Annotated in this window: 55 protein-coding genes and 1 riboswitch (2 of these 56 only partly in view); of the genes, 27 read left to right on the top strand and 28 right to left on the bottom strand. The window is 40.3% G+C overall.

Annotation, left to right across the window (positions count from 1 at the left end; translation table 11 throughout):
* Positions 1 to 86, bottom strand: partial view of an efflux RND transporter permease subunit gene (locus AC27JP_RS05075; RefSeq protein WP_487112667.1) — the start only. It extends 2,578 nt beyond the left edge of the window; 86 of the gene's 2,664 nt are visible here — the first part of the coding sequence; the start codon lies at positions 84 to 86; its stop codon lies beyond the left edge, outside the window.
* Positions 87 to 217: 131 nt separating this feature from the next.
* Here AC27JP_RS05075 and AC27JP_RS05070 point away from each other — a divergent pair, with 131 nt between their 5' ends.
* Positions 218 to 529 (top strand): ArsR/SmtB family transcription factor, encoded by a 312-nt coding sequence (locus AC27JP_RS05070; RefSeq protein ID WP_487112665.1) that lies wholly within the window; start codon positions 218 to 220, stop codon positions 527 to 529.
* Between the two features lie 19 nt (positions 530 to 548).
* Here AC27JP_RS05070 and AC27JP_RS05065 read toward each other — a convergent pair whose 3' ends face one another.
* A complete protein-coding gene (locus AC27JP_RS05065) occupies positions 549 to 1,568 on the bottom strand; it encodes a GlxA family transcriptional regulator (protein ID WP_487112664.1) in 1,020 nt (339 codons plus the stop codon).
* 142 nt (positions 1,569 to 1,710) lie between these two features.
* Here AC27JP_RS05065 and AC27JP_RS05060 point away from each other — a divergent pair, with 142 nt between their 5' ends.
* Both AC27JP_RS05060 and AC27JP_RS05055 read left to right on the top strand, forming a co-directional pair.
* The gene (locus tag AC27JP_RS05060; protein ID WP_487112662.1) at positions 1,711 to 3,606 is read left to right on the top strand and encodes a beta-ketoacyl synthase; all 1,896 of its coding nucleotides are present in this window, start codon (positions 1,711 to 1,713) and stop codon (positions 3,604 to 3,606) included.
* A gap of 305 nt (positions 3,607 to 3,911) precedes the next feature.
* Positions 3,912 to 6,101 (top strand): sensor domain-containing diguanylate cyclase, encoded by a 2,190-nt coding sequence (locus tag AC27JP_RS05055; RefSeq protein ID WP_487112660.1) that lies wholly within the window; start codon positions 3,912 to 3,914, stop codon positions 6,099 to 6,101.
* 118 nt (positions 6,102 to 6,219) lie between these two features.
* On the opposite strand, the gene AC27JP_RS05050 is transcribed toward AC27JP_RS05055, so the two are convergent.
* From AC27JP_RS05050 to folE2, 3 genes are all read right to left on the bottom strand, one after another.
* Positions 6,220 to 7,668: an FAD-dependent oxidoreductase gene (locus tag AC27JP_RS05050; protein WP_487112658.1), complete on the bottom strand. Its 1,449-nt coding sequence runs from the start codon at positions 7,666 to 7,668 to the stop codon at positions 6,220 to 6,222.
* Between the two features lie 28 nt (positions 7,669 to 7,696).
* Complete coding sequence (gene gltB, locus AC27JP_RS05045) at positions 7,697 to 12,157, bottom strand: glutamate synthase large subunit (protein WP_487112656.1); 4,461 nt, start codon at positions 12,155 to 12,157, stop codon at positions 7,697 to 7,699.
* Between the two features lie 722 nt (positions 12,158 to 12,879).
* Positions 12,880 to 13,806: a GTP cyclohydrolase FolE2 gene (gene folE2, locus AC27JP_RS05040; protein ID WP_487112654.1), complete on the bottom strand. Its 927-nt coding sequence runs from the start codon at positions 13,804 to 13,806 to the stop codon at positions 12,880 to 12,882.
* Positions 13,807 to 14,160: 354 nt separating this feature from the next.
* Between folE2 and AC27JP_RS05035 the strand changes: the two genes are divergently transcribed.
* Positions 14,161 to 14,508, top strand: coding sequence for an Hpt domain-containing protein (locus tag AC27JP_RS05035; RefSeq protein WP_487112652.1), 348 nt, complete (start codon positions 14,161 to 14,163; stop codon positions 14,506 to 14,508).
* A gap of 138 nt (positions 14,509 to 14,646) precedes the next feature.
* Here AC27JP_RS05035 and arcA read toward each other — a convergent pair whose 3' ends face one another.
* The 3 genes from arcA to AC27JP_RS05020 all read right to left on the bottom strand — a co-directional run bounded on the left by arcA (position 14,647) and on the right by AC27JP_RS05020 (position 18,298).
* Positions 14,647 to 15,348, bottom strand: a complete 702-nt coding sequence (gene arcA / locus AC27JP_RS05030) for a two-component system response regulator ArcA (RefSeq protein ID WP_487112650.1) — start codon at positions 15,346 to 15,348, stop codon at positions 14,647 to 14,649.
* A 203-nt stretch (positions 15,349 to 15,551) separates the two neighbouring features.
* On the bottom strand, positions 15,552 to 17,165 hold the full coding sequence (locus AC27JP_RS05025; protein ID WP_487112648.1) for a sensor histidine kinase: 1,614 nt from the start codon (positions 17,163 to 17,165) through the stop codon (positions 15,552 to 15,554).
* 83 nt (positions 17,166 to 17,248) lie between these two features.
* Positions 17,249 to 18,298 carry a methyltransferase gene (locus tag AC27JP_RS05020; RefSeq protein WP_487112646.1) on the bottom strand — a complete coding sequence of 350 codons (1,050 nt, stop codon included), beginning with the start codon at positions 18,296 to 18,298 and terminating at the stop codon, positions 17,249 to 17,251.
* Positions 18,299 to 18,526: 228 nt separating this feature from the next.
* Between AC27JP_RS05020 and AC27JP_RS05015 the strand changes: the two genes are divergently transcribed.
* From AC27JP_RS05015 to AC27JP_RS04995, 5 genes are all read left to right on the top strand, one after another.
* On the top strand, positions 18,527 to 19,702 hold the full coding sequence (locus AC27JP_RS05015; RefSeq protein WP_487112644.1) for a DsbA family protein: 1,176 nt from the start codon (positions 18,527 to 18,529) through the stop codon (positions 19,700 to 19,702).
* A gap of 117 nt (positions 19,703 to 19,819) precedes the next feature.
* Positions 19,820 to 20,018, top strand: a riboswitch (Lysine riboswitch).
* 80 nt (positions 20,019 to 20,098) lie between these two features.
* Positions 20,099 to 21,115: a 4-hydroxy-tetrahydrodipicolinate synthase gene (dapA, locus tag AC27JP_RS05010; protein ID WP_487112642.1), complete on the top strand. Its 1,017-nt coding sequence runs from the start codon at positions 20,099 to 20,101 to the stop codon at positions 21,113 to 21,115.
* Positions 21,112 to 21,861, top strand: a complete 750-nt coding sequence (locus tag AC27JP_RS05005; protein WP_487112640.1) for a 2,3,4,5-tetrahydropyridine-2,6-dicarboxylate N-succinyltransferase — start codon at positions 21,112 to 21,114, stop codon at positions 21,859 to 21,861. Before dapA ends, AC27JP_RS05005 begins: the two co-directional genes overlap by 4 nt.
* An 18-nt stretch (positions 21,862 to 21,879) precedes the next feature.
* Positions 21,880 to 23,142, top strand: a complete 1,263-nt coding sequence (locus AC27JP_RS05000) for a PLP-dependent decarboxylase (protein ID WP_487113469.1) — start codon at positions 21,880 to 21,882, stop codon at positions 23,140 to 23,142.
* A gap of 31 nt (positions 23,143 to 23,173) precedes the next feature.
* Positions 23,174 to 24,319 carry a succinylglutamate desuccinylase/aspartoacylase family protein gene (locus AC27JP_RS04995; RefSeq protein WP_487112638.1) on the top strand — a complete coding sequence of 382 codons (1,146 nt, stop codon included), beginning with the start codon at positions 23,174 to 23,176 and terminating at the stop codon, positions 24,317 to 24,319.
* An 81-nt stretch (positions 24,320 to 24,400) separates the two neighbouring features.
* On the opposite strand, the gene yjgA is transcribed toward AC27JP_RS04995, so the two are convergent.
* Positions 24,401 to 24,919 carry a ribosome biogenesis factor YjgA gene (gene yjgA, locus AC27JP_RS04990; RefSeq protein ID WP_487112636.1) on the bottom strand — a complete coding sequence of 173 codons (519 nt, stop codon included), beginning with the start codon at positions 24,917 to 24,919 and terminating at the stop codon, positions 24,401 to 24,403.
* Positions 24,920 to 25,036: 117 nt separating this feature from the next.
* Between yjgA and pmbA the strand changes: the two genes are divergently transcribed.
* Entirely contained in the window at positions 25,037 to 26,392 is a 1,356-nt protein-coding gene (gene pmbA / locus AC27JP_RS04985; RefSeq protein WP_487112634.1) for a metalloprotease PmbA, read from the top strand.
* 326 nt (positions 26,393 to 26,718) lie between these two features.
* Here the strand turns inward: pmbA and mgtE are convergent, their stop codons facing one another.
* The 12 genes from mgtE to AC27JP_RS04925 form a co-directional block, all read right to left on the bottom strand.
* Complete coding sequence (gene mgtE / locus AC27JP_RS04980) at positions 26,719 to 28,080, bottom strand: magnesium transporter (RefSeq protein ID WP_487112632.1); 1,362 nt, start codon at positions 28,078 to 28,080, stop codon at positions 26,719 to 26,721.
* Positions 28,081 to 28,259: 179 nt separating this feature from the next.
* Entirely contained in the window at positions 28,260 to 28,532 is a 273-nt protein-coding gene (locus tag AC27JP_RS04975) for an HPr family phosphocarrier protein (protein WP_487112630.1), read from the bottom strand.
* Positions 28,533 to 28,549: 17 nt separating this feature from the next.
* Positions 28,550 to 29,404 (bottom strand): RNase adapter RapZ, encoded by an 855-nt coding sequence (gene rapZ / locus AC27JP_RS04970; RefSeq protein WP_487112628.1) that lies wholly within the window; start codon positions 29,402 to 29,404, stop codon positions 28,550 to 28,552.
* Positions 29,405 to 29,410: 6 nt separating this feature from the next.
* The gene (ptsN, locus tag AC27JP_RS04965) at positions 29,411 to 29,863 is read right to left on the bottom strand and encodes a PTS IIA-like nitrogen regulatory protein PtsN (protein ID WP_487112626.1); all 453 of its coding nucleotides are present in this window, start codon (positions 29,861 to 29,863) and stop codon (positions 29,411 to 29,413) included.
* 31 nt (positions 29,864 to 29,894) lie between these two features.
* The gene (gene hpf / locus AC27JP_RS04960; RefSeq protein ID WP_487112625.1) at positions 29,895 to 30,182 is read right to left on the bottom strand and encodes a ribosome hibernation promoting factor; all 288 of its coding nucleotides are present in this window, start codon (positions 30,180 to 30,182) and stop codon (positions 29,895 to 29,897) included.
* Positions 30,183 to 30,219: 37 nt separating this feature from the next.
* Positions 30,220 to 31,731, bottom strand: coding sequence for an RNA polymerase factor sigma-54 (locus AC27JP_RS04955; protein ID WP_487112623.1), 1,512 nt, complete (start codon positions 31,729 to 31,731; stop codon positions 30,220 to 30,222).
* 65 nt (positions 31,732 to 31,796) lie between these two features.
* Entirely contained in the window at positions 31,797 to 32,528 is a 732-nt protein-coding gene (gene lptB / locus AC27JP_RS04950) for an LPS export ABC transporter ATP-binding protein (RefSeq protein ID WP_487112621.1), read from the bottom strand.
* Entirely contained in the window at positions 32,529 to 33,074 is a 546-nt protein-coding gene (gene lptA, locus AC27JP_RS04945; RefSeq protein ID WP_487112619.1) for a lipopolysaccharide transport periplasmic protein LptA, read from the bottom strand.
* The gene (gene lptC, locus AC27JP_RS04940; RefSeq protein ID WP_487112617.1) at positions 33,040 to 33,606 is read right to left on the bottom strand and encodes an LPS export ABC transporter periplasmic protein LptC; all 567 of its coding nucleotides are present in this window, start codon (positions 33,604 to 33,606) and stop codon (positions 33,040 to 33,042) included. The genes lptA and lptC overlap by 35 nt, the downstream gene beginning before the upstream one ends.
* Complete coding sequence (gene kdsC, locus AC27JP_RS04935) at positions 33,603 to 34,154, bottom strand: 3-deoxy-manno-octulosonate-8-phosphatase KdsC (protein WP_487113467.1); 552 nt, start codon at positions 34,152 to 34,154, stop codon at positions 33,603 to 33,605. Before kdsC ends, lptC begins: the two co-directional genes overlap by 4 nt.
* Positions 34,151 to 35,122, bottom strand: a complete 972-nt coding sequence (locus AC27JP_RS04930; protein ID WP_487113465.1) for a KpsF/GutQ family sugar-phosphate isomerase — start codon at positions 35,120 to 35,122, stop codon at positions 34,151 to 34,153. Before AC27JP_RS04930 ends, kdsC begins: the two co-directional genes overlap by 4 nt.
* A gap of 10 nt (positions 35,123 to 35,132) precedes the next feature.
* Positions 35,133 to 36,113: a calcium/sodium antiporter gene (locus AC27JP_RS04925; RefSeq protein WP_487112615.1), complete on the bottom strand. Its 981-nt coding sequence runs from the start codon at positions 36,111 to 36,113 to the stop codon at positions 35,133 to 35,135.
* A gap of 370 nt (positions 36,114 to 36,483) precedes the next feature.
* Here AC27JP_RS04925 and mlaF point away from each other — a divergent pair, with 370 nt between their 5' ends.
* The 7 genes from mlaF (at position 36,484) to murA (ending at position 41,175) form a co-directional block, all read left to right on the top strand.
* Positions 36,484 to 37,290: a phospholipid ABC transporter ATP-binding protein MlaF gene (mlaF, locus tag AC27JP_RS04920; protein ID WP_487112613.1), complete on the top strand. Its 807-nt coding sequence runs from the start codon at positions 36,484 to 36,486 to the stop codon at positions 37,288 to 37,290.
* Positions 37,290 to 38,066 (top strand): lipid asymmetry maintenance ABC transporter permease subunit MlaE, encoded by a 777-nt coding sequence (gene mlaE / locus AC27JP_RS04915; RefSeq protein ID WP_487112611.1) that lies wholly within the window; start codon positions 37,290 to 37,292, stop codon positions 38,064 to 38,066. Before mlaF ends, mlaE begins: the two co-directional genes overlap by 1 nt.
* A 46-nt stretch (positions 38,067 to 38,112) precedes the next feature.
* Positions 38,113 to 38,583, top strand: coding sequence for an outer membrane lipid asymmetry maintenance protein MlaD (mlaD, locus tag AC27JP_RS04910; protein ID WP_487112609.1), 471 nt, complete (start codon positions 38,113 to 38,115; stop codon positions 38,581 to 38,583).
* A gap of 2 nt (positions 38,584 to 38,585) precedes the next feature.
* Positions 38,586 to 39,227, top strand: a complete 642-nt coding sequence (locus tag AC27JP_RS04905) for an MlaC/ttg2D family ABC transporter substrate-binding protein (RefSeq protein WP_487112607.1) — start codon at positions 38,586 to 38,588, stop codon at positions 39,225 to 39,227.
* A 67-nt stretch (positions 39,228 to 39,294) separates the two neighbouring features.
* The gene (locus AC27JP_RS04900; RefSeq protein WP_487112605.1) at positions 39,295 to 39,603 is read left to right on the top strand and encodes an STAS domain-containing protein; all 309 of its coding nucleotides are present in this window, start codon (positions 39,295 to 39,297) and stop codon (positions 39,601 to 39,603) included.
* A gap of 24 nt (positions 39,604 to 39,627) precedes the next feature.
* Positions 39,628 to 39,885 carry a BolA family protein gene (locus AC27JP_RS04895; protein ID WP_487112603.1) on the top strand — a complete coding sequence of 86 codons (258 nt, stop codon included), beginning with the start codon at positions 39,628 to 39,630 and terminating at the stop codon, positions 39,883 to 39,885.
* A 27-nt stretch (positions 39,886 to 39,912) separates the two neighbouring features.
* Entirely contained in the window at positions 39,913 to 41,175 is a 1,263-nt protein-coding gene (gene murA, locus AC27JP_RS04890; RefSeq protein ID WP_487112601.1) for a UDP-N-acetylglucosamine 1-carboxyvinyltransferase, read from the top strand.
* A 93-nt stretch (positions 41,176 to 41,268) separates the two neighbouring features.
* On the opposite strand, the gene AC27JP_RS04885 is transcribed toward murA, so the two are convergent.
* The 3 genes from AC27JP_RS04885 to AC27JP_RS04875 form a co-directional block, all read right to left on the bottom strand.
* Entirely contained in the window at positions 41,269 to 42,279 is a 1,011-nt protein-coding gene (locus tag AC27JP_RS04885; protein ID WP_487112599.1) for a trypsin-like peptidase domain-containing protein, read from the bottom strand.
* A 259-nt stretch (positions 42,280 to 42,538) separates the two neighbouring features.
* The gene (locus tag AC27JP_RS04880; RefSeq protein ID WP_487112597.1) at positions 42,539 to 43,894 is read right to left on the bottom strand and encodes a Do family serine endopeptidase; all 1,356 of its coding nucleotides are present in this window, start codon (positions 43,892 to 43,894) and stop codon (positions 42,539 to 42,541) included.
* A gap of 66 nt (positions 43,895 to 43,960) precedes the next feature.
* A complete protein-coding gene (locus AC27JP_RS04875; protein WP_487112595.1) occupies positions 43,961 to 44,425 on the bottom strand; it encodes a Z-ring associated ZapG family protein in 465 nt (154 codons plus the stop codon).
* Between the two features lie 175 nt (positions 44,426 to 44,600).
* Between AC27JP_RS04875 and zapE the strand changes: the two genes are divergently transcribed.
* The 9 genes from zapE to AC27JP_RS04830 all read left to right on the top strand — a co-directional run bounded on the left by zapE (position 44,601) and on the right by AC27JP_RS04830 (position 51,999).
* A complete protein-coding gene (gene zapE, locus AC27JP_RS04870) occupies positions 44,601 to 45,716 on the top strand; it encodes a cell division protein ZapE (protein ID WP_487112593.1) in 1,116 nt (371 codons plus the stop codon).
* A 44-nt stretch (positions 45,717 to 45,760) separates the two neighbouring features.
* The gene (locus AC27JP_RS04865) at positions 45,761 to 46,729 is read left to right on the top strand and encodes a hypothetical protein (RefSeq protein WP_487112591.1); all 969 of its coding nucleotides are present in this window, start codon (positions 45,761 to 45,763) and stop codon (positions 46,727 to 46,729) included.
* A gap of 233 nt (positions 46,730 to 46,962) precedes the next feature.
* A complete protein-coding gene (gene rplM, locus AC27JP_RS04860) occupies positions 46,963 to 47,391 on the top strand; it encodes a 50S ribosomal protein L13 (RefSeq protein ID WP_487112589.1) in 429 nt (142 codons plus the stop codon).
* A 3-nt stretch (positions 47,392 to 47,394) separates the two neighbouring features.
* Complete coding sequence (rpsI, locus tag AC27JP_RS04855) at positions 47,395 to 47,787, top strand: 30S ribosomal protein S9 (protein ID WP_487112587.1); 393 nt, start codon at positions 47,395 to 47,397, stop codon at positions 47,785 to 47,787.
* Between the two features lie 444 nt (positions 47,788 to 48,231).
* Positions 48,232 to 48,822, top strand: a complete 591-nt coding sequence (petA, locus tag AC27JP_RS04850) for a ubiquinol-cytochrome c reductase iron-sulfur subunit (RefSeq protein WP_487112585.1) — start codon at positions 48,232 to 48,234, stop codon at positions 48,820 to 48,822.
* Entirely contained in the window at positions 48,822 to 50,087 is a 1,266-nt protein-coding gene (locus AC27JP_RS04845; protein WP_487112583.1) for a cytochrome b, read from the top strand. The genes petA and AC27JP_RS04845 overlap by 1 nt, the downstream gene beginning before the upstream one ends.
* A complete protein-coding gene (locus AC27JP_RS04840; RefSeq protein ID WP_487112582.1) occupies positions 50,087 to 50,785 on the top strand; it encodes a cytochrome c1 in 699 nt (232 codons plus the stop codon). The genes AC27JP_RS04845 and AC27JP_RS04840 overlap by 1 nt, the downstream gene beginning before the upstream one ends.
* 96 nt (positions 50,786 to 50,881) lie before the next feature.
* Positions 50,882 to 51,523, top strand: a complete 642-nt coding sequence (gene sspA, locus AC27JP_RS04835) for a stringent starvation protein SspA (RefSeq protein ID WP_487112580.1) — start codon at positions 50,882 to 50,884, stop codon at positions 51,521 to 51,523.
* A gap of 11 nt (positions 51,524 to 51,534) precedes the next feature.
* Positions 51,535 to 51,999 carry a ClpXP protease specificity-enhancing factor gene (locus AC27JP_RS04830; protein WP_487112578.1) on the top strand — a complete coding sequence of 155 codons (465 nt, stop codon included), beginning with the start codon at positions 51,535 to 51,537 and terminating at the stop codon, positions 51,997 to 51,999.
* 187 nt (positions 52,000 to 52,186) lie between these two features.
* Here the strand turns inward: AC27JP_RS04830 and hemL are convergent, their stop codons facing one another.
* The gene (gene hemL, locus AC27JP_RS04825; protein WP_487113463.1) at positions 52,187 to 53,467 is read right to left on the bottom strand and encodes a glutamate-1-semialdehyde 2,1-aminomutase; all 1,281 of its coding nucleotides are present in this window, start codon (positions 53,465 to 53,467) and stop codon (positions 52,187 to 52,189) included.
* A gap of 52 nt (positions 53,468 to 53,519) precedes the next feature.
* On the bottom strand, positions 53,520 to 54,527 hold the full coding sequence (locus tag AC27JP_RS04820) for an aspartate carbamoyltransferase (RefSeq protein WP_487113461.1): 1,008 nt from the start codon (positions 54,525 to 54,527) through the stop codon (positions 53,520 to 53,522).
* A gap of 254 nt (positions 54,528 to 54,781) precedes the next feature.
* Here AC27JP_RS04820 and AC27JP_RS04815 point away from each other — a divergent pair, with 254 nt between their 5' ends.
* Positions 54,782 to 55,657, top strand: coding sequence for a hypothetical protein (locus AC27JP_RS04815; RefSeq protein WP_487112576.1), 876 nt, complete (start codon positions 54,782 to 54,784; stop codon positions 55,655 to 55,657).
* Between the two features lie 54 nt (positions 55,658 to 55,711).
* Here the strand turns inward: AC27JP_RS04815 and hemJ are convergent, their stop codons facing one another.
* Together hemJ and AC27JP_RS04805 are read right to left on the bottom strand one after the other, a co-directional pair.
* The gene (gene hemJ, locus AC27JP_RS04810) at positions 55,712 to 56,143 is read right to left on the bottom strand and encodes a protoporphyrinogen oxidase HemJ (protein WP_487112574.1); all 432 of its coding nucleotides are present in this window, start codon (positions 56,141 to 56,143) and stop codon (positions 55,712 to 55,714) included.
* Positions 56,143 to 57,671, bottom strand: the 3' portion of a protein-coding gene (locus tag AC27JP_RS04805) for a chloride channel protein (RefSeq protein ID WP_487112572.1). 160 nt of this gene lie beyond the right edge of the window; only the last 1,529 of its 1,689 coding nucleotides appear in the window; its start codon lies beyond the right edge, outside the window; its stop codon occupies positions 56,143 to 56,145. The genes hemJ and AC27JP_RS04805 overlap by 1 nt, the downstream gene beginning before the upstream one ends.

Below are 57,671 nucleotides of genomic sequence, written 5' to 3'. Positions count from 1 at the left end.
GGTTTTGCGATGGCAAAGTTCAAAATGCGTTGATAATTCAAAGTATTTCCTTGTCGAGTCAATAGCAAGCCAGAGCGTTCTGTCATAATATTGCTATATTAGAAAAATGTAATATACTTTTATATTAGCAGTATCTAATGTAATATCCAACAAGATTTAGTTTTTCACTGTATTTCAGATAGTGAGAACCATTTGATAAATGCTTCAGAGAGGATGAATGACAACATTAGCACCAAATGATATTAAAGAAATGCGTGGCAATGCTTCGCAAGCTGCTGAATTGTTAAAAGCAATGAGTAACGAAAATCGCTTATTGATTTTATGTCATCTGGGTGAGAAAGAAATGTCGGTGAATGAGCTGAATAACTTTATAGATTTAAGCCAATCAAGCTTATCTCAGCATTTAGCAAGATTGCGCCAAGACGGTTTAGTGAAAACCCGTCGTGAATCGCAAACCATTTTTTATACCATTGCCAACCCTTCGGTTGTTAAGCTGATCAGCTTTTTACATAGCGAGTTTTGTGCCTAGCTTGAAACATTCATTTCCCTTACTCGGTACTAAATAATTTCTTCCTGACCATAGCTCTATATGCCTTTGGCGTTAAATTTAGTATCTGCTTAAACAAGCGCGTGAAGTTTGCTTGGTCTTGATAACCCACTTGAAAAGCTATTTCTTGAATAGATAAATTGCTGGCTGACAGTAGCTCTTTCGCGGTTTCTATTTTTAACTTTTGCCAATACTGTGTTGCATTTGTGCCCGTTGCTAGTTTGAATCTTCGGGTAAAGGAGCGTTGGCTAATACCAAATTGTTGGGCAATTTCAGTTAAGGTCAGCGGTGAGTTTAAATTGGTTTGTAACCAAAATTGGATTTGACTGATCAACTCATCAGCATGTCGATCTCCCGCACCTTCTAAGTAGCGCTGCTCTTCATATGGCTTTCTAATTTCATGGGAAAAATTTCGCTCCACTTGTTGTGCGGCGTTCTGGCCATAAACTTGAAATATAATATGAACAACAATATCCGCCAAGGCGTTTAGGCTGGCGGCACAATAAGTACGTTCGGATTGGGTAATAAAAAAGTCTGGTTTTAAATCGACTTGTGGATAGTCACGTTTAAATTGCTCAACATAGTGCCAATGAGTTGTTGCCGGGTGATTATTCAAAATGCCGGCTTCAGCCATCAAACAAACTCCGGTACCGCCGCCAATTAGTGTTGAGCCTTGCTGCCAAATATCGCTTAACCAATTGAGCATTTTAGGTTGTTGAGCAATGGTTGGTCTTGGGTTACGCCACAAACTTGGAATAAAGGCAAAGTCAGGACGCTGCGCACTGTCAACATCAGTATCGGGTAACAGCCGTATTAAGGCACGAGTCGAGATAGGTTTTATCGACTCGGCAACCATTTGTATCGATAGCCTAGGGGCATTTCGGTTTTCTTGTAATGCCACAGCTTCACCCGCTCGCAACATTTCAACGGGCAAGCTGACGCTGGTTGCCAGCATGTGATCGTAAAGTAATAAGGCGATATTAATGCGGTTATTGTTACTACGCTTAAATCTAGCTTTCATGTGCGGACCTAGCCCATTTACTGAATAAAAGGTTATTTGGCTATTTTGACATATTTTATGGCCGATAATGATTATTATTTGTCAGCGCTAGCTTTTACACTTGTAGAATAAATATTAAGTTTGAATTTTAAAGAGATTTTTCATGACTGCATTACCGATTATCGTTGGCATGGGTGGCGTAAATGCTGCCGGTAGAACTTCCTTCCATCAAGGCTTTCGTCGTATTGTTATCGACAAGTTAAATGCAGAAGCTCGTCAGGAAACTTTTGTTGGTTTAGCGACATTAATGAATTTGCTGACCAGCCAAGATGGTAAGCTTGTTGATCAAAATGGCAATGTTGTTGATAAATCAGTGGTTGAGCAACGCTTCGGTGAAGAAATTCTCGCAGGTACCTTAATTCGCAAAATTGAAAACGAGCATTTTGACCCAGATGCCACGCCTTGGCAGCAAAAATTAACTATGGATGCTGGCGAACAGGGCATTAGCTTTGAAACTCGTGCTCGTGATTTACCGAATCCCTTACCACGTACTTGGCAAGTTACTGAGCTAGAAGACAAACGTGTTCGAGTTGAAATTGCTGGCGAAATTGAAGTGAAGCATGACTCTACTCGCGATAACCCAATTAAAGCGGCGGGGCAATTCCCTAGCGGTTTTAAACCAGCAAGCCTATATAACAGCCGTTATCAACCACGAGGCCTACAAGCAACAATATTTGGCGCAGCAGATGCCATTCATTCTACCGGCTATAGCTGGAATGAAATTGCTGATAAAGTCAGTCCAGATGAAATTGGTACCTATTCCGCTTCGGTTTTTGGCCAAACACAAGCAGAAGGTGTTGGCGGTATGATGCAAAACCGTCTTAAAGGTGAGCGAGTTTCGACTAAAAACTTAGCACTGGGCTTAAACACTATGCCGACAGATTTTGTTAATGCTTATGTTACCGGTAACGTTGGGACGACTTTCACCTCAACAGGTGCTTGTGCAACATTCCTATATAACTTAAAAGCGGCAGTACAAGACATTCAAGCAGGTCGAATTCGTTTAGCAATTGTCGGTAGTAACGATTGTGCGATCACACCAGAAGTTGTCGAAGGCTTTGGTAATATGAGCGCCTTGGCAAATGAGGAAGGCTTGAAAAAACTTGATGGTAACGGCATTGCCGACCATCGTAAAACTAGCCGTCCGTTTGGTGATAATTGTGGTTTCACTATTGGTGAAGCGGCGCAGTTTATTATTTTAGTGGACGATGCGTTAGCACTTGAGCTTGGTGCGAATGTTTTAGGCTCAGTTGCTGATGTTTATACCAATGCTGATGGTATTAAAAAATCAATTACGGCACCTGGCCCAGGTAATTATATTACTATGGCCAAGTCAGTGGCATTGGCCACAGCAATTGTCGGTGAAGAATCAGTCCAGCAACGTAGTTTTATTTTGGCGCATGGTTCAAGTACGCCGCAAAATCGGGTTACAGAATCATTAATTTATGATCGTGTCGCGAAAAGTTTTGATATTAATAATTGGCCAGTTGCCGCGCCGAAAGCTTTTGTTGGTCATACCATTGGCCCAGCAAGTGGTGATCAGGTGGCTATGGCATTAGGCGTATTTGCGCATAATATTATGCCGGGTATTACCACTATTGATAAAGTTGCCGATGATGTTTATAGCGAGCGCTTAAACATTGCGACTGAGCATTGGGATTGTCATAACATGGATGTGGCATTTATCAATTCAAAAGGTTTTGGTGGTAATAACGCGACAGCAACATTACTTTCTCCTGATGTGACCTTGGCTATGATGGAGAAACGTCACGGTAGTGATAATATGATGAGCTACCGAGATAAAACCGCAAAAGTTGAACAAGCAAGAGCGACATATCAAGAGCAAGCAAACAATGGTGAGTTTCAAATTATTTACCGTTTTGGTGACGGCACCTTAATGGATGATGATGTAACTTTATCGTCAGAAGACATTAGCGTTACTGGCTTTGCTAATAAAATATCATTACCTAAAAATAATCCATTTGCTGATATGAACTAGTTTATTTCAGTCGGATTACAAAAGCCCTGCAATTACATTGACAGGGCTTTTGTGTTTATTGCACTATAGATTTATTGCAACTAAGCTAGTCTGAATAACGTCATATCAAAATATCGTTTAATCGAAAGATAGTTTTATCGTGTTTTGAAATTGTGAGCTGTACAGCCGGTCATTTACATAAGGTGGTTAACATCTTATCTAAAGCGGTTGATAAAAGGATTTTATGTGGTGGGTATATAAATTTACCTAACACAATGTGGTTTAAATTTTAGCAATTTAATAACGATTAAAGTGGTGCATTCATAGTGTCTATCTCCCCAATAAAGATATCATTAAAACTCGAAGAACAACCCCTAGAAGATAAGACTATGCATAGTCGGCCATTCATTTTGGCGATAATACTGGGTATTTTTGGTGCAATGCTCAATAGTTTTCCTGTAGAACTTGCCTATAACATTTCCTTAGTGCTTGGCAATTTAGCTTTCATTATTGCTGCAGCTTACCTGCGTCCGGCGTTAACCTTATTTTGTGCTTTAATTTGTGTGGCACCATTATTAGTCATATGGGGCCACCCATTTGGCTTTATTACCTTTGGCTTAGAGGCTCTATTTGTTTCCGTTATGCGCGGGCGAGGATGGTACTTACCTACCGCTGATTTTCTCTATTGGCTGATTATTGGCATGCCGTTAACGGCGGCATTGATATGGCTTAATAATAGTGATGTTCAGGCTTACCTTCTATTTTCACTGTTTAAACAAAGCATTAATGCTGTTTTTTATACCGCATTGGCGGTGATAGCTATTTTTGTTTTTGGTGAAAAACTTATGCACTGGTTAGCCCCTCAACATCCGCCGTTAGTGAAAAACCTAAAACAGTATTTACATCATATACTTTGGGTGATGTCGGCTTTTTTCGTGGTTGGTATTTGTTTGTTTCTAAGTCGTAGTTTAAACGATATTCAACACCAGCAATTTGACGACAAATTAGATATTAGTAGTCAGTATCTCAGCCGTATTGTTGAAAATTATGTCGATGAACATATTAACGCCATCGCTCAAACGGCCGATAAATTATCGGCGATACCACTGGCTGATTATGCCGATGCCTTAGCAAAATCGCATCAGCTTTATTCCGGTTACTTGACCATGCTTATTGCTAACGACAAGGCTAATTTAATTGCCTCGTCACCGAGTTCTTTAATGGCAAATATTCCCGAGAGTGGCTTTAGCGTCGCTGATAGATCGTATTTTTCGCAAGCATTCTACAATGAGATACTCTATGTATCCCCGGTATTTCTAGGGCGAGGCTTTGGTGTTGATCCTATTGTCGCGATAAGTGCCCCTATTTATCAAAACAATAGTCGCAAGCCAACTGGCATTGTTGAAGGTTCTTTGAACCTAAATATGTTTGAACAAATAAAGCAAGTTGAAGAAAAAAGCGCCGATATCGCTATTGTTTTAACAGATGAGAATGATAATGTTATTTATGCCGACAATAAACTTGCACTCGCTACATTAGCAAAATTCAACTTTACCATTGAGCAGAAAGAATTAAAGCATAAGTTGCTGGTGATTGGCGAAAAAGGTGTAAATGAAAATAAATATTTATATCGACAAGTTGACTTAAAAAATGGTTGGAAAATATTTGTAATTGTTGAGCATGCACAATTACTGAACTTAATTGAGCAGCAATACTTAACTATTTTTATGTCGTTGTTTTTAATTTTCATTTTTGTCGTACTGTTATCACGTCAGTTTGCTCATACACTTAATCAACCACTCGAGTTTGCTCTACAAGAGCTTGCTCATGATGATAGAAATCATGATTACCAGCCGATCCCATTTGAAGCGCCCGTCGAGTTTTTGACCTTATATGAAAAACTACAACAAGCACAAAAGCGACTGATTAAGCATCAATATATTTTGGAAGAGAAGGTTGAACAAAGAACTCGTGACCTCAATCAGGCGAATAAAGCGCTGAAGGAGCTGGCAAATAAAGACAGCTTAACGGGCTTATACAATCGTCGCTTTCTGGAGAATAAATTTGGCGAGTTACAAGCCATTTTATCGCGTAATAACGCCGCTATGGTGGTTGCTATGTTAGATTTGGATCATTTTAAAAATTTAAATGATGAATATGGCCACCTGATTGGTGACAACTGTTTGGAATATGTTGGCCAATTAATGAAGAAAAAATTCGATAGGCGCAGTGATATCGTCGCTCGTTTTGGCGGTGAAGAATTTGTTATTGTTGCCCAGCATGATGAGAAATATGGGGCAATGCAAAAGCTTGAAGAATTACGCGAAGAAATAGCGCGACATTGTTTTCCATATGACGGCGAGCACTACCTTGGTATAACCATATCAATAGGTGTAGTGACAGCTAAGGCAAGTTATACCGACAAGATAGAGCAATGGCTCAGCCTTGCCGATCAACAGCTTTATTGGGTAAAAGAAAATGGTCGTAACCAAATGTCAGTCACGCACTTGGAGTAAAATGACTAGGTTAAAGATGCGCTTTAGTTAGAAAATAGCGTAAAAGTAAAAAAGCGGCTAATGCCGCTTTTTTCAATTTAACTTATCCGGAGTGCAGGTTAACTTAGTCAGTTATTTATTATGCTTGTTTTTGTTGCTCGGTGCTAACGAAGTCAAGTATGCCGATCGCTGCTTTTCGGCCTTGATCAATAGCGGTAACCACAAGATCTGAGCCAAGTACCATATCACCACCAGCAAAAATGTTAGCCTTACTGGTTTGCAAGGCAAAGTCGCTACTGTCGGAGGCGACCACTCGCCCACGGCTATCGACTTCAACACCGGCATCTTTCATCCATTGCGGTGGGCTAGGTAAAAAGCCAAAGGCAATAACCACGGCATCTGCTGGCATCATAAATTCAGAGCCTTCAATGGCTTCCGGACTTCTACGACCGTTAGCATCAGGGCGACCAAGTTGTGTTTTGACAAACTTAACGCCACAAGTATTGCCTTCATCATCAACAGCAATATCAAGAGGTTGAATATTAAACTGAAAATCAACACCTTCTTCTTTTGCATTTTGCACTTCGCGTGGTGAACCAGGCATGTTTGCTTGGTCACGACGATAAGCACAGGTAACTGAGGTTGCGCCTTGTCGAATCGAGCTTCTAACACAATCCATGGCAGTATCGCCACCACCTAAAACCACGACCTTTTTGCCGGAAAAATTAACATAAGGTTTGGCTTTTTCATTGCCGTCTTCTTGTGAAAGTTGCATTAATTTTTGAGTATTACCAATTAGAAAATCAAGTGCATTGTATACACCCGACGCTGATTCATGCTCAAAGCCGCCAGCCATATCGGTATAGGTACCAAGGGCTAAAAAGACCGCATCAAACTCGTTACTAATATCTTCAAAACTAATATCAACACCGACATTAGTATTTAAGCGGAATTCGATACCCATGCCTTCGAGTATTTCTCGACGAGTTTGAATAACGTCTTTTTCAAGTTTAAATGATGGAATACCAAAGGTTAACAGGCCGCCAATTTGCGCATGCTTATCAAATACTACGGTTTGAACACCATTACGAGTGAGCACATCGGCACAAGCTATGCCCGCAGGACCAGCACCTATGATTGCGACACGTTTACCGGTTGAAATTACGTCAGAAAGATCGGGTTTCCAGCCTTGAGAAATTGCCGTATCGGTAATGTATTTCTCAATATTACCTATGGTAACGGCACCAAAGTCATCATTAAGGGTACAGGCTGACTCACATAGTCTATCTTGTGGGCAAACGCGGCCACACATTTCAGGCAGGCTATTGGTTTCATGACAAAGATCAGCGGCTTCGAATATCTTACCTTCTGTCACTAGCTCTAACCATTGTGGAATGTAATTATGCACTGGGCATTTCCATTCACAATAGGGGTTGCCGCAATCTAAACATCGATCGGCTTGGCCAGCACTTTGTTCATTACTTAACGGTTGATAAATTTCGACAAAATTGATTTTTCGCTGTTCGATGGCCTTTTTCGGCGGATCAATGCGTTTTACATCGATAAATTGATAAATATTTTTACTCATGAATTAATTTCTCCAACTCGTGTTCTTATTACTGTGCTTGAACACGAAGTTCTGCAGACGAACGGCTGTGATGACCTAGCAAGGTTTTTACATCAGTTGCTTTTGGTTTCACTAACTTAAATAATGGTGCATAAGATGAGAAATTAGCTAAAATTTCTTGCGCTCTTAGGCTACTGGTTTCGTCAAAGTGTTGGCTAATAATGCCACGTAAATGCTCTTGATGAATGGTAAGTTCACCAATAGGTAACATTTCAATTGATTCATTATTTAAACGAATATCAAGATCATTATTTTCATCTAACACATAAGCAAAGCCACCGGTCATACCGGCACCAAAATTAACCCCAACTTGCCCTAAAATAGTGACAATACCACCGGTCATATATTCACAAGCATGATCACCAGTGCCTTCAATAACTGCATGGCAGCCTGAATTACGCACGGCAAAACGCTCGCCGGCTTTACCACAACCATAAAGTTTGCCGCCAGTAGCACCATACAAACAGGTGTTACCCATGATCATGGCTTCATGGCTTAAGTACTCGACGCCTTTTGGTGGCTTAATGGTTAATTTACCACCCGCCATACCTTTACCAACATAATCATTGGCGTCTCCGGTTAAGGTCATCTCTAAACCTCCGGCATTCCAAACCCCAAAACTTTGCCCAGCGGTACCACTAAAAGCAATTTTAATTGGATTTGCTGCCATACCTTGGTCGCCATGCTGGCGAGCTATCTCACCAGACAATGAGGCGCCGACAGAACGGTCGGTATTTTGTATCGTTAATCGATACTCGCCACCTTGGCTATGCGCAATAGCTTCTGCTGCGAGCGTTACTAATTTTTGGTTTAACTCGCCTTTATCAAAAGGTTGGTTTTCTTCTGTTTGATAAAGAGCGGTATCTTCTCCTGCCACAACTGGCGCGATAATAGGAGACAGATCCAGTTTTTGCTGTTTCGCACTAATACCTGATAAAGGCTGAAGTAAGTCGGTACGACCAATAATTGCTGTTAGGCTTTCAACGCCTAATTTCGCTAATATTTCACGGACATCTTGCGCAACGAACTTAAAGTAATTCATTACTTGATCAGGTAAGCCTTTAAAGAACTGCTCACGTAACACTTCGTCTTGTGTTGCCACACCTGTCGCGCAGTTATTTAGATGACATATGCGTAAAAATTTACAGCCTAGCGTTACCATAGGCGCGGTGCCAAAACCAAAGCTCTCGGCGCCTAAAATGGCTGCTTTAACAATATCAATACCAGTTTTTAAACCACCATCGACCTGTAAGCGCACCTTATGGCGTAAGCCGTTGGTGACTAATGATTGATGAGCCTCTGCTAAGCCAAGTTCCCAAGGGCAACCTGCATATTTAACTGAGGTTAGAGGACTTGCCCCTGTGCCGCCGTCGTAACCAGAAATGGTAATGAAATCGGCATAAGCTTTGGCAACACCTGAGGCGATAGTACCGACACCAGGACCAGAAACTAGTTTGACTGAGATAACGGCTTTTGGATTCACTTGTTTTAAATCGAAAATAAGCTGAGCTAAGTCTTCAATCGAGTAGATATCGTGATGTGGTGGTGGTGAAATTAACGTAACCCCAGGTACTGAAAAGCGTAGCTTCGCAATTAACGGTGTGACTTTATCACCCGGTAATTGCCCTCCTTCTCCAGGTTTAGCCCCTTGCGCCACTTTGATTTGTAATACATCAGCATTGACTAAATAGTGTGGTGTAACGCCAAAACGGCCAGAAGCAATTTGCTTAATACGAGAATTTTTTACGGTACCAAAGCGGCGTTCGTCTTCACCACCTTCACCAGAATTTGAAAAGCCACCTAAGCGGTTCATGGCGATGGCTAGTGCTTCATGGGCTTCTGGACTCAAAGCGCCAATCGACATCGCGGCGCTGTCAAAGCGTTTAAATAATTCGCTTTCCGGCTCTACATTAGCAATATCAATCGCTTGTTGGTCATCTTTTAAGGCTAACAAGTCCCGTAAAGCGGCAGCAGGACGATTGTTTACCTGCTCGGCAAATACGCTATAGTCCTTGTAGTCACCGCTGCGTACCGCTGTTTGTAAGGTACTAACCACATCAGGGTTATAAGCATGATATTCACCACCGTGGACATATTTTAATAAGCCGCCATGATTGATTTTTTGGTGAGGTAAAAAGGCTTTGCGGGCAAGGTTAATATTGTCTTGTTCAATATCAGCAAAATCAGCGCCTTGAATACGGCTTGGTAAATCAGGGAAGCAAAGCTGCATGATATTTTGGTTTAAGCCGATCACTTCAAACAGCCCAGCACAGCGATAACTGGCTATGGTGGAAATGCCCATTTTTGATAATATTTTTAGCAGCCCTTTATTAATACCTTCTCGGTAGTTCACTACCGCTTGACGAGCAGTTAAATCAATCTGTTTTTGTTCAACCAGTTGTTCAATGGTTTCGTAGGCTAAAAATGGGTAAATGGCCGTTGCGCCAAGTCCAAGCAATACGGCAAATTGATGAGAATCTCGAACCGATGCCGTTTCAACAATAATATTTGAATCACAACGTAACTGTTTGTCAACTAGGCGCTTTTGTACCGCACCAACCGCCATTGCCGCTGGAATAGGTAGCATGCCTTGATGTATTTGACGATCTGATAATACTAAGATAACGGTATTTTTTTCCCGTACCAATTCTTCCGCTTCATCACATAAGCGTAAAACTGCGGCTTCTAAACCTTCTTCTTGGTCGTAGTTAAGCGTTAAAGTATCAGAGCGATAATGTTCAGGGTCAAGTTCACGTAGTTGTTTTAAACCGGTATACATTAATACTGGCGTGGCAAATAAAATACGATCAGCATGGCCTGTTGTTTCATTGAATACGTTATGTTCACGGCCAATACAGGTGCCAAGAGACATTACATAGCGCTCACGCAATGGGTCAATTGGCGGGTTAGTCACTTGGGCAAATTGTTGTCTAAAATAGTCGAATAGAGAGCGCGGTTGGCTTGATAAAACCGCCATTGGCGTATCGTCACCCATAGACCCCGTTGCTTCTTGGCCATTTTCTGCCAATGTTTTTACTACTTGATGAATTTCTTCATAGCTGTAGTTGAACATTTTATGATACTGAGCAATTTCTTGGTCGTTAAATACGCGTTGGCCAATTAATTCACCATCGAGCTGGTCAAATGGTATTAAACGGCGAATATTATTATCTAGCCATTGGCGATAAGGGTGGCGAACTTTAAGTTCGTTATCTATGGCGTTAGAGTCAAATATTTTACCTGTGTATGTATCAATTGCGAACATTTCGCCCGGGCCTAAACGACCTTTTTCAACAACTTCGTCTTCGCCGTAGTCCCAAATACCAACTTCTGATGCCAAGGTAATAAAACCATCACGGGTTATAACATAACGAGCGGGGCGCAAACCGTTGCGGTCTAAATTGCAGGCAACATGGCGGCCGTTAGTTACAACAACACCGGCTGGGCCATCCCATGGTTCCATGTGCATAGAGTTGAATTCATAAAAGGCTTTTAGGTCATCATCCATTAGCGGGTTATTTTGCCAAGCAGGCGGCATCAATAAACGCATGCCACGGTATAAATCCATACCGCCAGCTAGAAATAACTCCAACATATTATCTAGTGAAGATGAGTCAGAGCCACTTTCGTTGACAAAAGGAGCTGCATCTTTTAAATCCGGTAACAATGGCGATTGAAAGCGATGGGTACGTGCCCGGCTCCATTGTCTATTGCCTTTTATGGTATTAATTTCACCATTATGGGCTAAGTAGCGAAAGGGCTGCGCTAAATGCCATTGTGGTGAGGTGTTCGTTGAAAAGCGTTGATGAAATAAGCAAATAGCGGTTTGCATGCGAATGTCGGCAAGGTCTAGATAAAAGTTTGGCAGATCTACCGGCATCATTAAGCCTTTGTAGATAGTTACTAAGCAAGACAAACTGGCCACATAAAAACGCTCATCGGTGATGCGCTTTTCGGCGCGCCGGCGTGCCATATATAAACGACGTTCTAAATCACGATTACGCCAACCTGGAGGGGCATCGACAAAAACTTGTTCAATACTCGGTAAGTTACTTTTGGCGATTTCACCTAGCGTTGATATATCTGTTGGAACTTCTCTCCAGCCCACTAACGTTAACGTTTCACGAGCAAGTTCTTCTTCAAGAATTTTTTTACTTAGATTTGCTTGAACGGGATCAGGGTTAAGAAAGATCATGCCAACGGCGTACTTTCTACCTAATTGCCAATTGTTTTCTTCGGCAATAGCCCGAAAGAAGCTGTCAGGCTTTTGCATCAGCAAGCCACAACCATCACCGGTTTTGCCATCGGCTGCAATGCCGCCACGGTGTTGCATTCTATCAAGGGCATGAATTGCAGTCTTTACCAGTTTATGGCTTCTTTCACCGTGTTGATGGGCTATTAAGCCAAAGCCACAATTGTCTTTTTGATAAGTATGATCGTAAAGCTGCATTCTCTTCTCCTAAATAATCGCTCCAACTCTTGTTTTTGAATTTAGTTAAAATGGATATAATTATGCTTATAATGCATAAATAGTCTAAATTATTTGTTGGATTAACGCTTACATTAAACATTTACAATTGAAACGTCAATGTAAATAGAGTATTTGCTCGTAACTTATTTACGAGAGTGTTGCGGTTTTATCGACAAAAATCGAATATTTAATGCTCTTTTACTCTATTTTAATGGCCTTAAGACGGTGTTTCGCAAAATAAATGTGCACTATATGCTTCTTTATGTAATTTTATTACATTTATTATTTGTGAATTTTTTAGGGATATAAAATTATTCATTAAATTTATATTCAATATTTATTCAAGGTTATAACCTTGTGTCTGAAAGGCTAACACAGGGTTCAATATTAGCATTGGTACTTGTTGATAGGTTAGACTGGATAGCGGCAAAGTGAAGCGCTGTGGATTGTTAGCAATAATTAGCTGGAAATGGTGATTTAGCGAAATATGCCATGATAATATGGTTAATTCGATGAAATATTTCAATAAAGCATAATGGTATGTCAGTGGTTTAGCAAACTACTTTGATCATCTTAGCGGTCAGTGGTTGTCTATAGATTGGCAATGAACGGGGTAATAAATTGGTTAGACTAAATGAACTAAGCCCAACAATGACAGATTGTTGGGCTTAGTTCAGCGTTATGATGACTTTAGGCGTTCGTTATGGTTGATAACCACCGCTGATGCCTTTAGTTGTGACACTAACAGCATCATGGGCGTGTAACGATTCTAAGTGGTTAATACGCAGCCAGAAATCGTCAAATTGCTCAGATATATTCATTGTATGCTGTAAACGACGTGCCGCATCTTCACAAAACATCAAATTTTGACCATTTAGTCGAGCAAATTCTTGCTCATCTTCACGTTTAACGGCAGCTTGTACCGGCGTTTTAAGTGAATTTTCAATTAAATCGACTAAGTCTGTGATGGGAAACTCGGTTGTGGTGTTGTTTAGTTTTACTTTCAATTCTGCAACTGAACGCTGACTATGAGGTGTTGCCACTACACCTTCTGTTGTGCCTAGCCACTCATGCACAGTTTCTAAATCAACACTGTTGTGGTCTGAGAACTTGTCTTTAAATGCTTTTTGGATCAGCTGACGAGCTAATGCTGCTGAGCATGGGCAAGTTGATGAGTAACGAACATCAACGCTAAGCTCTATATCCAGTTTACCTTTATTTAGACGGCCAGTAATAGTAACGGGGTAGGCTTTCCAGCCTTGCTTACCACTAATAAGTGATTTACGACGCAAATGGTAATCGAAGCTAAACTTCACTTTAGCGTTGTCACTTAGCTCTTGATGACTACTGATAAAGCCATCGAGTAGTGTGACTAAACTTTGATGATTGAGTACGTTTGAATTAGATAACTCATCAAGGAGTAAATACAAACGAGACATATGTATGCCTTTTGCTTTCGGCTCTTTAAGGTTTACAAACGCATCAACGTAAGCTGAAACCATTCGTTCTGATTGGCCTTTTGAGGCAACCATGATGGGCATTTCAATATTACTCATGCCGACCCAATCCAAAGTCCCCTCAGTTTGTGCTGTGGTATGATTTGCTATATCAGGCATTATTGTTGGCATTTTGACTCCGCTATTCGCTTGTGCATTATGTAAAGGGCTATCTATGGTAACTTCAGTACATAATAAAATTTATAATTGGCATTATTATCTAGCTATAAGATAAGGGCCTCTAGATTGCTCGTGAGGAAATATAATGCAGTGACCTTAAAAAGGGCGGCCATTTTGAACCATCCACCCACTAAAAGCAATGTTTGTGATTGTGATTGTGATATTGATCAAGAATATGTTATTTCCAAGCAGAAAGTATCTTAAGCGGTGAAAAATTGGAAAATAGTGCTATTGTATTCTGCACTCAATGCAGTAAAAATAGTAAACTGATAGAACGGAACAAATTGGTGTCACTAAGGAGATTACATGGGAACGATCCAACACTTAGATTTAACCTTAATTAATGGTTATTTAGAAGCTTTAGATATTGATGTGCTCAAACAGATGTTGGATTTATATGTGCAACAGTCGCAGGTTTATATCGCGGATATTGAAGGAGCAATAGCACAAGAAGATCAAACGAGTTGGCAGGAACAGTGTCACAAAATGAAAGGTTCGGCGGCTAGTGCTGGATTATCGCAAGTCCATGAAAAACTGATTGCAATTGAAAAGTCGACGCAAGAATGGCCGATTAAAGCCGCGCATTTGAAAACACTAACACTATTGAATCAACAAGCGATTGATGCTTTTAAACAGTGGCTTGCTAGTCACTAGTGTTATTGTCGTTTGCAAAAAAGCAAGTTAATGAGTTTAACTTGCTTTTATATTGCGGTATTTAAATTAGCTGGCGTCGATGTTTATATTCAGGGCTAAATATGTTTTGCTGCTTGTGCTAGGTAATGGCTAAGTGCCTTAATCAACACTGCCAACAAAGCGGTAACCTTCACCATGAATTGTATTGATTAGTTCGGGTGAACCTTCAACCGATTCAAAGTGTTTGCGTAAACGGCGAATGGTAACATCAACCGTTCGGTCATTAGAACGAAGATCTCGGCCGGTCATTTCTTTAATAAGTTGCTGACGAGTGACAATTTGCCCTGCATTGGCAATTAATAAGCGCAATGCGCGATATTCACCGCGTGGAATAGAAATTTCTTGATTATCTGGGCTGGTCATTTTTCTCGAATTACCATCAAGCGACCATTGATTAAATGTGATGATGGCATCACTTGATTCAGTTTTGCTGTTTGACATGCGATTTAAAATATTACGGGCACGTATGGTTAACTCACGAGGATTAAATGGCTTAGTGAGATAATCGTCTGCGCCAATCTCTAATCCTAAAATTTTATCAATATCACTGTCTCTACCGGTGAGGAAAATTAATGCCAAATCATTATTATTGGTTAATTCTCGTGCCAGTAGTAAGCCGTTTTTGCCCGGAAGATTAATATCCATGATAACTAAATTAATGGTGTTGCTTTTTAGTTCGCGATCCATGCTGTCACCATCTATTGCTTCTGATACTCGATAGCCTTCAGCTTCAAATAGATTTCGTAGATTAAAGCGTGTTACGTCTTCGTCTTCTACGATGAGTATATGTGGTTTTTGCATGTTAAATGTCCAATCTTTATATGGTTTATTGTTAATCAATAGTTAACAGCTATCGATTAGGCTCTTGTAATCATAGACGATATACAAGGTATATGAATATGGCTTAATGGTATAGAAGCTAAGGTTAAAACACAATCTTAGCTACACCATTTAGACTATTGTACCGTAATATGTTTAATAATTGCTCCGATCAGATCAAAGATTTAATTAATAGGGAAGTTAATCTCTACAGTCACCCCTTCGCCTGATTTACTGGTCAGTGTTATGTTGCCATCAAGGGCCTGAGTGACTAAATTGTAAACTAAATGTAGGCCTAGCCCGCTGCCACCTTCACCACGCTTTGTGGTAGTAAAGGGTTCAAATACCTTACTTTTAATCGTTTTATCGACGCCTATTCCATCGTCCTGAAAGAGAATATTAAGTTGGTTGCTAAGTGACATAACCGTAATGGAAATTTTGCCGCTATCTCGGCCTTCAAAACCATGAATAATTGAATTCATAATTAAATTGATTAATATTTGATTGATAGGTCCAGGTTTACTGGCAATAGTCAGTTCTTTCGGGCAATCAATATCAATAACATAAGGTAAATCATGTAGCTGGGGCCGTAAGGTTAGTAGTACTTCGCTGAATAGCTCTTTAACATTAAAACTGCGAATGTCTTCGCTAGACTGATCAACGGCGACTTTTTTAAAGCTAGATATTAAGTTTGCTGCTCGGTTTAAATTACGATAAATAATGGCAATATTTTCTCCACCATCATGCAAAAACTTTTTCAACTGACTAGATTTTAGTGATTTATTTTCAAAGGCGGTGGTAATTTCTTCAATGCGATCGGCTAATAATGTTGACGCTGTAACGCCAAGTCCTATCGGCGTGTTTACTTCGTGCGCTACACCAGCGACCATGTCGCCTAATGAAGCCATTTTTTCACTCTCAACCAGTTGGCCTTGGAATTGGTGTAATTTTTCCAAAGTCGAAAGCAATTCTTCATTTGACTCTTTTAATGCTGCGGTGCGTTTATTAATTTTATCTTCTAATTCATGTGAGTGTTCAATACTTTGCTGCTCTGCAGCATCTAATTGTGCAATGTGCTTTTCCATCCGAGAGAATAATATATTTATATTTCGAGCTAAAATATCGGCTTCTCGGTAGGGCATAGCTTGGCACTTTTGTTGAAAGTTTTTTTGTCGAGCTGCAGCTTGCACGGTATTCACTAGCGTGAAGTAGGGGGTAGTAATATATCGCTCTAGCTGTAGAACGATAAAAATTGCGATCAGTAAGACGATAAAAATAATTAGTACGCTGGTCGTAAGGAGTTTGTCGGTTATTACCGTAATGTGCTCTTTAGTACTTTGCATATAAACATAACCGATCACCTTGTCATTAAGGGTAATGGGGTGCATATATTCCAGATAATTTTCTCTAAACCTAGGCTCGCGGAGATTATTTATTTCATTAGATTTCTCTGAGATCGCCGAGCGTCGCTCACTGCGTTTGTAACTATAGAAGAGTTCGAACTTATTACTTTGACTATCTAATTGGTAGATATGTAAATAATTTAGGTTAGGAATTTGGTGAGAAATGATGAGATTATCTTTTAATGCTTGTCGGTCGGAATCAATAAGATAATGACTACTTTCATCTGCGAGTTCTTCGGCCCAGTATTTGATGTGATTTGCGGCTAAGTTATTGTAACTTGAACTGTATTGTTGTGAAATTATGGCCAAGTTAATAATACTAAAAGCAATAACAAAGCCAATGATAGAGACCAGAAATATTCGGCGAATTGACCAAATGCGTTTGGTTGTGGGCATAAAATACTAAGCTCAGTTAGATTAGATATATAATGATTGTAGAAAACCTTCTTGCTTTCAACAATGGCTTTATTTAAGTTGTGCTATTTTTTATTCTTGATAAGGCATTGATAAATCGCAAAACCTTTTTTTACAACGACTGTTTTGGTGCTACCAATGGCTTTTTCCATTATTGGCGGGTACTTTAAAAAACTATTAGCCACTATGGTGATACAGCCATGCATGGTCAAATGTTGTTTGATTTTTGTGAGAAATTGCTCCGTAGCAGCGTAGTGGGTTTTTATCCCTTGATGAAATGGCGGATTGGAAATAACAAAGTCATAGCTGCCTTGCACATGTGAAAGGCTGTTTGATGCCAGACATTCGCCGCTTAGGTGATTTAATGACAATGTCTTTTGTGCAGACTGCAGTGCTAACGCACTAACATCGACCAAGGTTAGCTTAGTGTCAGGAAATGCTGTGCCAATATAGCTGGCAATTACGCCAGCACCGCAACCAAAATCTAGCACTTTACCTTGGATATTATCAGGTAAATTTTCTAATAAAACTTCGGTACCTGTATCTAATCCATTTTGACTAAAAACACCGGGCAATGCCGCGATTTTTAGCTCTATGCCATCAACTGCTAATTGATAATATTTGTAAAATTCATCAATATTAAAGGCTGGCAACTCTGCTTGAAATTTTCCTATATACAATAAACAGTGGCGGGCTGCGTCGACTTTGTGGCAAAAGCTTAAATAGTCTTTGCCTAATTTATCTGCTGATTTTATACCGCTTTTGTTTTCACCGACGATAATAACCGTGGCGTCTTCGGTCATTGATTCGGCAAGCATAGCAAGAGTAAAACCAAACTCTGCCTTACTTTTAGGGAAGTTAATAATGACTAAATCATGCTTAACTTGTGCTTGATATTCAACACAGAAATGACTTGTTATTCGTTCACTTTTCACCGCTTGACTGAGTTTATAGTCAGCAAAATTCGTGTGATAACAAGTAAGGTTTGCGGTGGTATGTTGTGCCAAGTATTGAGCAATAAAACCATCATCAGCAATATTAACAAAAAGGGGCGTTGCTGCTGAAATATCGTTGATATTACGTATTAGTAGCTGATTAATATTGCTTATTGCCATGGAGTTACCTGTATTTACGCTAAATTTGTGATTACTGTGTCATAATGTTGGCTATTCTACGCGATTTTAAATATCTCGCCATCAATAGTCCCAAAGGAGCTGGCTATTTTTAACAAATCGATTTTTCGTCTTAAGATAAAATGGCTGCATAGCGGCATAAGACAAAAACTTTTAATTTTTCGTTATTTTTTACTAGGACGTTTTTTTGGAAAAAAAGCTCATGCTGAAGTGTATTTAGCGTTAAATGATCCACATAGTTTTATGCTAGTGCAGATGTTAGCCCGTTTACAGGCACGATATGAGCTGGAATTTAAGATTTTTTTCATCTGGGGAGCCTTGCCTGGCGTTACCATAGCGCCAAAGCTTCATCGACAATGGGCTATCAAAGACGCTAACTTAATTGCTGAGAAATATCAGTTAGTTAAAATAAACCATATCCCCTCGTTAATGCAATTATCAACCGGGCAGCAAGAATGGCAGCTGCATTCAAACAATATAAAAAATGCTGAGCAAGTTTTTTTGCAAACATGGCGGAACAGCTTTAGTGAACATTATATTGCATCGACTCCAACGATTACTCATCAAGTAAAAAATCAAGCTCGGCTTGAAGATAAAGGTCATTACTGTGCCGCAACAATTTATTTTTTAGGTGACTGGTTTGTCGGCGTTGATAGGTTGTTTCATTTTGAGAGTGCTCTATGTCAATTAGGCTTAGCCACATCGATTAGTGATGATTTCTCAGAAGATGCCATAGCCACTAAAGATCTTGCAATGACTGAAATGAGCCATATTAAAGCGGCCAGCACCTATAATTCGACGACACAGCAGCTAGAAGTGTTTTTATCTTTACGTAGTCCATATTCCTATTTAGGTTTTGTCCAAGCTATCGCCTTGGCTGAGCGCTATCAAATCGAATTAGTTATTAAACCGGTTTTACCGTTATTAATGCGCGGAGCGTCAATTCCTATTGTGAAACAAAAATATATCTACTTAGATGCATTAAGAGAAGCGAAAAAGCTTGGCATTGAATTTAACGGTTTTGTTGATCCACTGGGTGCTGGCGTTATTAATGTTTATCGCATGTTTGCTTACGCTCAACAGCAAGGTAAAGCAAACGAATATATGTTAGCGTGTTTTCGTGCGGTATATGTCGATGACGTTGATTTGGCTGATCCAGAAAATATCAAAAATATTGTCAATAACTTAGCTCTAGATTATCAAGATGCCAACACTTATCAAGCGGAGCATGACTGGCAAATATGGGCTGATAGCAATCAAAGAGAGTTGACGAAACTAGAGTTCTGGGGAGTGCCTTGCTTTAAATTGAATAATCGTAGTTTTTGGGGACAAGACCGAATCTCGTTTTTAGAGAAAGAAATAAAATCAAATTTATCAATTAATTAAGCTTTTAATTAGCATATACGTTTAGACGTCTATTGACGAAGCTTAGATTTAAATGTTTTAATAAATATGTCCCTTATTCCAATTAGGTTAGTTAGTAAAAAACTGATCTAATGATGAAGGGCCAGAAGAGGAGCGTTTACCAGGTAATTATTGTGAAGAGATCAAACTCTAGTGAACAATAATGAGGGGGGAAAACGCCGAGGTAATTGTATTTTTGATGATACAAATATCGGTTGTTGTCGCTAAATGTTTTTACGTTTAGCGCTAGGTTGAATCCTTGCAACTGTCACCTAATAGGTGGAGAGCTTCTGGCCTTTGTTAAGGCTAAAATTCATCTCTAGAATTTGGCTTTCGCAAGCGCCTAAAAGTTCTCCGAACGAAACGAGTTCGAGAGAAATGAATCAAATAACACACTCAAAAAAATGTCTAAAAGCCGAACAGCCCATTGTTTGGACGGCTTTGATCACGCCATTATTAAGTGATGGTGCCATTGACTATCACAGCTTACAACATGTTGCTTTGCAACAAAATGCGGCCAACAACGGTATTTTACTACTGGGTAGTACAGGTGAAGGACTGGCTTTAACGAGCGAAGAACAGCTTGCCATCGTTAAGTTTGTTGCGGCCTTATCACTAGATGTACCATTAATGGTTGCCGTTGGTGGTTTTAATCTTTCTGCGCAAATCGCTTGGATAGAGCAATGTAATCAACTGCCTATTTCTGCTTATTTGTTGGGCAGTCCTATTTACGCTAAGCCTGGGCCAGTAGGTCAAACGGCTTGGTATCAAGCTTTGCTCGATGCGGCAAAACTTCCGTGCATGATCTACAACGTGCCATCAAGAAGCGGCGTTGAAATTGCCATTTCTGCATTACAAACGTTACAACATCATGAGAATTGCTGGGCGCTTAAAGAAGCGAGTGGTGACCTTAATAAGTTACTGGCTTACCGCCAACATTGTCCTGACCTTGAACTTTATAGTGGTGAAGATGCCATGATGCCTTATCTTGCTAGTGCTGGAGTACAAGGCCTAGTATCCGTTTGTGCAAATGTTTGGCCTGAAGCGACGCAGCGCTATGTAGCATTAACGCTAGCTCAGCAATGTCACGGCCTGTTTCCACTTTGGCAAAATGCTATTGCAGCGCTATTTCAAGTGGCTAGTCCTATTCCGGTAAAAGTACTGATGGCGGAGCTAGCTGTTATTGCCACGCCAACTTTGCGTTTACCTCTGTGTTATGAAGAGCTATCAAATAAGCATGGCTTAGATATTGTTCATCAACAAATTCAGCAGTGGTTGGCCAATCAGCCGCTTAGTAACACAGACAAGCCGGCGAGAGCGGAAAATGAAAACCAACAAAGTAGCCTTTATTCAAGCCCTATAACACCAACTATTCTAAGAGAAGTAAATCAATGACTTGGCAGCAAACTTTAACAGCATTAGAAACCGGCGCCGTGCGCGCAGCACAGCAAAACCATTGTGGCAACTGGAGTGCTAACGTTGACGTAAAACAAGCAATTTTAGCCGCTTTCAAGGCGGGCGATAATACTGAATTTGATGGTATTTATCAGGGCTTTGTTGACAAGCATAATTTACCGGCGCGTGAATTTTCTGTCAGTGACAATGTTCGAATGGTGCCAGGAGGCTCTTCCGTTCGTCGTGGAGCCTATGTCGCACCCGGCGTTATTATTATGCCGCCGGCTTATATTAATGTTGGTGCTTTTGTTGACAGCGGTACCATGATTGATAGCCATGCACTTATCGGCTCATGCGCGCAAATTGGTAAAAATGTTCATGTTTCGGCCGCGGTGCAAATAGGTGGTGTGCTTGAGCCGATTGGGGCAAGCCCAGTTATTATTGAAGATAATGCCTTCTTAAGTGCAGGAGTGATTATCGTTGAGGGCATTGTCGTTAAAAAAGGCGCAGTATTAGCACCAGGCGTTTCGCTTTCTGCATCGGTACCTGTTTATGATTGCGTCAATAATATTATGTTAGAAAAAGGCGCAGATATTCCAGAAAATGCGGTTGTGGTGCCAGGCACTCGGCCAATTTCTGGTGGTTGGGCAGAAAAAAAAGGTTTGAATATGGCGTGTGCGTTGATCGTAAAATATCGTGATGAAAAAAGTAATGCTGCCTTAGAGCTCGAATCGGTATTGCGTTAAGGCCAGCAAATGAAAACAATGCAAGAAAAACAAGATTTAGTGCCTAGGCCCAACTGGCTAAGGCCTGCAGTATATGAAGCTTTAGCTGAACAGCAAAAAAGTCGAATAAATAACCCAGAGCAAGCCACAGATGAAGTGGGGTATTTTCTTTATGATTTAGATGCGCTGACGGAACATTTAGCACGGTTAATGCAGCAAGATGTCATTAAGCTTTGGTTCGCCGTTAAGGCGAATCCTTTGTCGCGCGTTATTACAACTTTGGCTGAGCAAGGTTTCAATTTTGATGTCGCTAGCCAAGGTGAATTAACTCAAGTACTTAGACAAAATATTACCGCTGATCGGATTCTTAATACTGGACCAGCAAAGTCTAAGCGTCAGATGAAGGCGTTCTTGACGCAAGGAGTTGAAACTTTTGTTGTTGAAAGTTTACTGCAGTTGCAGTGGCTTAATGAGTCGGCAACAGAATTAGCTTGTAATCCTCAAGTATTACTGCGAGTGCAATTGCAATGGCCAGATGGTGAGAAAAATCCCCTCGGTGGCAACGAGGTCACGCCGTTTGGCTTGTCATGCGATGAGTGGCGAGAAATTAACGTAAATGACTTTCCTGCACTTAATATCAATGGTTTACACATTTTTCAGTGGGGCAATATGCTCAGCAATGAAAAAATGTTTCAGCTATGGTCGCAGATGGTTGCGCCGCTCCTGACATTGGCAAAGCAAATTGCCATGCCATTAGAAGTGTTAGATTTGGGTGGTGGTTTAGGTGTTGATTACTTACAGCATGGTGATGAACTAAGCTGGCAAAAAATTGTTGAAGATTTAGCAAGTATTAAGGCTAGTGCTGGCGTTAAGGAATTATGGCTTGAGTTAGGTCGTTATGCGGTCGCAGAGTCAGGTTATTACGTCACTTCCGTGGTTGATAAAAAACAAAACTTTCAACAGCAACAACTGGTGCTTGCTGGTGGTATTAATCATTTATTGCGCCCAGCGATAACAGGGCAACCGTTTCCTGTGGCATTGTTGAGAGAGTCTACCGCGTCACTTACCCGTTTTGATGTCCACGGGCCACTGTGTACTAGTTTAGATAAACTCGGTCAGTTAGATTTACCGCAAGATGTGGTAATAGATGAATCACTGGTTTTCGGCTTGTCCGGCGCTTATGGCTTTACTGAAAGTATGCCATTTTTTCTCTGTCATCAAGTGGCAGCGGAGTATGTATTGCAGCGAGGTGAAATGGAGCTGATACGTGTAGCAGAGTCTGCCTCTTGGTATTTACGTTAGTGGCTGTGAAAGTTGATAACAAAGGTAGTTTATGAATTCAATTAGTAAAGAAGTGATGCACGTTGGTGAAATGGCCAGCGGCGCAGCGCTTACAGTACCGGTATATCGCATTAATGGCTCAGGAAAAGGGCCAAGTGTTTATATTCAGGCGAATATGCATGGCGCAGAAGTGCAAGGTAATGCGGTTATTTTTCAGTTATTAGAGCAGTTAAAGCATATTGAGCTAAATGGCTCAATTACCTTGGTACCTTATGCAAACCCGGTTGGCTGTAATCATAAAAATGGCGAATATACCTTAGGGCGTTTTGACCCAATAACGGGCGTTAACTGGAATCGTATGTTCCATTTTGACGCCAGTATTATTGAGCCGTTTGCACAAGAATATTTAAGTGCTAGTAATGAAGAAATTGAAATTGCTTTTAAGGCGTTAATGCTTGAACAAATTGAACAAAAGCTGAATCATAATATTTATGGTTTAACGACTGGGCAACGCATTGCTTTTCAACTACAACGTTTGGCCCATCAAGCAGATATTGTTTTAGATTTACATACTGGGCCTATTTCCAGTAAGCATTTATATTGCCCTGAATATGCTAAAGAAAGTGCCAAATATTTTGATATTCCCCATACATTGCTGATCCCCAATAGCTTTGATGGGGCATTGGACGAAGCGACATTCTGTCCTTGGTGGCAATTGCAGCTAGAACTTGCGGCTCTTGGACGTGATTTTTCTATCAGCAGAAATAATACTGATAGCCAAAGTTATATCGTTAAGGAAAGTTTTACTGTTGAATTAGGCTCACAAGAGCAAATCGATCTCGACGTTGCTCATCAAGATGCATTGGGTATTTTAAGCTATCTACAGTATCAGAAAGTGATCAATACTGGTGACTATCACCCAAAAACAATGACGCGCTATGCTTGCATGTTAGAAGATTACAAAGCGTTATATTCGCCGATGGGAGGCATGGTGGATTACTTGGCTGATTTTGGAAAACCTTTACCAGCAGGAGAGCCACTAGCGCGTATTTTACGAATGGATAACTATGGCGATGGCGACCCTTTACACTATATTAGTTTAGATCATCCCGTGATCCCTATTTTACATTTTGCTTCTGCCAGTGTGAACCAAGGAACTGAGCTATATAAAGTTTTCAGTAAATATAGTGTGCTTTAAATAAGTGAGGTTTTCAGGTTTTATTAGCAACGCTTTGTTATCAGGAGGCCGTTAACAAAGCGTTTTTGGTGATTAATTACTTTAAAAAACCACATGCTCTTTTAAGTAAGCAAATAAATCGCGATAGTGTTTACCAACTTTTTCAGCTTTGTGTTCTTTCTTTGCATGGCGCACTAGCTGCCTAAGCTTTTGTCTTTCCATACTGTCAGATTGCGCCAACAACGCTTCGATAGCTTCATTTCCTTGCGCAATCAGGTCATCACGCAATTGTTCAAGCTTTTCAAATTTGACCGATTCCTGTTGATGCTTGTTCGCCATAACATCCATCGCCTGTTTAATGGGCTCAAGATCGGTTTCTGATAATATTTTTGCAATATGACGAATGTGCCGACGCAATGCCTCATGCTTGTTAGTTATTTTATCCGCCAACACCATAGCTTCTTTTAATTCATCGGTTAGCGGCAATCGGCTGCGTTGATGTTTAGACATTTTAACTAAACCAAGACCAAAATCTTGTAGTCGATGCATTTCACGCTTTATTTCCGATTTACTCAGTAATTCTTCTTCTAATTCGTCGATATCGTTGGCAGACTGGGGCATAATGTTAGGTAATAAAGTGATAATTCCCTATAGTATACAACAAAGCCGTTACCGCAAAAACATTCCTGTGGTTGGTATCGTTAAAAATAGCGATTAAATGTGAGAAATAAGTTACCCATGAGCGATTCTGATAGTATCCAAACGCAAATAGAACACGTTAAGCAACGCGTTAATGACGCAATGACAATGGCCAAAACATTAGGTGCGGATGGTGCTGAAGTCGCCATGACTCGTCAACAAGGCCTTAGCGTTAGCACCCGTTTAGGAGAAGTTGAAAACGTCGAATTTACCAGTGACGGTGCACTGGGCATTACTGTCTATAAAGAAGGCCGTAAAGGTAGCGCTTCAACAGCGGATTTATCTGAAAAAGCATTGAAACAAGCTATTGAAGCAGCGGTAAATATTGCAAAATACACTTCTGTGGATGATTGCTCAGGTTTGGCGGATAAAGAACTCTTAGCTATGTCTCCTGAGGATTTAGATTTATATCATCCCGAAGCCTTGTCAACAGAACAAGCCATCAGTTTAGCAAAAGAATGTGAAGACACGGCACTGGCTTATGATGAACGTATCAGTAACTCTGACGGCGCAACATTAGCAAGTTTTGAGGGCTTTAAAGTTTATGGCAATAGCCATGGCCAATTAGTCGGTTACCCGAGCACCCGCCATAGCTTGAGTTGTGTGATGATCGCCAATGAAGGTGATGACATGCAACGTGATTATGCTTATACGGTAAATCGTCAATTTGGCGCCATGGAAAGTGCCGTTAAAATTGGTCAGCAATCAGCTACCGAAGCTTTATCGCGCTTAGGCGCTCATAAGTTAACCACTAATAAAGTGCCGGTAATGTTTCGTGCTGATATTGCCAATACCTTGTTTGGCCATTATATTGCCGCCATTAGTGGCGGAAATTTATATCGAAAATCCTCATTTTTAATGGATTCTCTCGACAAGCAAGTTTTCCCGGAGTTTCTAACGGTAAATGAACGCCCACACTTGAGAAAAGCCTTAGCGAGTAGTGCCTTTGATAGTGAAGGGGTTGCAACCGTCGATCGTGAAATTATTACTGATGGTCGATTAGCAACTTACCTGTTAACCAGTTATTCCGCACGTAAATTGGGTATGCAGTCAACCGGTCATGCTGGTGGTATTCATAATTGGCAATTAGCGATAAAAGAGTCAGGGCAGGGTGGTGATTTTGAAGCTATGTTGAAAACCTTAGGTACCGGCTTATTGGTTACAGAATTAATGGGGCAAGGCGTTAATGTGGTGACTGGTGATTATTCGCGCGGCGCTGCGGGCTTTTGGGTTGAAAATGGTGAAATAGCTTACCCCGTTGATGAAATTACCATTGCTGGAAAGCTACAAGATATGTTTGCTGGTATTGTTGCTATCGGCAATGATATTGATATGCGCGGTAGCATTCGAACCGGCTCGATTATCATTAATGAAATGCAGGTAGCAGGTAATTAGACGGGAACTTAATCGTTAATAAGTCATAAAAAACGAGCTAAATTTGCTCGTTTTTTGTTTTAATAATATCTAACCTGAGCTTTGGATAAGTAAAATGCTACAGCAGCGCTATTAAAGCCTACTTCTACGTTGTTCAAGTTACCAATAACTCGTTATTGGGCACACTTAAACGCCTTGAACTAGACATAAATACCACAACTGTAGATTGGCTGTTGATAATGTTTTGAAATAGTCATGTTTTTCATTCTCATTATCCCGATTTCAGGTTATCTAATGTTCTGAATTCATATCGATAATACAGCGATATTATTGCTATCGACAAAAATTTAAGTACCCAGCAATAAAGTTGCAGTACCTAAAAAGGCAAAAATACCAACCACATCAGTGATAGTGGTGAGAATAACACTACCAGCCAATGCCGGATCTATATTCATTTTTTTCAACATCAATGGAATAGTCACGCCAGCAATACCTGCTGCGGTCATATTCATTAACATTGCAAAAGCGATAATAGCCCCGAGCATAATATTTTGCTGCCATAGCGCGACAACAGTGGCAATTAATATCGCCCAAATCATACCGTTAAAAAAACCAACAGCTAATTCTTTATAGAGTAAAACGCGTGAGTTACTTTCACCAACATGGCCCAAGGCAATACCACGAATAACCAGCGTTAAGGTTTGATTACCGGCAACGCCTCCCATGCTAGGCACAAGTGAATTTAACACTGCTAATATAGCCAGTTGGCTTAAAATGCCTTCGAACATACTGGAAACGGCAACCGCGAGTAGCGCGGTAATTAAATTTACACCTAGCCAGACTGAACGTTGTTGGGTACTTTTTAAAACCGGAGCAAAAGTATCTGCCTCATCGTCTAAACCCGCCATACTCATCATCGAGTGTTCGGCTTCTTCACGAATAATATCAACTACATCATCAACGGTAATACGGCCGAGTAGACGATCTTTATCATCAACAACGGGAGCCGAAAACCAGTCATGTCGTTCAAACAGCTGCGCAACATCTTTCTCGTTCATGTCGGCGGTAATAGCTTCGATTTCATCATCAATGAGTGTCGACACTATGGTTTCTGGTTTTGCTGTAACGATTGCGGTTAAAGATATGGCGCCAATGAAATGATCTTCACGATCAACCACATAAAATGAATCTGTCGCTTCGGGTAATTCACCACGTAAGCGTAAGTAGCGTAGTACCACATCAACAGTTACGTCAGGGCGAATGGAAATGGTATCGGTATTCATGATACCGCCCGCCGTGTCTTCTTCGTAAGACAACGCGGCTTCTACTCGGCTACGATCTTGTGAGTCCATTGAACTCAATACTTCCCGATAGACGCTATCAGGTAAGGTACGGAAAACTTCAGCTAAATCATCTACGTCCATACCTTCTGCAACGGCAGCAAGCTTTTCAGGACGGATATTTTTAAGAATACCTTTTCGAACTTCTTCGTTTAATTCTTCGAGCACTTCACCATGGTGATCGGCATCGATTAATTGCCAAAGTACAGAACGGCTTTTGGTTGGTGAAGATTCTAGTAATAGCGCGAGATCAAATGCGGGCATGTCCTGCAATAGTTTACGGACATAGACATACATACCACTACCGAGGGCATCGTTAACCTGCTGTAGACGCTGATGGCTGTACTCTTGTTCGGAAACTTCCGGCATATTGCTACCTTGTGCCGTTGCAAAACGAAATTGATATTTATTATTATGAAGGATGTTTATTAAGTTAATGTGGCATTGAATTTTTAATAAACATCGACATTGAGTTTATCGCAATTTGTTACTTTTCGCAGCTTTTTTATTGACTTAATAACTGGTTGAACAGATGAAAGAAGAGGAGGTTATTCTGCTTCGTCGAATTTATCACTGAACAATTGGCAGATTTCGTGGAGCGCAAGCTCAGCGTCATCACCGACGGCTGTAACCTTAACCGTTTTTCCTTGAGCGCCAGCTAACAGCATTAATCCCATAATACTATTGGCATCGGCACTATTGCCGTCTAGCTCTAAGGTAATAGTCGCACTGAACTGTTGACTTAATTGTGCCAACTTAGACGCGGCTCGGGCATGGAGCCCAAGCTTGTTAATAATGTTGACTTGACGGCTGATTTGCATGCTTTATTGCTTCGCGCTTATGAACTGGCTAGCGTTAAATCACGGTGACGTGATTGTACGTCGTCACGTTCTTTTCGCATGTTGTTCGCGAGCAGCTCTGCAATGTAAACCGATCTGTGTTTACCACCGGTACAGCCAATGGCTATAGTGACATAGCTGCGATTATTGCGCTCAAGATGTGGTAACCAGGTCATCATAAAGCTGTTAATTTGCCAAATAAATTTAGTGACTATTGGTTGGCTGGCGAGGAAGTCTTGTACCGGTTTATCTAAACCTGTGTGCGCTTTTAACTCTTTATCCCAATAAGGATTAGGTAAAAAACGAGCATCAAAAACATAGTCAGCGTCTTGTGGCACACCATGTTTAAAGCCAAAAGATTCAAATACGATCACCATAGAGCCTGATTTTTTGCCGAGAATTCTTTCTCTAACTAAATCGGCTAACTGATGCGGTGATAATTGACTGGTATTAATGTATAAATGCGCACGTGTTGCAATTGGCTCTAACAGTTGTTTTTCGAGTGCAATTGCCTGATCAAGAGCGATATTTTGTTTGATCAATGGGTGCAAGCGTCGAGTTTCGCTGAAACGACGAATTAAGTCGCTATCATCGGCATCTAAATAGAGTAGGTTTAATTCAACCGCACTGGGTAAATAGTCAATGATTTCTGGCACATCATTCGGATCGGCGGGTAGGTTACGAACATCTAGGCTAACAGCAACATTTTCGTAATCATTGATAACAGTATGTGTTAAGGCTGGCAGTAAATTAACCGGAATATTGTCGACACAATAATAGCCTAAGTCTTCTAAAACACGCAGGGCAACACTTTTACCTGAGCCTGAACGACCACTGACAATGATTAATTTCATTGATGATTAACTCGCTTGTTGGATTAATTCGAAAAGTGCTTGGTTACTTTCGCATTTACGCACTTGCTTGCAAAATTGCTTATCACGAAATATCTGTGCAATACTTTGTAAGGTACATAAATGATTTTGACATTCTTCTTCAGGAACAAATAAGGCAATAAAAATATCGACAGCGCGATGATCTATAGCGTCAAAGTTAATTGCTTGTTCCGTGGTGATAACCACAGCAATTGGGGCACTCGCATTGTCTAAACGTCCGTGGGGAATGGCAATACCATTGCCGATACCCGTTGAGCCCATTTTTTCGCGCTTAACTAAGCTTTCTAATAATTGGAAAGTATCGTGGCTGGCCAGCTTTTCTGCCGCCAAACTGCTTAAATATTCTAATACACGCTTTTTACTGGAACCCGGTGCTGCACATATTGTGCAGTCCGGGGTTAAGATGTCTTGCAACTTCATAATTACTTCAAAGACCTAATGCGAAGAGACGTTAATGTTTGTTTATTTTGCCTTTATATTTCAATATTTGCCGATCTAACTTATCAATCAGTGAGTCAATAGAAGCATACATGTCATTATTTTCTGCTTTGGCATGAACTTCACTGCCACTTAAGTGCACGGTTGATTCCGCTATTTGATTAAGTTTTTCTACGGTTAAAACTACATGAACATTGTTGATGTGATCAAAATGTCGTTCTAGTTTTTCAAATTTTCCATTGACATAATCACGTAATGAATCGGTAACATCGACATGGTGTCCGGTAAGATTAATTTGCATATGCGTCAATCCTCTTTTGCGGGTTAATAAACCAAACCTATAATAGGCTTTTACGTTGATTCGATGGTGGTATCGAGAGCGACTCTCGATATTTTGCAATGGTACGCCTTGCTACTTTAATGCCTTGTTCCGCTAAAATATCTGCCATTTTACTGTCACTGAGTGGTTTGGCGGGAATTTCTGCCGAGACTAATTTTTTAATTAACTCGCGAATAGCAGTTGATGAGCACTCGCCGCCATTTTCGGTACTAACATGGCTTGAGAAGAAATATTTTAATTCAAATATGCCTCTAGGCGTGTGCATATATTTTTGCGTGGTAACGCGAGAAATGGTTGATTCATGCATATCAACGGCTTCAGCAATATCGTTTAATACCATAGGGCGCATGGCTTCTGGGCCATGTTCAAAGAAACCTTGTTGGCGTTGCACAATACAGTTGGATACTTTTAATAAGGTGTCGTTACGACTTTCCAAGCTCTTAATAAACCATTTCGCTTCTTGCAGATTAGAACGAATAAATTGTGAATCCGTCGACGACTTCATAGAACGTGACATGGCGGCATATTGCTGATTGACCGACAGCTTAGGTGCAGTGTCAGGATTTAATTCTACTGTCCAACGGCCGTTTTTCTTTTCCACTGAAACATCAGGAATTACGTATTGTTCTTCACTCTTAACAACGCTATCGCCAGGGCGAGGGTCTAAGGTTTGAATAAGACGTATCACTTCGCGTAATTGCTCTTCTTTTAAACGCAACTTACGCATTAATTGCCGGTAATCGCGATTACCCAATAAGTCAATATACTCACTAACTGCGAGTTTACTTTCTGCTAACCAAGGGGTATCGCTTGAAAATTGATTCAATTGGATCAACAAACACTCTGGAATTGAGCGGGCGGCAACCCCTATAGGGTCAAAGACGTTAATTCGTTTTAGCACCACCTCGACTTCATCAAGTTCAAGGTCTTCAATGCCGACACTTTCTAAAATTTCTTCAGCCGAAACAGTTAAATAACCCGCTTCGTCAATCGCTTCAATAATGGCAATGGCAATGGTTTTATCGGTTTCGGTAAAAGGCGTCAGTTCCATTTGCCAAATTAGGTGATCTTGAATTGAATCTTTGGTTTCACCTTGATAGGTATAATCTTCAGAAGCAGGACCAACACTGCCACTGCTAGTACCAGCGCTGAAATTATCATCCCAGGTGGTGTCATTATTCAATTCTTCGGGGATATCGGTTTTTGCTAAGCCTTCGGCAGAGCTAATTTCATCGATTGTTGGCGCTGAATCTTCACTGCCATCTAGAGATGCTACTTCACTGTTGTTGTCACTGGCGTTGGCCGAAAATGCTTCTTCTAAATTATCAGGCGTACTTTCCGATGAAGTCGTTTGGTTTTCATCCATTTCAAGTAACGGATTACTTTCAAGTGCTTCTTGAATTTCTTGTTGTAAATCCAAGGTCGACAATTGCAACAGCTTAATTGCTTGCTGCAATTGGGGAGTCATAGTTAACTGTTGTCCGATACGGAGCTGCAGAGTAGGACGCATTTAGTTTTTCTTTTCCCTGTTACTATTTAGTGCAATATTATTTTGCTTTTAACGTATGCCAATAACTATAGCGTGAATTGTTCGCCAAGGTATACATCTCTTACATGCTGGTTTGCGAGAATTTGATCCGCATCACCTTCTGCAATAAGTTCGCCGTGACTAACAATATATGCGTGTTCACAAACATCGAGCGTTTCACGGACATTGTGATCGGTAATTAAAATGCCAATGCCACGTTCTTTTAAGTGTAGGATAATTTTTTTTATATCACCTACTGAAATTGGATCAACACCGGCAAAAGGTTCGTCAAGTAAGATAAATTTTGGATCGGCGGCTAATGCCCGGGCAATTTCAACGCGCCGACGTTCACCACCAGATAAGCTCATGCCTAAGTTATCTTTAATATGGCCGATATTGAATTCTTCCAATAAATGCTCAAGCTTTTCTTCTTTTTCAACATCAGATAATGACTTACGAGTTTGCAAAATAGCCATGATATTGTCATAAACTGATAACTTGCGAAATATTGACGCTTCTTGTGGTAAGTAGCCAATGCCTTTGCGTGCACGTTCGTGCATCGGCAATAGCGTTAAATCTTCATCATTTAATACGATAGTGCCATTATCGTTATTAACTAGGCCAACTATCATATAGAAAGAGGTGGTTTTTCCGGCGCCATTTGGCCCTAATAAACCGACGATTTGTCCAGCAGAAACTTTTAAACTGACGTTTTTAACAACTTTTCGGCCTTTGTATGATTTTGCTAAACCTGTTGCAGATAATGTAGAGTTGGCCATTTAGTTCTGCTGTTCCTTTAATTTTTTTGGTACTTCAGCTTTACTTTTAGGTTGCAAAACAGTCTCAACTTTAGCATTTTCTAAACTTTCAGCGTTGACATATTCAGTTTCAAAATTATAGGTAATTTTACTGCCGCTAACCTCGCTGCCTTCTTGGCGTAGTAACGCATTACCTGAAATCACTACAATATTTTTTGCGGGTTCATAGCGTATTTCATTGGCTTGTAAATTAATTGGGCTACCGTCTTCTAACGTTTGCTCGAATGTTGCAGGTGAACCTTTGGCTATGTATATCTTATCTTCGCTTTCATCTTGGGCAATAACTTGTACTAATTCAGCATTAATGGTCAGTGTGCCTTGGGAAATTATGACATTATCGATATAGCTGAAAATCTTGTTTTTCAGATCAGCCGCTTGTCGTGAAGAAGAAATTTTAATTTCTTGGTCAACATCAAATTTTTCCGCGTTAACACTTGATATTAATAAGCTGAAAGCTGTAGCAAGTGCTAACTTAGTTGTTAGTTTTTTTATAAATGGTTTGTACATGTTCGGTCAATGTCATCTGTGTTGTGTTTAAGTCTACAATTAATCCTGAGCCATACATAGTAAATCCTTTACCTAATATTAGAATAGTTTGCTCTGAGCTAATTATATTGCTTTTCAAATCCATTTCTAAGTTCTTTCCATGTACTTCTTGTATTAAACTTTCTTTGTCAGTCGCGATTAAGCGGACGCGATTTTCCAGTTTTACACGGTTGTTATTATATAATGTGCCCTCGTTAGCGGTTACTTGCCAAGTGGGTTTGTTATTTTTCGGGTACAAGGTATAACGTGGATACTCAAAACGTGTGACCTCTAATTGAGCATAATGTTCCATACGTTGTGCCTGAACTTCATAAGATAAAACGCCGGATGCCTGATAAATATCGCTATTAAGATTTTCCGCAATGAATTCTGGCTCATTGCCATTGTCTAGTACATTGGTGTCGACATCTTTTTCACTATACCACTCGATCAAACCATAAGTTGTTATAGCAAATAAAAAAAAGGCTATTGTCGCACCATATATTCGATTCATATACTGGCGCCTGTTGCATCAGCTAAGGTATTTTGGCTTTGCATCATTAAATCACAGGCTTCACGTACTGCACCGAAACCACCACGGGTATAGGTAATATAGTCGCAAATGTTTAAAATGGCGGGGTGAGCATCATGTACCGCAATACTTAAACCAACATAGTTGAGGCAGGCAAAGTCTGGCATGTCATCACCAATATAGGCGACTTGCTCTGGTGATAGATTTAGTGACTCAACCATAGCTTTTAATGCTGGCAGTTTATCTTCTTGTCCTTGCACTATATGTTTAACATTGAGCGCTGTCATACGGGTTTGGACGATATTAGATTTTCGGCCGGTGATAACAGCAACATCGACGCCGCTCGCACCTAAAGCTTTTATGCCATAGCCATCTTTGGTATGAAAGGCTTTTAATTCTTCGCCATCGTTGCCAAGGTAAATACGTCCGTCGGAAAAAACCCCGTCAATATCACAGATAAAGAGTTTAATATTTTTGGCTTTTTGCCAAATATTGTCTGCAACTTCGCCATATAAGCTGTTCAAAGTTATAGTACTCCTGATTTGAGTAAATCATGCATATTCATTGCGCCGATCGGATGGTTGTCTTTGTCGACTATGATTAGGCCGTTGATCTTTTTGTCTTCCATAATCTTTAACGCTTCTGCTGCTAACATTTCTTGCTCAGCTACATAAGGTTTTTCTGTCATGACACTGGTGATAGTATCTTGATGAATATCGATTTTTGCATCTAAAATTCGGCGTAAATCACCGTCGGTAAATAAGCCAATAAGGTTATTTTCATTGTCGATGACTGCCGTCATACCTAAACCTTTTAATGACATTTCAACCAGTGCATCTTTAATTTTAGCATCAGCGTTAACCACAGGTAGGCGCTCATCTTTATGCATAATATCGCCTAACCGCAATAATAGTCGTTTGCCTAAACTACCACCAGGATGTGATAAAGCAAAATCATCGGCAGTAAAACCGCGCGCGTTTAATAAGGCTACCGCGACGGCATCTCCCATGACTAATGTTGCTGTAGTACTTGATGTTGGTGCTAATCCCAATGGGCAGGCTTCTTGTGATACTTTGACACAAATATGCCGGTCGGCAAGCTTGGCTAAGGTAGAGTCTGCATTCCCTGTCATGGCGATAAGTTTCGCGCCAATACGTTTAATAACTGGGATTATGGCTAATACTTCGCCGGTTTCACCTGAGTTAGAAATGGTCATGACCACGTCATCTAAGGTGATCATCCCTAAATCCCCATGGCTTGCTTCGCCGGGATGAACAAAAAATGATGGTGTACCTGTACTGGCTAAAGTGGCCGCAATTTTGCCGCCAATGTGTCCGGATTTTCCCATACCAATAACAATAACTCTGCCGGTACAGTTAAACATTAACTGACACGCTTCGGCGAAATCATCATCAATGAACGTTGATAGCTCGGCGATAGCTTGTTGTTCTATTTCAATGACGTTTCTGGCTAATTGCTTAAAATTTTTCATCGCTATATACCGCTAGTTATGCTTTTAGTTGGCTGAAAAGTAAGATTTGATAGCCTATAAATACCGTTAATAATAATAACCCTTTTGCACGAGTGATGCGAAATTTACCATTGCGACTAAAGCATAAAATAAATAACAAAAAGGTGGTGGCTAACATATAAGGAGCATCGCGTGAGGCGGCTGCTTGATCAATATTGCCTGGAGAAATTAAACCCGCTAGAGATAATACCGCGAGGATATTAAAAATATTTGAGCCAATGATATTACCTAAGGCTAAGTCATCTTCTTTTTTGATAATACTCATAATACTGGCGGCAAGCTCTGGCAGGCTAGTGCCTACGGCAATAACGGTTAAACCGATAACTAAATCACTAATACCAAAAGCTTTGGCTATAAATATTGAAGAGTCGACTAAAAAGTTTGCACTAAGTGGCAATAAAATCATGCCGAATATTAACCAGAAAAATGATCTAGGTTTACTTACCGCTTCGGGGACTTCTTGCTCAGCTTCAAGTACCATTTTGTCGTCGATAGGATTTTGTTTAGCACGCTTTAGTGTCACCATCAGCAAAATAGCAAGGTATGAGACAAAACCTATGATTAATATTAAGCCCTCAAAAAAGCTAAAGTTACTGTTTGCTAGCATATAGGTCGCGATAGCGGTGATTAGCAATATCAGTGGAATTTCACGTTTGATGGTTGATGAAGAAACTGATAATGGATGAAATAATGCCGTCAGGCCAAGGACTAAAGCAATATTGGTAATGTTCGAGCCGATGGCATTACCGACCGCGGTATCTGGATTACCTTGTAAAGAAGCCGTGGCGGCGATCATCATTTCCGGAGCCGATGAACCCATGGCGACGATAGTTAAACCAATGATCATTGGAGATATGCCAAAATTACGTGCTAATGATGACGCACCAAATACAAATTTGTCTGCACTCCACACTAAAGTGATTAGCGAGAGTAATAAGATCAAAATTTGGATGAACATTCAAAGCTCCTGTTGGCTAAGGTAAATTTACTATCTTGTGCGAATAATGAAATAAAGAGGAATTATAAACCAATCTTGGAATTTGATGGCACCCGTTTAATACTCATAACTGCTGATTTTGCCAACAATTTTGTCGGGCAAAGACCATTATAAACTTTTTCTAATATTTTTGGCAGACACATTCGCTACTAAATCAATAAAATAACTAAACCATGAAAATAGTAACAAGCAAAGGCGATCTTACACTTTATTACATTTACATACTCTTTTAGTACTAAATAGTTGTTAAATTGTAATGACTGATATGTTGCGCTAGGGTAGAATTCTTCGGCATAAGACAATAATAAACAATGATGTTAGCACTCGATATATGTCCGAAATTTTAGTCGATATTAAAGATATGACCTTTAAGCGTGATGAACGTGTTATTTATGATGGCATCAGTTTGTCGATCCCTAAAGGCAAAGTCACCGCGATCATGGGCCCTAGTGGTATAGGTAAAACCACTTTATTACGCCTTATTGGTGGTCAAATCAAACCTGAATCCGGGCAAATTCTATTCGACGGCCATAATATTCCAAAATTATCACGCAATGCTTTATACGAAGTACGCAAGCGTATGAGTATGTTGTTTCAAAGTGGTGCGCTGTTCACTGATATGAGTGTTTACGACAATATCGCTTTTCCTATGCGAGAGCATACTGAGTTGTCTGAAGATTTGATTGAAAAGATGGTTTTAATGAAGCTAGAAGCTGTTGGTCTGCGAGGTGCGAGAGACCTTCGTCCTAGTGAGCTTTCTGGTGGTATGGCACGCCGTGCGGCACTGGCCCGAGCAATTGCTTTAGATCCTGAGTTAATCCTTTATGATGAGCCTTTTGCTGGACAAGATCCAATTTCAATGGGGGTTATTGTGCGCTTGATTCGTGAACTCGGTCAGGCGTTAGGTTTAACTTCAGTGGTTGTCTCTCATGATGTGCCTGAAGTGATGAGCATTGCTGATTATATTTACATTATTGCCGAACAAAAAATCATTGGTCAGGGCACGCCAGAAGAAATTCACCAACAAACATCGCCGTTGGTGCAACAGTTTGTTCAAGGAGAGGCTGATGGCCCAGTGCCATTCCATTTCCCTGCCGCATCATATAGTGAAGAACTGATTGGCCGAGGTGGCAAGTAGTGAATCAATTACAAACTTTAGGTCGAGTGATTATAAATCAGGTTTCTGGCTTAGGTCGTGCGCTGTTGATGTTAACATCATCATTAATGCATATGCCTAGCCCGAGAAAAGGCTTTCCACTGTTACTTAATCAACTTTATTCTGTTGGCGTTTTATCGTTAGTTATTATTTTGGTTTCTGGGCTGTTTATCGGCATGGTGCTGGCATTGCAAGGTTATACTATCTTGGTCGGTTATGGTGCTGAAGCAAGTTTAGGACCTATGGTTGCCTTGTCTTTATTGCGGGAATTAGGTCCGGTAGTTGCGGCGTTATTATTTGCTGGGCGCGCCGGGTCGGCATTGACCGCAGAGATAGGCCTGATGAAAGCGACAGAGCAATTGTCTAGCCTTGAAATGATGGCAGTTGACCCATTACGTCGTGTTGTCGCGCCGCGTTTTTGGGCCGGTTTTATCAGTTTACCATTGCTCGCGGCAATATTTTCTGCGGTAGGCATACTTGGCGCTCACCTTGTTGGCGTTGATTGGTTAGGTGTTGATAGCGGTACTTTTTGGTCGGTTATGCAGGCACAAGTGTCATTTGAGAAAGATATCCTCAATGGCATTATTAAAAGTTTAGTGTTCGCATTCGTGGTGACTTGGATCGCAGTTTACAAAGGTTATGCCTGTGAGCCTACGTCGGAAGGCATTAGTCGAGCAACAACATCAACCGTAGTGCAATCGTCATTATTGGTCTTGGGTTTAGATTTTGTTTTAACCGCGTTAATGTTCGCAAATTAATTAGTGCTGTTATTTAGTTAAATATTTATTGAATTTGGTGGAAGACATGGTGTCGAAAAAAGTAGAATTATTGGTCGGTTTATTTGCAGCAATCGGCATTGCCGCATTGTTAATGTTAGCGTTGAAAGTGGCTGATAGCGGCATATCAGGTAATGGAACAACTTATCAGTTATATGCCAAATTTGATAATATTGGTGGTCTTAAAGTACGTTCGCCGATTAAGGTCGGCGGAGTTGTCGTTGGTCGTGTTAGCGATATTTCGTTAGATGCGGAAGATTATACGCCAGTTGTCACTTTAGATATTTATACCGAGTACAATAATTTTTCAGAAGCAACATCGGTATCTATATTGACGGCAGGTTTATTAGGTGAGCAATATGTTGGATTATTGCCAGGTTTTATTGATGAGTCAGTAGATACCTTACAACCGGGGGATTTTATTGAAGACTCTAAGCCAGCACTAGTTTTAGAAGAGCTAATCGGTCAGTTTTTGTTTAGTCAAGGAAGTGGTGATTAATCATGAATATCAAGATGATGAAGAAATTCTTTTTTTGCTTAGTCGTATTTTGTCTACCAGCCGTGACAATGGCGGTAGAAAAAGTTGATAAAAAAGACCCTTATCAAATGATTAAAACGGTGGCAGATATTACCTTTCAGCGCTTTGCTAATGAGCAAAGTGCAATTCGTAAAGAACCTAATTTATTAAAAACTATTGTTCGTGAAGAGCTTATGCCTTACGTAAATTACCAGTACGCCGCCTATAAGGTTATTGGTAGTAACTTTAAGAAAACTAATAAAGCAGATCGCGCCAGGTTTGTACCAGCATTTCGGGATTACTTAATTACCTCGTATGCTCAGGTTTTTACTCTATATAACAATCAAAAAGTTGAATTTGCGCCAGCAAAAGACTTTTCAAAAGATCGAGTTGTTTCCGTAGAAACTAGTGTTATCGAGCCGGGTCGAGATCCAATTAATATTTCCTTTCGAGTACGTAAGCACAAGAAAACTGGCGAATGGAAGGCTTATGATATGGTGGCCGAGGGCATCAGCCTACTTGATAGTAAGCAAGCGGAATTGAGCAGCTTAATTCGTCAAAAAGGCTTACCGCATGTAACCGCTATGCTGAAAGAGAAAAGTGTAAAAGATATCGTATTTAAGTAATATTGCTTAAAATTTATTATTAGAGTAAAGATAAAATAGCGTATGATGACGTTATCAGTGGGTTAATATGATAGATGTGCAACAATCAAAGCACAATGCGATTATCAGTGGCGAGTTAACGCGCGCTACAATAACGCGAGCATTTGATAAAAAGTATCGTAAATTAGTTGATGACACACAAGTCACCATTGATTTGGCTAAGGTCAGCAAAATAGACACCGCAGGCTTAGCATGGATATTAATGTTGGTTGAGTTAGCGACACGTAATGCTTGTCAGCTGGCTTTGATTAACTTACCGGAAGATTTGTTGAAATTGGCAAAGTTAAGTGCTGTTGACACGTTATTACCTATCGATAGCGCATTAAAAAATACTTAGCTAGAACGCTATTTGGAGCAATAAGTGGAAATAAAAGATATAGAAAAACTCATTACCGATGCGGTTGAGTTAGATGAAATACATGTGGCTTTTGACGGTTCACAATGCAAAGTGATTGCGGTCGCTGATTTTTTAGGTGAGTTGAGTCGAGTTAAAAAACAACAAACTATTTATGCGCCGTTAGCGCAGGTGATTAATGAAGGTACCATTCATGCGGTATCAATTAAAACTTTCACTACTGCTGATTGGCAACGTGAAAAAATGTTTAACCTACCCCTTTAATTAACACAGACAGAAAAGAATATACTATTGGACGCATTTAAAATTATTGGTGGACAACCACTACAAGGCGAAGTTACGATATCAGGCGCAAAAAATGCTGCTTTACCTATTTTGATGGCTGCATTACTTTCCGAAACACCGATCACCTTTTCCAATGTCCCTAAGCTAAATGATATTGAAACGACCATCAAATTGCTGACGCAGTTTGGTGCTAAAACCCAATGGCTAAATGATGATAGTTTGACCATAGATGCGAGCAATATTGATCATTGTCGAGCTTCTTATGAATTAGTTAAAACCATGCGGGCATCTATTTTGGTGCTAGGTCCATTGTTGGCGCGTTTTGGTCATGCTGAAGTGTCTTTGCCTGGCGGTTGTGCCATTGGTGCTCGTCCGGTTAATCTGCACATCCATGGTTTAAAGTTGATGGGAGCAGATATAGAAGTCGAGAACGGCTACATTATTGCTCGCAATACTGGCCGTCTACAAGGTGCAGCTATCTTTATGGACACCGTTAGTGTTACTGGTACTGAAAACCTAATGATGGCAGCAGCACTTGCTGATGGCACGACGATTATTGAAAATGCCGCACGTGAGCCTGAAATTGTCGACTTGGCCAATTGCTTAAACGCGATGGGCGCGAAAGTTTCTGGTGCTGGTAGTGATACTTTGACCATTGAAGGTGTTGAAAAGCTCTGTGGCGCACAATATTCTGTGATGCCGGATCGCATTGAAACAGGGACATTTTTAGTTGCCGCAGCAGTAACCCAAGGTAAGGTAAAGTGTTTAAATACCGATCCTAAAGCATTAGAAGCCGTATTAAGCAAGTTACAGGAAGCAGGCGCTACTATTGCTACCGGTGATGATTGGATTGAACTAGAAATGCTGTCTAAGCCGAAAGCCGTTAATATTCGCACGGCTCCTCACCCCGCATTTCCAACCGATATGCAGGCTCAGTTTGTCGCCTTAAATGCTATTGCTGATGGCACAGCAACCACGACAGAAACTATTTTTGAAAATCGTTTTATGCATGTGCCTGAGCTGCAACGTATGGGCGCTAATATTAGCCTTGAAGGTAATACGGCAATTAGTACCGGTGTTGAGCAATTGAATGGGGCGCAGGTGATGGCAACTGATTTACGTGCTTCTGCCAGTTTAGTTATTGCCGGATTAGTGGCGAGTACAGAAACACAAGTTGATAGAATTTACCATATCGATCGCGGTTACCAAAAAATTGAAGATAAGTTACAAGCACTAGGTGCAAATATTATTCGGGTTAAATCGAGTTAATAGTTAGTCGTTTTATCTTATGTTAATCAGAAAAAATCCCAGCTAAGGCTGGGATTTTTATTTGTTTAACTTTTACGCTTAAGAAGCGCTAACTTAGCGCTTCTTAAGCACTTCATCGATGGTTACGGGTAAGGTTAGCTGCTTGTTATCACGAGATAGCATAAAGTCTAAGGTTTTTCCTGGCGCTGTTTCTGCAATGACATCTAAGCCATGCTTAGCACTTCGTAATTGAATATCATTAATTTGATAAACTACATCGCCAGCTTGTAAGCCGGCCAGCATCGCAGGGCTTCCTGATGTGACCGCATCAATAATAAAACCTTTAAAGTTAGAAACATTATCTCTCGCATCAACACCTAACCAGCCTCGCACTACTCGGCCATGCTCAATAATTTTTAACATGATCTTATGAGCCAATTTATATGGCACGGCAAAGAAGATACCTTGAATATTCAAGTTTGGATTGGCTTGAGTAAATTTGCGAGAATTAATGCCAATGAGCTCGCCATTAGTATTGATTAAGGCACCACCTGAATTGCCTTGATTAATCGCCGCGTCCATTTGTAAAAATTGCAAATAACTGGTGCTGAGACCACTTTGTCCTGTTGCACTGACGATACCTTGTGTAACGGTTTGGCCTAAGTTAAGTGGGTTGCCAATTGCTAAGACAACATCACCTACTTGCGATTCCAGGGCAGTATTTTGTGGAATAACCGATAGGTTATTGGCTTGAACTTTTAATACCGCCAGATCGGTTATTTCATCATAACCAATAAGCTCTGCATGTAATTCTTGGCCTCGTTGCAGAACCACGACGATTAAATCGGCACTTTGTACTACATGATAATTGGTTAATATATAGCCCTGTTCATGCATGATCACGCCGCTACCGAGTCGTGTAGTTCGACGAGGTTGCCGTCCATAATTGCTGCCAGTTTCAATGTCTTCTGAATAAATATTGACTACGGCAGGCCCAGCTAATCGCACAGCTTTTGCATAAGAAAGTGGTTTTGTTTGTGGCTCTGATTTATTAAAAATTTGCCAAGGAGATAGGCTATTATCACGTAGTTCAGGCACTAGTAATAACAAAACTATCGCAAACATTACGCCATAACCAGCAGAACGGATAAAGAATTTTAAGGCAGCTAAAATTTTCAACAGAGGTATTTTTATTAGTTTGATTTCTCGTAGCCTAACATAATCCTTTTGTGGTGAGAAAGTTTTGTCTGCGCTATAAAGGTAAAGTTATGCAAATTATTCTATGTAAAGCCCGATAAATAGCGGGAAATAAAAAAGCCTATCAAATTGATAGGCTTTTTAAGTTAATCTATCCGTTTAACTACTATGGCTAGAAAAGAGTATTTTAACGAATCATTAAGAATAATGATGAGTTGTTTCGAACAACATTGAGGGCAAACACACCTTTATGATCATTAAGGTAGCTGCGTAATTCCGCAATGTTATTAATGCGTTGACGGTTGATACCGTTAATGACATCACCTTTGCGTAATCCAGCGGCCATTGCAGGGCTATTCTCCGCAATATCAACCACTAAAATTCCATTGCCGTTATTGTTATTTTCAAGCTCGGCGCCATCTAGCATACGGTGTAAGCTGGCAGCTTCAACATTGGCGGATTCAGACTTCTTCAGCGTTACATCATATTCTTTTTCTTTACCGTCTTTTCTGATCACAGTTATTTGAACGGTTTTACCGGCACCGATAGAGCCTATTTTTCCTCTAAGCTCATTAAAGGTTTTGATCATTTTGCCATTAACTTTGGTAATAACATCGCCAGCACGAATTCCAGCTTCGTCAGCTGCCGAATCTGGTGTTACTTGCTCAACAAAGCCACCTTGGTTGATATCAAGCTCCATCGCCTTAGCTATTTCACTAGTAACACTTCGACCGGCAACACCTAGTACACCACGGCGAACTTCACCAAATTCAATAATTTGGTTAACTAAGTTTTGTACCATATTACTTGGAATGGCAAAACCAATACCAACATTACCGCCGTTAGGACCAAGTATTGCGGTGTTTATGCCGATAAGTTCACCGCGTAAGTTGATAAGGGCACCGCCTGAGTTACCACTATTAATCGCTGCATCTGTTTGAATAAAGTCTTCATAGTTTTCGACATTTAAGCCACTGCGACCGAGTGCACTGACAATACCTGAGGTTACTGTTTGACCTAAACCAAATGGACTACCTATGGCAACAGCAAAGTCACCGACTCGTAAGTGATCAGAATCGGCTATTTTTACTTCAACTAAGTTGTCAGCTTCTATCTGCAATAAAGCAATATCGCTGGCTTCATCACCACCTATTTTCTTTGCTTCTAGCTGGCGGCCGTCTTTTAAGGTAATTTGAATTTCATCAGCATCATTTACTACATGACTATTAGTTACGATATAGCCATCATCTGCATCAATGATAACGCCTGAGCCTAAGCCTCTAAATTGTCTCTCTTGTTGTTGTCCTTGACGGGGATTACCAAAAAAGAATTTAAAGGCATCGGGAACTCTTTGCTCCACTTCATGGGTACCACGTACTGAGATTAGCACCACACCCGGAGTTACATTTTCAAGCATAGGTGCAAGACTTGGCATATTTTGGCCATTAACCGATTGCGGTAATGCCGCTTGTACTGGAAGGCTTGCCATGGCAATAGCACTGGAAAGTAAAACGCTATTAACTAAAACTGATAAATTTCTCATATAACAGAAAACTCCTAACTAAAATATTTATACTCAATTGAAGACATATAATAAAAAAATTAGTTCCTAACTATTTGTTTCGGTATTTGTAACACTTTGTTTCTTATCGTCAAACAAACCACTTGGCGCGCCTGAATAATCTAACGGTGGCTCTGAAACCGTTTCGTCATTTTTACGGCTTTCCTTGTTATGGCGTAAGCTCACTGTTTGGGCTAACTGCTCTTGTGTCTCTTTTGAAAAAAACGGCATGTTTTCAACATTGGTCGGTGTTGCTTGTTGCAACAATTGTGTGCTCTGCGCCATTTGCACCATTGCTGTTTGGCAGGTGCTATTCATTTGTTCAAGTAATTTAGCCGAGCTATCAAGATGTTCGGCAACATCGAGTTTATATTGCGCTAAATCAGCTTCGCTTTGGCTGGCTTTTTCAGCCAGTTTTTTAGTTTCTTGAGAGGATGCAAACAGTGTTTTATTTGCAATAAAACCGACAATTGCGCCAACGATGAAAAGGGTGAGTCCTAAAACAACATTCATATTAGTGTACCTTCATTGTATTCATGGAAAAAATTAGAGAAAATAACCTTCAACTCAATATACCGTGCTTCGTGCTAGTTACCTAATGAATATATTTGCGAAAATATATTTTTCAAGCGCCTTTTGAGTTATCGCCTAGAGAAAATTATAAAATTACTAACTAAACGGTTGTTAAATGATTAAATTATCCCCTATTGAAAAGTATACTCAAGATTTGACTCAAGATGATTTTCTCTTCGATGCTGCGCAAGAAAATGCGGTAAAACACTTACAACGACTTTATGAAGATTTATCAAATAAGCCGTTACCGGTCACTGGTTTTAAAAAAGTGCTCAATCGCTGGAAGCGTGTTGTCGCGAAATCTGAACATAAAGCAATTACCGGGCTATATTTTTGGGGTGGCGTTGGTCGAGGCAAAACCTATCTTGTTGATACATTCTATGATTGTTTGCCGTTTGAAAATAAAATGCGCGTGCATTTTCATCGCTTTATGCATCGAGTGCATGAGGAATTAAAAACCTTACACGGGCAGGCGGATCCATTAAAAATTATTGCTAAACGTTTTGCCGATGAAACCTGTATCATCTGCTTTGATGAGTTTTTTGTTTCTGATATCACAGATGCCATGATTTTAGGCACTTTATTCGAAGAATTGTTCGCCCATAATGTCACCCTAGTGGCAACATCGAATATTGTGCCAAATGATTTGTATCGAAATGGCCTACAGCGAGAACGTTTCTTGCCAGCGATTAAATTAATTAACCAACACTGCGACATTGTTAATGTTGATAGCGGTGTTGATTATCGCTTAAGAACACTGGAACAGGCAGAGATTTTTCATTTTCCACTCGATCAACAAGCAGATGAAAATTTAAGCCATTATTTTAAGCAATTGTCGGTCGAGGAAGGCACAATTGCTAAGGTGATTGAAATCAATAATCGACCATTAGCAACGGTGCAAGAATCTGATGGTGTGGTTCACTTCGAGTTTGCAACTTTGTGTGAGTCGGCGCGAAGCCAAGGCGACTATATGGAGCTTAGCCGACTTTATCATACCGTGTTAATGGCAAATGTGACCCAAATGGGCGCTGAAAATGATGATAGCACTCGTCGCTTTATTGCCCTTGTTGATGAGTTTTATGAGCGTAATGTTAAATTGATCATGTCGGCAGAGGTTGCGCTAGAAAATCTTTATACTGATGGCCGATTAAGTTTTGAATTTAAACGTTGCTTAAGTCGCTTGCAAGAAATGCAGTCGCATGATTATCTTGCAAGTGAGCATTTGCCTTAATTAAATCAGGCGTTATTAAGAGTTATTTGAAATGGAATTTATCTATGAATAAAAGCAAAAGTACGAGTGTTTTTTTAGCCACGTTGACGACCTTAATATCGTTGAATGTGTATGCTAATGTCAATCCATTTCCTCAAGCGACAGCTTTGGCCACTAAGTATCTGCCATCTGCTGTTATTAAGATGTGGGAAACAGAGCATTTAACCTGGCGAGCACAATTACTTTATGCCGCTTGTACTGACGATTTTCAGCCAATTAACCAAGAAATGCAGGCAAGTTTTTCACTGGTACATGACTATATTCTTGATCAAGCTATTTTAAATGGCGAGATAGTTGATGACGCCGTTAAATTGGCACTGCAAGATGCTGCTAAATTACAGTATAAAATTTATAGTTCAGCCTATCGTTACGGTTATATTCATCGAGTGAAAATCTTACAAAAGTTTCACCCTGATATTAACTCAGCTTTGTGTGATGATGCTAAGGACATGGCGCAGCAATTCCCGGCAGATGTGCAGCCTATTTTACCTTGGCAACATACCGGAAGCCTTAAAGGCGTTAAATGGCGCGACAACATATTTGCCATGAGAATTATTAATAAGCGTTTTTTTCCCGCTTATTTAGCGCGTCAGCAGCAATTTGCTCATGTTATTGATGCGCAAATATATGCGGTGATGAATAATGACGATAAATCTTATCGCACATTTTCAGAACTCAGTAAAAGTAGTGCTTTTCAAAAATTTTTAACGCGTGAAATGTCTCAGGCATATCAGCTGGACAGAAGCAAAGAACTGCCAAGTTCTCCCTGGATATCTATTTATACTTACAATGCTGAAAAATGGGCTAGGCAAGCTTATATGCAAAGCACCATTTCCGTATTGAAACGTGTCGAAGAAAAAGATCCAAAAATTTATCAAAATATTAAACGCCATATGAAGAGTTATATCGAATTGCAACTCAATGGCCTTGAAGCCGATAAAGCACGATTAAAACAAGGCCTTGAAGAAATATAACGCGACGAACTAAAAATTTTCGATATTGTTCGAAAAAGATTAAAAAATAGGCGTGATCTTTAAAGAATTGTTCTGTATAATCCGCGCTCCCTACGTTACAAATGCTTATTCTTTTTCCAGAGGATCTGCAAGGGACTCGATGCTCGAAGGGGCAATTGCGTAGTCTTTTAACGGATAGCTTAAGAAATTCTTAGGTTATTATTTAAGTAACATTTATATAATTGGGTTTTTTAATGAAAACTTTTGTAGCTAAACCAGAAAGCGTACAACGCGAATGGTTCTTAGTGGACGCCGAAGATAAAACTTTAGGTCGTATCGCTACTGAAATTGCAAGCCGTTTACGTGGTAAGCATAAGCCAGAATACACACCTCACGTAGATACTGGCGATTACATCGTTGTTATCAATGCTGAGAAAGTTCGAGTAACTGGTAACAAAGCGAAAGGTAAAATTTACTATTCGCATACAGAATTTGTTGGTGGTCTTAAGCAAATTAGCTTTGAAAAGCTAATTGAAAAAGCACCAGAACGTGCAATTGAATTTGCAGTTAAGGGTATGTTACCTAAAGGTCCTTTAGGTCGTGAAATGTTCCGTAAGCTTAAAGTTTACGCGGGTACTGAACATAAACATACTGCACAACAACCACAACTTTTGGAGCTTTAAGCAATGGCTGATAATCAATATTACGGTACTGGTCGTCGCAAGAGCTCAACTGCTCGTGTGTTCATGAAAGCTGGTAACGGTGCAATCACAATTAACAAACGTGACATTTCTGTGTACTTCGGTCGTGAAACTGCTCGTATGGTTGTTCGTCAACCATTAGAGTTAGTTGAAATGTTAGAAAAGTTTGACTTTAACATCACTGTTACTGGTGGTGGTATTTCTGGTCAAGCTGGTGCAATTCGTCACGGTATTACTCGTGCATTAATGGAGTTCGATGAAACTTTACGTAGTTCTCTACGTCAAGCAGGTTTCGTTACTCGTGATGCTCGTAAAGTTGAGCGTAAGAAAGTGGGCTTACATAAAGCACGTAAGAAACCACAATTCTCAAAACGTTAATTTTTACGTTTACGATTTCAAAAACCGGCTTTTGCCGGTTTTTTTATCTCAAAAATTTGATTAACGTCATAAGTTACAGACAAAAATGCCGCTAAAATTCATTTTGGCAAATATCAAATTACGCTCGTTAATATTTTCACATCACATTCCCTAAGTAGTAATTAGCCCTAAAGATTTTGCCCATATAGATTTACAACACACAAGCTGAGAAAAGCCATAAATGCGAATAGTTTTTATTTACTGTGTTAGATGATTACGAATTGACTTTTATTTGCATAAACGCGTGCTGAAAAGGGGAATTGCCTTGTAAAAAACAAGGGTTTTCTTTATCATCAGAGCAATTTTTTTGTCGTTGATTTAGTCGATCAGCAATCAGCACAATAGCTAAGTAGTTTTCTTGGTTGTGTGTTGTTGTTTTAGCTAGATAATAATTGGAGAGTTTGAATGAGCAATGCGCCCGTTAACAACGGCCGTCGACGCTTTTTAACTGCGGCTACTTCGGTAGTTGGTGGTGTTGGTGTTGTCGGTGTGGCTGTGCCTTTCATTGGATCTTGGAACCCTAGCGCTCGAGCGAAAGCTGCAGGTGCACCGGTTGAGGTCAATGTGAGTAAATTAGAGCCTGGTCAATTAATTCGTGCTGAATGGCGCGGTAAGCCAGTTTATGTTGTACGTAGAACGGAAGAAATTCTTTCGACATTAAGTGCACATGACGGGCAATTAAAAGATCCACAATCAGAAATGCCACAACAACCGGTTTATGCGACGAACGAATACCGTTCAATTAAACCTGAGTTTTTGGTTGCACTTGGTGTATGTACTCACTTAGGTTGTGCACCTACTCACCACAAAGGTGATTTCGAACAACATGTTGATGGTGTTAAAGACGGTTTTTTCTGTCCTTGTCATGGTTCTAAGTTTGATATGGCGGGTCGTGTATTCCAAAGTGTACCGGCGCCAACTAACTTGATGGTTCCTGAGCATTCATTCCCGACAGAAGACACCTTATTAATTGGTGTGGCGCAAGGAGAAGCATAATGTTTTCTAACTTAATGGCTTGGATTGAACAGCGTCTACCTTTAATGGATGCAATGAACAAACATGCAGTGCAATACCCTGCACCAAAGAACTTCAACTTTTGGTACGTATTCGGTATTTTAGCCAGTGTTGTTTTAGTCAACCAATTGTTAACGGGTGTTTGGTTAACGATGAATTACGAACCATCAGGTGATGGTGCATTCGCTTCTGTAGAATATATCATGCGTGATGTCGACTACGGTTGGTTGTTACGTTATATGCATTCTACCGGAGCATCAGCATTTTTTGTTGTTGTTTATATGCATATGTTCCGTGGCATGATGTACGGCTCTTACCAAAAACCGCGTGAGTTATTGTGGTTATTCGGTATGTTAATTTTCTTAGTGCTAATGGCAGAAGCCTTTATGGGTTACTTATTACCTTGGGGTAATATGTCGTATTGGGGTGCACAAGTTATTATCTCGATTTTTGGTGCTATTCCAGTAATTGGTGATGACTTAACGCTTTGGATACGTGGTGATTATGTTATTTCCGGCGCAACACTAAACCGTTTCTTTGCCTTACACGTTATTGCTTTACCATTAGTGTTAGTAGTATTAGTTTTCTTACACATTTTAGCGTTACATGAAGTAGGTTCAAATAACCCTGACGGCACTAATATTAAGAAGCCTAAAGGCAGTGTTCCTCCTGAAGAGCAAAGTAAATTTACTTTCCATGAGCAGTACACTAAGAAATACGATATTGTTGATGCGATCCCGTTCCATCCTTATTACACCGTAAAAGACTTGGTTGCTGTGGTTATTTTCTTGATTGTCTTTTGTTGGGTGATGTTCTTTGCTCCTGAAGGTGGCGGTTACTTTATTGAGGCGCCAAACTTTGAACCAGCAAATGGTTTGAAAACACCTGAGCATATTGCACCAGTTTGGTACTTCGGTCCTTTCTATACTATTTTGCGTATTATTCCTGACAAGCTGTTAGGTGCGGTTGGCATGTTTGGTGCTATCGTAGCGTTATTTATGCTGCCTTGGTTCGACCGTGGCACGGTTAAGTCATTGCGCTACCGTTGTACAGCTCATACGGTTAACCTTGTTCAATTTGCAATTTGTTTCATTATTTTGGGGGTATTAGGTACATTACCTGCAACACCATTAAATAATATGATTGGTACGATTGCGAGCTTCGGCTATTTTGGCTTCTTCGTTGCGCTGTGGTTATACAGTAAAAACGAGAAGACTAAACCAGTTCCAGAGAGGGTGACCGGATAATGAAAAAGTTTATTATTGCAGTGCTTACTGCACTGCCTATGTTAGCAATTGCTGCTGGCCCAAGCTTAGATTTAGATAAAGCAAATAATGACTTGTCAGATAAAGCGTCTCTTAAACGTGGCTTTGAGTCATACATTAATTACTGTTTAGCTTGTCATCAATTAAAGTATCAACGTTACAATCGTACGTTTGCTGACCTTGGTATTTCTGATGAAGACGGTAAAGCTAATTATATGTACACTGGTGAAAAAGTTGGTGATCATATTACGAATACCATGCCACCAAAAGAAGCGGCTAAGTGGTTTGGTAGTACACCACCAGATTTAACTCTTGAAGCGCGCTTTAGAAGCCCTGATTGGATTTACACTTATTTGCGTTCTTTCTATGTTGATGAAAAACGTCCGTTTGGTGTAAACAACAAGGTTTTCAAAGATGTTGGTATGCCACATGTATTGCAAAACCTTCAAGGTCTTCGCACTATGGATGAGCATGGTAACCTTTCTGAAGCTACCGGTGGTTCAATGACAGCAGAAGAGTACGACGCTTTTGCTCGTGATTTAACCAACTTCTTGGAATATACTGGTGAGCCAAACAAACTTGAGCGTGAAAGCATGGGTTATTGGGTTATTGGTTTCCTATTTATCCTATTATTCTTCTCATACTTACTGAAGAAAGAATACTGGAGAGATGTACACTAATTACAAATGTTCTGTAAAACGGTGTAAACTTTAGATATTACTGGGGGCTTTAGCCCCCTTTGTTAGTTTTTTTAATAAGAATTTTTTGGAGGCATTATGGCCATAGCCGCAAACAAACGCTCTGTTATGACTTTATATTCGCATGCAGATGATATGTATAGTCATCAAACCCGCATTGTGTTGGCAGAGAAGGGTGTTGGAGTTGACATCCATTTAGTTGACTTAGCCAATTTGCCAGAGGATTTACTTGACTTAAATCCTTACGGAACCGTTCCGACCTTAATCGATCGTGAATTAGCGCTTTATGAAGCGTCTATTATTATTGAATACTTGGACGAGCGTTTTCCTCATCCGCCATTGATGCCGGTTTACCCTGTTTCTCGTGGTCGTAGTCGTTTAATGATGCACCGTGTTGAGCAAGACTGGTACAGCTTAGCTAAAACTATTTACAATGGTCCAGCTGACGCAGCTGCTAAAGCTCGTCAAGAGCTGAAAGAAAGCTTGTTAAGCGTTGCCCCTATTTTAAATGAAGCGCCTTACTTTATGAGTGAAGAGTTTAGTTTGGTTGACTGCTATTTAGCTCCGCTATTATGGCGTTTACCAGTGATGGGTATTGAGCTTGAAGGACAAGGTTCAAAAGAGCTTAAATCATACATGTTGAAAGTATTTGAACGTGAGTCGTTTCAAGCATCACTAACTGAAGCTGAGCGTGAATTACGCTTTGGCTCGCCGGTTTAAAGACACCAGTCATGACCATCGAAATGACATCAAACAAGCCTTATATTGTTAAGGCTTTTTATGACTGGATTTCTGACAATGATTTAACACCTTACATCGTCGTTGATGCCAACGTTTATGGTGTTATGGTGCCTATGGCATACGTTAATGACGGTCAAATCGTGCTTAATGTTTCTGGCTCGGCTGTCGGCAGTATTGCCTTAGGTGATAGCAGTATTGAACTGAGTGCCCGTTTCGGCGGTAAGCTCGAGCATATCAGCGTACCTTATGGTGCGATTGCTGCCATTTACGCAAAAGAAAATGGTGCCGGTACTTCGCTAGAAATTGAACATCCTGAGCCCGAGGCGTTTGAGCAAGATCTAGATAAAGTTGATGCGCCGAGTATATCTGCGGTAAAAAGCACTGATACGGTTAAGCGTGACGAAAAAAATGAAAAACCTGTAACCAAGAAACCAAGTTTAACTGTGGTGAAATAGTCATCATAGCGGGCGATATTTAGGTTAGGTTATTATTAAAAAAGGTAAGCATAGTGCTTACCTTTTTTATTGCCAATGTTTTTGTTTTAACGCACTGCGCAAATGACCAAATAACAGCGCCACGGGTTGAAATAAATACGTGGCGATCGTTAGCAATATTTGCAGATGAAAAGCAGTTATTTACACTTTAAAGTTGCGCGAAACAGCGATCTGCTGCCGCTAATGTAAACTCTAATTCCGCTTCACCATGAGCTGTTGATAGAAAGCTTGCCTCAAATGCAGAAGGAGCAAGGTAAACACCTTCGTCCAGCATTAAGTGGAAAAAGCGTTTAAACTTCTCACCGTCGCATGCGGTCGCTTGAGCGTAGCTAGTAATTTTTTCTTCTTCGGTAAAGAAAAAGCCAAACATGGCGCCGACATAATTAATTGATAACGATACTCCGTTACGCTCTGCAGCGGCCTTAAAGCCCATCGCTAGCTTTTCAGTGGCATTACTTAATTGTTGATGTTTATCACCTTGGCAAAGCTCATTTAGTGATGCTAAACCCGCTGCCATGGCAATAGGGTTGCCAGATAAGGTACCTGCTTGATAAACCGGACCGACAGGAGCAATGTAATCCATAATTTCTTTTTTGCCACCAAAGGCGCCAACAGGCATACCACCACCAATAACTTTCCCTAATGTGGTTAAGTCAGGCACGATATTGTAATGAGCTTGCGCGCCACCTAACGCAACCCGAAAACCTGTCATGACTTCATCAAAAATTAACACACTTTTGTATTGATCACATACTGCCCGTAAACCTTCCAAAAAGCCTTCAACAGGTGGGATACAATTCATGTTGCCAGCAACCGGCTCAACAATAATACAGGCTATTTCATCGCCGAGTTCAGCAAAAATTTCTTCTACTTCTTGTAGATTATTGTAGCTAACCGTTAAAGTATGCTTAGCGAAGTCGTCTGGAATGCCCGGTGAACTTGGTACACCCATGGTTAACATGCCTGAGCCCGCTTTTACTAGCAAGGAGTCTGCATGACCATGATAGCAACCTTCAAATTTCAAAATTTTATCACGACCAGTAAAACCGCGAGCAAGGCGAATTGCACTCATGGTTGCTTCGGTACCAGAGCTGACCATACGTAATTTTTCCATAGAAGGCACAATTTCACGCACCTTTTCTGCCATGGTAATTTCTAATTCTGTTGGCGCACCAAAACTTAAACCATTTTGTGCCGTTTCAATAACGGCTTGTAAAATGGCGGGATGATTGTGACCTAAGATCATTGGACCCCATGAACCGACATAGTCGACATACTTATTATCTTCAGCATCGAAAATATAGGCGCCTTGTGCCTTTTTGATAAATAATGGTGTGCCACCTACGCCATTAAAAGCGCGAACCGGTGAATTTACCCCACCTGGAATAATGTTTTGTGCTTCGTCAAATAATTGCTGTGAATCTTTCATCATAATATCTTACTCGTTGTTTGTGTAAGCCACTGTTTGTGGACCATTACTCTCAATACTTATTGGTGTACCATGTGACGGGTTTTTCGAAATGGCCGAGCCTATTTTCTACCCCTAAACTTAAGGCAAATAATGCCATACGCACTAATACTCCGTTTTGTGCTTGGCGGAATATGGCTAAATTATCTAAGTCATTCAAATCTGTATCTAGCTCGTTGGCTTCAGCACGAGAATCGCGTGGTAATGGATGCATTATTACCGTATGTTCTTGGCAAAACTTGCGATATATTTCACGATTTAGACTGAAATGTCCACGGTATAAATCTGCCTCACCTTTGCTGGCGAATCGTTCTTGCTGAATGCGGGTTTGATAAACTACGTCGCAGGCTAAGTTACCTTCAATCTTATCCGTTAATATAACTTTGTGACCGGCATTGGTTAACGTTGCAATGACACTGTCAGGCATTTGCAGTGCTTGAGGCGCAATCATAGTTACTGTGATCTTGTTATATAAACTTAGCAGTTTCGATAAAGAATGTACGGTACGGCCATGTTTCAGGTCACCCATCAACGCAATATTTAAGCCGTCTAAGCCCATGTCATAGCGAGCCATTTCTGATTGGATGGTGAATAAGTCAAGTAGTGCTTGAGTCGGGTGCTCGTTTGCACCATCACCACCATTAATGACCGGCACACTGCTACCTTTGGAAAACTCTTCGACAGAATGCATCGTTGGGTGGCGCATGGCAATAACGTCAGAATAGCCACTGATCACGCGCGCGGTGTCAAATAAAGACTCGCCCTTTGACAGTGATGAGTTTTCTTGGCCAACCGTTTCACGAACGAAGCCGCCAAGCAAATTAAAAGCGGTGCCGAAGCTAACACGAGTACGGGTGCTAGGTTCAAAAAATAAATTACTGAGTATGGCGCCATCAAGTACGTGGCAGCGTTTCTTTCGCATGGCGTAAGGTGCCATCAATGTCGAAATTTCTAAGATACGAGAAATACTCTCTCTATCGAATTGAGAGACAGACAGGATATGACTTCCTTCAAATTTCATCATAGGTTTTACCTAATAATAAGTAGAAACCAAAACCGGTATATAGCATCTTTAAACCGCGTTGATTTCTGCATTTAATGGGCTGCTATTTTATAAAGTAGCAACGGAAAATTTGCAGCGAAATATAGCACAAAACTTGATTGCTGAGAATGCATTATCTTGATTTGGATTAATATAAACTGTTGGGGTTTGCCGTTAGTACAAAGTTTTTTAAACTGCGTTATAATTAAAGTTATAAAGGGAATGAGGTCATCATGGATATGAGAAGTTTATTTAAGCCTTTCTTCATTATTACACTAATCTTTTATAGCGCCATTAGCTACTCAGTTGAAACTGTGCGCTACAATATTTCGGAAATTCACCCTGATGCCAAGCAAAGCTATTATATTGATTTGCTTTCGTTGATATTGGAAACCTCGCGCGATAAATATGGTGACTTTCAACTGATACCGGTAACGCTGGAAATGTCGCAGGGTCGCACTTCCATTATGGTGCAGCAAGGCGAAAAAATTGATGTGACCTGGCGCATGACCTCTAAGACATTAGAAACAAGTCTTCAAGCTATCTACATTCCAGTGCTAAAAGGTTTGATGGGGGTTCGCATTGCCATTATTCGACGAGATGATCGCAACACCTTTTCTCCTAACCTGTCACTTACACAACTAAAACAATTATCGGCTGGACAAGGTTATGACTGGCCAGATAGCGAGATTTTACGCGACAATGGCTTTGATGTGATTGAAGGCAGTGCTTTTTCATTGTTAAAAATGTTAGAAAAATATCGCTTTGATTATTTCCCCAGAGCCTTGCATGAACCGTGGTTAGAAATTGCCAATAAAAATCAGTTTATTGTCGAAGAGCATTTTTTATTAAAATACCCCGCGCCGATGTATTTTTTTACTAACAAAAAAAATACCCACCTAGCAAACAGGCTGGAGTATGGCTTTAATAAATTAGTCGACTCAGGTGCCTTTGATGCGTTTTTTTATAACCACCCGGTAACGCAAAACATTTTAGTGAAAGCAAACTTACCGCAGCGAAAAGTGTTCGCCTTGGAAAACCCATTATTGTCAGAAAAAAGCCGTAAAATTCTTAACAATAAATCACTGTGGTTAGAATATTTTCATTAAAGTTTGTTGACCTTTGGCTTTATAACCAATATCAACCGTAAAAAAGTCCTATTATTAAAATGGCTTTACGTACGCCAAGATAACAACAATAAATAAAATAATAACCGGCACTTCGTTGAAAATTCGGTAGAATTTTCCTGAGCGAGTATTTTCGTCATTTGCAAAAGTTTTAACCAACTTAAAGCAGTAACCGTGATAAATCAGTAGCAAAATCACTAACGTTATTTTTACATGTAACCATTTTGCCGCCGCAAACCAAGCATAGCCATAGTGATAAATGATGGCGATGCCTAAAGCCACGGTGAAAATGGCAAACGGAGTAACAAATAGCAATAAACGTCGTTCCATGCCCTTAAGTTGCTGGTGCACAAGAGGCTCAGCTGATTCGGCATGATTGACGAAAATGCGCGGCAAATAAAAAATGCCAGCAAACCATGCCACCATAAAAATTACATGAAATGCTTTTAGCCAAAGAATGGTATTCATTAATGCGTTTTTCCTTTCAATAAATAAGTTCGAATAGCATCGAAGGTTATTATACCCATAATATTGTTTGGATTATCTTGATATATATACACACCACCGACCCTTTTTTTCACTAAAAGTAAATAAGCTTCGGCAAGGGTTGATTGACTGCATAATGGGATCAAGGTGTGCTTTTCCAGCTTTGCTGTATCAGCCTCTGTTTTCTTTTCATACTGGCACAAAACAAATTGCTCATTGCCCTTGATTGGCAGCTGTTGCAAAATAACATATTGGTGATGTTCTGCCGTCGCTAAGGTTGCTGATATTACTTCATCATTGACTGGCGTAATAATTTTTAAATTTTCCTGCATAACCCCCAAGACACCGATTCGTTGTAATGATTTTTCAATGGGTGGTCGACGGTAGGCCAAACCTTGAATTTCTAACTGCATAATAAAGATGGAGCGATTGCGAAAAAATTGTCCAGATGAGATACAAGCACTCGTAATAACAATCATTGCCGGAAGAATAATTTCAATTTGGTTAGACATTTCAACCACGCAAAGTAATGCTGCCAGTGGGGCATTAAGTGTCGCTGCCATAAAGCCTGCCATGCCCATTAAGGCAAAATCACTGGTCTGAAAGTTACCGGGCAAGAAATACATGGCAATGATCGCAACACAGGTTCCAATGATACTGCCGATACCCAAGATCGGTCCAATGATCCCTCCAGGAATGCCTAATCCTAAAGCGGTAATGGTCATGAGAATTTTGGCGATAAGCAAACCAAGTAATAATTGTAATTCTGGATTGCTTTGCAATGAGAACTCAATAGCACTTAAATCGGTACCCATAGCGTAGGGCACAACATAACCAAGAGCACCGGTAATAAATGCTGCGGTTAAAATACGTGGCACAATATGAAAACGAGCACTGTGCTTTATCACTAAGATTAAATAACGGTTAAAGCCAAAAGCAATAATACCGAGTACAACTCCTAAAATTACTAGCGTTAGATAATGTTGACTATTTAAAGTGATGGTAGTGAAATATTCGAATTCGTGGGCTGGGCCAAAAATACTGCTGGTTGTCATTGAGCCAACAATGGCCGCTATCATTACCGGAATGAAAATATGCACTTTATATTCACGTAAAATAACCTCCATCACGAATAAAACAGCCGCGATAGGTGTGTTAAAACAGGCGGCAATGCCCGCAGCAATACCACAAGCACTTAAGCTACGAATAGCGTTATAAGGCAAGTTAAGCTTATTGCCGATATAACTACTACATGCTGCGCCTAAATGTACCGCGGGACCTTCTCTGCCAACTGAAAAACCCGCGGCGAGAGCAACAGTACTGCCAATGAATTGATTAATGGTATTACGCAGTGGAATGACGCCGTTGGCAATTTTTAATCGGTGCAAAACAAAGGGGATACCGGTACGAATATATTTGTAACCAGTCAACCAAGCAAAAAAGAGTATGAGCACGGCACCAATAATTGGCAATTGGAAACGACTTAAAGCGCTTAAGCTGTTATAGTCAT

It is taken from the genome of Colwellia sp. SU-HH01172, from assembly GCF_057553355.1.
The sequence above is the reverse complement of the archived record's forward strand: the minus strand, read 5'-3'. Positions and strand labels throughout refer to the sequence as shown.

Excerpts from the sequence above, each read along its gene's own strand:
- AC27JP_RS04975 (WP_487112630.1), bottom strand. The coding sequence starts at position 28,532 with ATGCAAATCAGCCGTCAAGTCAACATTATTAACAAGCTTGGGCTCCAT.
- AC27JP_RS05025 (WP_487112648.1), bottom strand. The coding sequence starts at position 17,165 with ATGCCCACAACCAAACGCATTTGGTCAATTCGCCGAATATTTCTGGTC.
- AC27JP_RS04840 (WP_487112582.1), top strand. The coding sequence starts at position 50,087 with ATGAAAAAGTTTATTATTGCAGTGCTTACTGCACTGCCTATGTTAGCA.
- AC27JP_RS04875 (WP_487112595.1), bottom strand. The coding sequence starts at position 44,425 with ATGAATGTTGTTTTAGGACTCACCCTTTTCATCGTTGGCGCAATTGTC.
- petA (WP_487112585.1), top strand. The coding sequence starts at position 48,232 with ATGAGCAATGCGCCCGTTAACAACGGCCGTCGACGCTTTTTAACTGCG.
- gltB (WP_487112656.1), bottom strand. The coding sequence starts at position 12,157 with ATGCAGCTTTACGATCATACTTATCAAAAAGACAATTGTGGCTTTGGC.
- zapE (WP_487112593.1), top strand. The coding sequence starts at position 44,601 with ATGATTAAATTATCCCCTATTGAAAAGTATACTCAAGATTTGACTCAA.
- hemJ (WP_487112574.1), bottom strand. The coding sequence starts at position 56,143 with ATGAATACCATTCTTTGGCTAAAAGCATTTCATGTAATTTTTATGGTG.
- rplM (WP_487112589.1), top strand. The coding sequence starts at position 46,963 with ATGAAAACTTTTGTAGCTAAACCAGAAAGCGTACAACGCGAATGGTTC.
- dapA (WP_487112642.1), top strand. The coding sequence starts at position 20,099 with ATGAATCAAATAACACACTCAAAAAAATGTCTAAAAGCCGAACAGCCC.
- AC27JP_RS05065 (WP_487112664.1), bottom strand. The coding sequence starts at position 1,568 with ATGAAAGCTAGATTTAAGCGTAGTAACAATAACCGCATTAATATCGCC.
- mgtE (WP_487112632.1), bottom strand. The coding sequence starts at position 28,080 with ATGCCGGAAGTTTCCGAACAAGAGTACAGCCATCAGCGTCTACAGCAG.
- AC27JP_RS04955 (WP_487112623.1), bottom strand. The coding sequence starts at position 31,731 with ATGCGTCCTACTCTGCAGCTCCGTATCGGACAACAGTTAACTATGACT.
- lptA (WP_487112619.1), bottom strand. The coding sequence starts at position 33,074 with ATGTACAAACCATTTATAAAAAAACTAACAACTAAGTTAGCACTTGCT.
- yjgA (WP_487112636.1), bottom strand. The coding sequence starts at position 24,919 with ATGCCCCAGTCTGCCAACGATATCGACGAATTAGAAGAAGAATTACTG.
- mlaD (WP_487112609.1), top strand. The coding sequence starts at position 38,113 with ATGGTGTCGAAAAAAGTAGAATTATTGGTCGGTTTATTTGCAGCAATC.
- lptC (WP_487112617.1), bottom strand. The coding sequence starts at position 33,606 with ATGAATCGAATATATGGTGCGACAATAGCCTTTTTTTTATTTGCTATA.
- pmbA (WP_487112634.1), top strand. The coding sequence starts at position 25,037 with ATGAGCGATTCTGATAGTATCCAAACGCAAATAGAACACGTTAAGCAA.
- AC27JP_RS04845 (WP_487112583.1), top strand. The coding sequence starts at position 48,822 with ATGTTTTCTAACTTAATGGCTTGGATTGAACAGCGTCTACCTTTAATG.
- AC27JP_RS05035 (WP_487112652.1), top strand. The coding sequence starts at position 14,161 with ATGGGAACGATCCAACACTTAGATTTAACCTTAATTAATGGTTATTTA.
- AC27JP_RS04865 (WP_487112591.1), top strand. The coding sequence starts at position 45,761 with ATGAATAAAAGCAAAAGTACGAGTGTTTTTTTAGCCACGTTGACGACC.
- hpf (WP_487112625.1), bottom strand. The coding sequence starts at position 30,182 with ATGCAAATTAATCTTACCGGACACCATGTCGATGTTACCGATTCATTA.
- folE2 (WP_487112654.1), bottom strand. The coding sequence starts at position 13,806 with ATGCCAACAATAATGCCTGATATAGCAAATCATACCACAGCACAAACT.
- AC27JP_RS05000 (WP_487113469.1), top strand. The coding sequence starts at position 21,880 with ATGCAAGAAAAACAAGATTTAGTGCCTAGGCCCAACTGGCTAAGGCCT.
- AC27JP_RS05005 (WP_487112640.1), top strand. The coding sequence starts at position 21,112 with ATGACTTGGCAGCAAACTTTAACAGCATTAGAAACCGGCGCCGTGCGC.
- AC27JP_RS04995 (WP_487112638.1), top strand. The coding sequence starts at position 23,174 with ATGAATTCAATTAGTAAAGAAGTGATGCACGTTGGTGAAATGGCCAGC.
- ptsN (WP_487112626.1), bottom strand. The coding sequence starts at position 29,863 with ATGAAGTTGCAAGACATCTTAACCCCGGACTGCACAATATGTGCAGCA.
- AC27JP_RS05020 (WP_487112646.1), bottom strand. The coding sequence starts at position 18,298 with ATGGCAATAAGCAATATTAATCAGCTACTAATACGTAATATCAACGAT.
- lptB (WP_487112621.1), bottom strand. The coding sequence starts at position 32,528 with ATGGCCAACTCTACATTATCTGCAACAGGTTTAGCAAAATCATACAAA.
- AC27JP_RS04815 (WP_487112576.1), top strand. The coding sequence starts at position 54,782 with ATGGATATGAGAAGTTTATTTAAGCCTTTCTTCATTATTACACTAATC.
- mlaF (WP_487112613.1), top strand. The coding sequence starts at position 36,484 with ATGTCCGAAATTTTAGTCGATATTAAAGATATGACCTTTAAGCGTGAT.
- sspA (WP_487112580.1), top strand. The coding sequence starts at position 50,882 with ATGGCCATAGCCGCAAACAAACGCTCTGTTATGACTTTATATTCGCAT.
- rpsI (WP_487112587.1), top strand. The coding sequence starts at position 47,395 with ATGGCTGATAATCAATATTACGGTACTGGTCGTCGCAAGAGCTCAACT.
- AC27JP_RS05060 (WP_487112662.1), top strand. The coding sequence starts at position 1,711 with ATGACTGCATTACCGATTATCGTTGGCATGGGTGGCGTAAATGCTGCC.
- hemL (WP_487113463.1), bottom strand. The coding sequence starts at position 53,467 with ATGAAAGATTCACAGCAATTATTTGACGAAGCACAAAACATTATTCCA.
- AC27JP_RS04820 (WP_487113461.1), bottom strand. The coding sequence starts at position 54,527 with ATGAAATTTGAAGGAAGTCATATCCTGTCTGTCTCTCAATTCGATAGA.
- AC27JP_RS04905 (WP_487112607.1), top strand. The coding sequence starts at position 38,586 with ATGAATATCAAGATGATGAAGAAATTCTTTTTTTGCTTAGTCGTATTT.
- AC27JP_RS04830 (WP_487112578.1), top strand. The coding sequence starts at position 51,535 with ATGACCATCGAAATGACATCAAACAAGCCTTATATTGTTAAGGCTTTT.
- AC27JP_RS04885 (WP_487112599.1), bottom strand. The coding sequence starts at position 42,279 with ATGTTTGCGATAGTTTTGTTATTACTAGTGCCTGAACTACGTGATAAT.
- AC27JP_RS05070 (WP_487112665.1), top strand. The coding sequence starts at position 218 with ATGACAACATTAGCACCAAATGATATTAAAGAAATGCGTGGCAATGCT.
- AC27JP_RS04880 (WP_487112597.1), bottom strand. The coding sequence starts at position 43,894 with ATGAGAAATTTATCAGTTTTAGTTAATAGCGTTTTACTTTCCAGTGCT.
- arcA (WP_487112650.1), bottom strand. The coding sequence starts at position 15,348 with ATGCAAAAACCACATATACTCATCGTAGAAGACGAAGACGTAACACGC.
- AC27JP_RS04900 (WP_487112605.1), top strand. The coding sequence starts at position 39,295 with ATGATAGATGTGCAACAATCAAAGCACAATGCGATTATCAGTGGCGAG.
- AC27JP_RS05050 (WP_487112658.1), bottom strand. The coding sequence starts at position 7,668 with ATGAGTAAAAATATTTATCAATTTATCGATGTAAAACGCATTGATCCG.
- AC27JP_RS04925 (WP_487112615.1), bottom strand. The coding sequence starts at position 36,113 with ATGTTCATCCAAATTTTGATCTTATTACTCTCGCTAATCACTTTAGTG.
- rapZ (WP_487112628.1), bottom strand. The coding sequence starts at position 29,404 with ATGAAATTAATCATTGTCAGTGGTCGTTCAGGCTCAGGTAAAAGTGTT.